Origin of the sequence: Catenulispora sp. GAS73 (genome assembly GCF_041262085.1) — a bacterium.
GTDB lineage: Bacteria > Actinomycetota > Actinomycetes > Streptomycetales > Catenulisporaceae > Catenulispora.
This window is the reverse complement of the sequence record NZ_JBGCCM010000008.1, coordinates 115,205-172,875: the sequence shown is the minus strand read 5'-3', so window position 1 is coordinate 172,875 and position 57,671 is coordinate 115,205. Positions and strand designations below refer to the sequence as shown.

48 protein-coding genes (1 of these 48 cut by a window edge) are annotated in these 57,671 nt (G+C 70.3%); 25 read left to right on the top strand and 23 right to left on the bottom strand.

Annotation, left to right across the window (positions count from 1 at the left end; genetic code table 11):
• Nucleotides 1-31: 31 nt before the first annotated feature.
• The gene (locus ABH935_RS14310) at nt 32-781 is read left to right on the top strand and encodes a G1 family glutamic endopeptidase (RefSeq protein ID WP_370378353.1); all 750 of its coding nucleotides are present in this window, start codon (nt 32-34) and stop codon (nt 779-781) included.
• Between the two features lie 66 nt (nt 782-847).
• Here the strand turns inward: ABH935_RS14310 and ABH935_RS14305 are convergent, their stop codons facing one another.
• Nucleotides 848-2,845: a DUF2510 domain-containing protein gene (locus ABH935_RS14305; protein WP_370378352.1), complete on the bottom strand. Its 1,998-nt coding sequence runs from the start codon at nt 2,843-2,845 to the stop codon at nt 848-850.
• A 216-nt stretch (nt 2,846-3,061) separates the two neighbouring features.
• Between ABH935_RS14305 and gabT the strand changes: the two genes are divergently transcribed.
• From gabT to ABH935_RS14285, 4 genes are all read left to right on the top strand, one after another.
• Nucleotides 3,062-4,393: a 4-aminobutyrate--2-oxoglutarate transaminase gene (gene gabT, locus ABH935_RS14300; RefSeq protein WP_370378351.1), complete on the top strand. Its 1,332-nt coding sequence runs from the start codon at nt 3,062-3,064 to the stop codon at nt 4,391-4,393.
• 224 nt (nt 4,394-4,617) lie between these two features.
• Nucleotides 4,618-5,136 (top strand): hypothetical protein, encoded by a 519-nt coding sequence (locus ABH935_RS14295; RefSeq protein WP_370378350.1) that lies wholly within the window; start codon nt 4,618-4,620, stop codon nt 5,134-5,136.
• Nucleotides 5,133-6,692 (top strand): class F sortase, encoded by a 1,560-nt coding sequence (locus ABH935_RS14290; protein ID WP_370378349.1) that lies wholly within the window; start codon nt 5,133-5,135, stop codon nt 6,690-6,692. The genes ABH935_RS14295 and ABH935_RS14290 overlap by 4 nt, the downstream gene beginning before the upstream one ends.
• Nucleotides 6,693-6,823: 131 nt before the next feature.
• Nucleotides 6,824-8,341 carry an MFS transporter gene (locus tag ABH935_RS14285; RefSeq protein ID WP_370378348.1) on the top strand — a complete coding sequence of 506 codons (1,518 nt, stop codon included), beginning with the start codon at nt 6,824-6,826 and terminating at the stop codon, nt 8,339-8,341.
• Between the two features lie 21 nt (nt 8,342-8,362).
• Here ABH935_RS14285 and ABH935_RS14280 read toward each other — a convergent pair whose 3' ends face one another.
• Together ABH935_RS14280 and ABH935_RS14275 are read right to left on the bottom strand one after the other, a co-directional pair.
• On the bottom strand, nt 8,363-9,079 hold the full coding sequence (locus ABH935_RS14280; protein WP_370378347.1) for an ABC transporter permease: 717 nt from the start codon (nt 9,077-9,079) through the stop codon (nt 8,363-8,365).
• Between the two features lie 29 nt (nt 9,080-9,108).
• On the bottom strand, nt 9,109-10,044 hold the full coding sequence (locus ABH935_RS14275) for an ABC transporter ATP-binding protein (RefSeq protein ID WP_370378346.1): 936 nt from the start codon (nt 10,042-10,044) through the stop codon (nt 9,109-9,111).
• A 128-nt stretch (nt 10,045-10,172) separates the two neighbouring features.
• On the opposite strand from ABH935_RS14275, the gene ABH935_RS14270 reads away from it, so the two are divergent.
• Both ABH935_RS14270 and ABH935_RS14265 read left to right on the top strand, forming a co-directional pair.
• Nucleotides 10,173-11,381, top strand: coding sequence for a sensor histidine kinase (locus ABH935_RS14270; protein WP_370378345.1), 1,209 nt, complete (start codon nt 10,173-10,175; stop codon nt 11,379-11,381).
• On the top strand, nt 11,378-12,043 hold the full coding sequence (locus ABH935_RS14265; RefSeq protein ID WP_370378344.1) for a response regulator: 666 nt from the start codon (nt 11,378-11,380) through the stop codon (nt 12,041-12,043). Before ABH935_RS14270 ends, ABH935_RS14265 begins: the two co-directional genes overlap by 4 nt.
• A gap of 21 nt (nt 12,044-12,064) precedes the next feature.
• On the opposite strand, the gene ABH935_RS14260 is transcribed toward ABH935_RS14265, so the two are convergent.
• Complete coding sequence (locus ABH935_RS14260) at nt 12,065-12,802, bottom strand: SDR family oxidoreductase (RefSeq protein WP_370378343.1); 738 nt, start codon at nt 12,800-12,802, stop codon at nt 12,065-12,067.
• Nucleotides 12,803-12,843: 41 nt separating this feature from the next.
• Here ABH935_RS14260 and ABH935_RS14255 point away from each other — a divergent pair, with 41 nt between their 5' ends.
• On the top strand, nt 12,844-13,611 hold the full coding sequence (locus ABH935_RS14255; protein ID WP_370378342.1) for a phosphatase PAP2 family protein: 768 nt from the start codon (nt 12,844-12,846) through the stop codon (nt 13,609-13,611).
• Here ABH935_RS14255 and ABH935_RS14250 read toward each other — a convergent pair.
• Genes ABH935_RS14250 through rimO form a run of 3 tightly spaced genes read right to left on the bottom strand, consistent with a single transcriptional unit; the run spans nt 13,592 to nt 16,259 of the window.
• Nucleotides 13,592-14,062, bottom strand: a complete 471-nt coding sequence (locus ABH935_RS14250) for a CinA family protein (RefSeq protein ID WP_370378502.1) — start codon at nt 14,060-14,062, stop codon at nt 13,592-13,594. The two genes, ABH935_RS14255 and ABH935_RS14250, sit on opposite strands and share 20 nt — an antisense overlap.
• 11 nt (nt 14,063-14,073) lie before the next feature.
• Nucleotides 14,074-14,676 (bottom strand): CDP-diacylglycerol--glycerol-3-phosphate 3-phosphatidyltransferase, encoded by a 603-nt coding sequence (pgsA, locus tag ABH935_RS14245; RefSeq protein WP_370378341.1) that lies wholly within the window; start codon nt 14,674-14,676, stop codon nt 14,074-14,076.
• Complete coding sequence (gene rimO, locus ABH935_RS14240) at nt 14,673-16,259, bottom strand: 30S ribosomal protein S12 methylthiotransferase RimO (RefSeq protein WP_370378340.1); 1,587 nt, start codon at nt 16,257-16,259, stop codon at nt 14,673-14,675. The genes pgsA and rimO overlap by 4 nt, the downstream gene beginning before the upstream one ends.
• A 96-nt stretch (nt 16,260-16,355) precedes the next feature.
• On the opposite strand from rimO, the gene ABH935_RS14235 reads away from it, so the two are divergent.
• Both ABH935_RS14235 and ABH935_RS14230 read left to right on the top strand, forming a co-directional pair.
• On the top strand, nt 16,356-17,828 hold the full coding sequence (locus ABH935_RS14235) for an MFS transporter (RefSeq protein ID WP_370378339.1): 1,473 nt from the start codon (nt 16,356-16,358) through the stop codon (nt 17,826-17,828).
• Nucleotides 17,825-18,256, top strand: a complete 432-nt coding sequence (locus ABH935_RS14230; RefSeq protein WP_370378338.1) for a MarR family winged helix-turn-helix transcriptional regulator — start codon at nt 17,825-17,827, stop codon at nt 18,254-18,256. The genes ABH935_RS14235 and ABH935_RS14230 overlap by 4 nt, the downstream gene beginning before the upstream one ends.
• Before the next feature lie 122 nt (nt 18,257-18,378).
• Here ABH935_RS14230 and ABH935_RS14225 read toward each other — a convergent pair whose 3' ends face one another.
• Together ABH935_RS14225 and ABH935_RS14220 are read right to left on the bottom strand one after the other, a co-directional pair.
• On the bottom strand, nt 18,379-19,761 hold the full coding sequence (locus ABH935_RS14225; RefSeq protein WP_370378337.1) for a helix-turn-helix domain-containing protein: 1,383 nt from the start codon (nt 19,759-19,761) through the stop codon (nt 18,379-18,381).
• A gap of 240 nt (nt 19,762-20,001) precedes the next feature.
• A complete protein-coding gene (locus tag ABH935_RS14220) occupies nt 20,002-22,668 on the bottom strand; it encodes a DNA translocase FtsK 4TM domain-containing protein (protein ID WP_370378336.1) in 2,667 nt (888 codons plus the stop codon).
• A gap of 255 nt (nt 22,669-22,923) precedes the next feature.
• Here ABH935_RS14220 and ABH935_RS14215 point away from each other — a divergent pair, with 255 nt between their 5' ends.
• Complete coding sequence (locus ABH935_RS14215; RefSeq protein WP_370378335.1) at nt 22,924-23,259, top strand: hypothetical protein; 336 nt, start codon at nt 22,924-22,926, stop codon at nt 23,257-23,259.
• A 182-nt stretch (nt 23,260-23,441) separates the two neighbouring features.
• Entirely contained in the window at nt 23,442-24,437 is a 996-nt protein-coding gene (locus ABH935_RS14210; protein WP_370378334.1) for a DUF5937 family protein, read from the top strand.
• A 363-nt stretch (nt 24,438-24,800) separates the two neighbouring features.
• Here the strand turns inward: ABH935_RS14210 and ABH935_RS14205 are convergent, their stop codons facing one another.
• The 4 genes from ABH935_RS14205 to ABH935_RS14190 all read right to left on the bottom strand — a co-directional run bounded on the left by ABH935_RS14205 (nt 24,801) and on the right by ABH935_RS14190 (nt 29,632).
• Entirely contained in the window at nt 24,801-26,486 is a 1,686-nt protein-coding gene (locus ABH935_RS14205; protein ID WP_370378333.1) for a ribonuclease J, read from the bottom strand.
• A 43-nt stretch (nt 26,487-26,529) separates the two neighbouring features.
• A complete protein-coding gene (gene dapA / locus ABH935_RS14200) occupies nt 26,530-27,456 on the bottom strand; it encodes a 4-hydroxy-tetrahydrodipicolinate synthase (protein ID WP_370378332.1) in 927 nt (308 codons plus the stop codon).
• 302 nt (nt 27,457-27,758) lie between these two features.
• Nucleotides 27,759-28,475 (bottom strand): FAD-dependent thymidylate synthase, encoded by a 717-nt coding sequence (thyX, locus tag ABH935_RS14195; RefSeq protein ID WP_370378501.1) that lies wholly within the window; start codon nt 28,473-28,475, stop codon nt 27,759-27,761.
• A gap of 110 nt (nt 28,476-28,585) precedes the next feature.
• A complete protein-coding gene (locus ABH935_RS14190; RefSeq protein ID WP_370378331.1) occupies nt 28,586-29,632 on the bottom strand; it encodes an ABC transporter substrate-binding protein in 1,047 nt (348 codons plus the stop codon).
• Between the two features lie 382 nt (nt 29,633-30,014).
• On the opposite strand from ABH935_RS14190, the gene ABH935_RS14185 reads away from it, so the two are divergent.
• The 5 genes from ABH935_RS14185 to ABH935_RS14165 all read left to right on the top strand — a co-directional run bounded on the left by ABH935_RS14185 (nt 30,015) and on the right by ABH935_RS14165 (nt 36,732).
• Entirely contained in the window at nt 30,015-34,838 is a 4,824-nt protein-coding gene (locus ABH935_RS14185) for a nitrate- and nitrite sensing domain-containing protein (protein ID WP_370378330.1), read from the top strand.
• 21 nt (nt 34,839-34,859) lie between these two features.
• Nucleotides 34,860-35,273, top strand: a complete 414-nt coding sequence (locus ABH935_RS14180; RefSeq protein WP_041543529.1) for a roadblock/LC7 domain-containing protein — start codon at nt 34,860-34,862, stop codon at nt 35,271-35,273.
• 58 nt (nt 35,274-35,331) lie between these two features.
• Nucleotides 35,332-35,688 carry a DUF742 domain-containing protein gene (locus ABH935_RS14175; protein ID WP_015796412.1) on the top strand — a complete coding sequence of 119 codons (357 nt, stop codon included), beginning with the start codon at nt 35,332-35,334 and terminating at the stop codon, nt 35,686-35,688.
• Nucleotides 35,689-35,703: 15 nt separating this feature from the next.
• Nucleotides 35,704-36,312, top strand: a complete 609-nt coding sequence (locus ABH935_RS14170) for an ATP/GTP-binding protein (RefSeq protein WP_370347201.1) — start codon at nt 35,704-35,706, stop codon at nt 36,310-36,312.
• Nucleotides 36,313-36,426: 114 nt separating this feature from the next.
• The gene (locus ABH935_RS14165; RefSeq protein ID WP_370378329.1) at nt 36,427-36,732 is read left to right on the top strand and encodes a hypothetical protein; all 306 of its coding nucleotides are present in this window, start codon (nt 36,427-36,429) and stop codon (nt 36,730-36,732) included.
• Here ABH935_RS14165 and ABH935_RS14160 read toward each other — a convergent pair.
• Both ABH935_RS14160 and ABH935_RS14155 read right to left on the bottom strand, forming a co-directional pair.
• On the bottom strand, nt 36,710-37,393 hold the full coding sequence (locus tag ABH935_RS14160) for a flavin reductase family protein (protein ID WP_370378328.1): 684 nt from the start codon (nt 37,391-37,393) through the stop codon (nt 36,710-36,712). The two genes, ABH935_RS14165 and ABH935_RS14160, sit on opposite strands and share 23 nt — an antisense overlap.
• A 51-nt stretch (nt 37,394-37,444) precedes the next feature.
• The gene (locus tag ABH935_RS14155; RefSeq protein ID WP_370378327.1) at nt 37,445-38,335 is read right to left on the bottom strand and encodes a LysR family transcriptional regulator; all 891 of its coding nucleotides are present in this window, start codon (nt 38,333-38,335) and stop codon (nt 37,445-37,447) included.
• An 80-nt stretch (nt 38,336-38,415) separates the two neighbouring features.
• Between ABH935_RS14155 and ABH935_RS14150 the strand changes: the two genes are divergently transcribed.
• Both ABH935_RS14150 and ABH935_RS14145 read left to right on the top strand, forming a co-directional pair.
• Nucleotides 38,416-38,820, top strand: a complete 405-nt coding sequence (locus ABH935_RS14150; protein ID WP_370378326.1) for a RidA family protein — start codon at nt 38,416-38,418, stop codon at nt 38,818-38,820.
• A gap of 58 nt (nt 38,821-38,878) precedes the next feature.
• The gene (locus tag ABH935_RS14145; RefSeq protein WP_370378325.1) at nt 38,879-39,631 is read left to right on the top strand and encodes an alpha/beta fold hydrolase; all 753 of its coding nucleotides are present in this window, start codon (nt 38,879-38,881) and stop codon (nt 39,629-39,631) included.
• Here ABH935_RS14145 and ABH935_RS14140 read toward each other — a convergent pair.
• Nucleotides 39,628-40,266 carry a TetR/AcrR family transcriptional regulator gene (locus ABH935_RS14140; protein ID WP_370378324.1) on the bottom strand — a complete coding sequence of 213 codons (639 nt, stop codon included), beginning with the start codon at nt 40,264-40,266 and terminating at the stop codon, nt 39,628-39,630. The genes ABH935_RS14145 and ABH935_RS14140 overlap by 4 nt on opposite strands.
• Nucleotides 40,267-40,355: 89 nt before the next feature.
• On the opposite strand from ABH935_RS14140, the gene ABH935_RS14135 reads away from it, so the two are divergent.
• Nucleotides 40,356-41,354 (top strand): oxygenase MpaB family protein, encoded by a 999-nt coding sequence (locus tag ABH935_RS14135; protein WP_370378323.1) that lies wholly within the window; start codon nt 40,356-40,358, stop codon nt 41,352-41,354.
• A gap of 5 nt (nt 41,355-41,359) precedes the next feature.
• On the opposite strand, the gene ABH935_RS14130 is transcribed toward ABH935_RS14135, so the two are convergent.
• The 5 genes from ABH935_RS14130 to rpsO form a co-directional block, all read right to left on the bottom strand.
• The gene (locus ABH935_RS14130) at nt 41,360-41,803 is read right to left on the bottom strand and encodes a hypothetical protein (RefSeq protein ID WP_370378322.1); all 444 of its coding nucleotides are present in this window, start codon (nt 41,801-41,803) and stop codon (nt 41,360-41,362) included.
• Between the two features lie 22 nt (nt 41,804-41,825).
• The gene (gene dapB, locus ABH935_RS14125) at nt 41,826-42,593 is read right to left on the bottom strand and encodes a 4-hydroxy-tetrahydrodipicolinate reductase (RefSeq protein WP_370378321.1); all 768 of its coding nucleotides are present in this window, start codon (nt 42,591-42,593) and stop codon (nt 41,826-41,828) included.
• The gene (locus tag ABH935_RS14120; protein ID WP_370378320.1) at nt 42,590-43,909 is read right to left on the bottom strand and encodes a M16 family metallopeptidase; all 1,320 of its coding nucleotides are present in this window, start codon (nt 43,907-43,909) and stop codon (nt 42,590-42,592) included. The genes dapB and ABH935_RS14120 overlap by 4 nt, the downstream gene beginning before the upstream one ends.
• Nucleotides 43,910-43,914: 5 nt before the next feature.
• A complete protein-coding gene (locus ABH935_RS14115; protein WP_370378319.1) occupies nt 43,915-46,134 on the bottom strand; it encodes a polyribonucleotide nucleotidyltransferase in 2,220 nt (739 codons plus the stop codon).
• Nucleotides 46,135-46,466: 332 nt separating this feature from the next.
• Complete coding sequence (gene rpsO / locus ABH935_RS14110; RefSeq protein WP_194919176.1) at nt 46,467-46,736, bottom strand: 30S ribosomal protein S15; 270 nt, start codon at nt 46,734-46,736, stop codon at nt 46,467-46,469.
• Nucleotides 46,737-46,875: 139 nt separating this feature from the next.
• Between rpsO and ABH935_RS14105 the strand changes: the two genes are divergently transcribed.
• From ABH935_RS14105 to ABH935_RS14090, 4 genes are all read left to right on the top strand, one after another.
• Complete coding sequence (locus tag ABH935_RS14105) at nt 46,876-47,328, top strand: hypothetical protein (protein ID WP_370378318.1); 453 nt, start codon at nt 46,876-46,878, stop codon at nt 47,326-47,328.
• Nucleotides 47,329-47,414: 86 nt separating this feature from the next.
• Nucleotides 47,415-48,707 (top strand): hypothetical protein, encoded by a 1,293-nt coding sequence (locus ABH935_RS14100; protein WP_370378317.1) that lies wholly within the window; start codon nt 47,415-47,417, stop codon nt 48,705-48,707.
• A complete protein-coding gene (locus ABH935_RS14095; RefSeq protein WP_370378316.1) occupies nt 48,638-49,744 on the top strand; it encodes a S8 family serine peptidase in 1,107 nt (368 codons plus the stop codon). The genes ABH935_RS14100 and ABH935_RS14095 overlap by 70 nt, the downstream gene beginning before the upstream one ends.
• Nucleotides 49,745-49,919: 175 nt before the next feature.
• On the top strand, nt 49,920-51,287 hold the full coding sequence (locus ABH935_RS14090) for a hypothetical protein (protein ID WP_370378315.1): 1,368 nt from the start codon (nt 49,920-49,922) through the stop codon (nt 51,285-51,287).
• Nucleotides 51,288-51,313: 26 nt separating this feature from the next.
• Here ABH935_RS14090 and ABH935_RS14085 read toward each other — a convergent pair whose 3' ends face one another.
• A complete protein-coding gene (locus ABH935_RS14085; RefSeq protein ID WP_370378314.1) occupies nt 51,314-53,305 on the bottom strand; it encodes an EsaB/YukD family protein in 1,992 nt (663 codons plus the stop codon).
• A 43-nt stretch (nt 53,306-53,348) separates the two neighbouring features.
• Here ABH935_RS14085 and eccCa point away from each other — a divergent pair, with 43 nt between their 5' ends.
• Complete coding sequence (gene eccCa, locus ABH935_RS14080) at nt 53,349-57,446, top strand: type VII secretion protein EccCa (protein WP_370378313.1); 4,098 nt, start codon at nt 53,349-53,351, stop codon at nt 57,444-57,446.
• A gap of 67 nt (nt 57,447-57,513) precedes the next feature.
• Here the strand turns inward: eccCa and ABH935_RS14075 are convergent, their stop codons facing one another.
• Nucleotides 57,514-57,671 carry the final stretch of a hypothetical protein gene (locus tag ABH935_RS14075; protein WP_370378312.1) on the bottom strand. 892 nt of this gene lie beyond the right edge of the window, so 158 of the gene's 1,050 nt are visible here — the last part of the coding sequence; its start codon lies beyond the right edge, outside the window; it ends in the stop codon at nt 57,514-57,516.

The following is a 57,671-nucleotide window of genomic DNA, read 5'->3' as shown; positions in this document are numbered from 1 at the left end:
CATCTCAGTACATAGAGATTGGAGACACAGGATGTCTTCTCCCCGCCGCCGGGCCGCGGCCGCCATAGCGCTCTCCGGAGCGATATCCGCGGCCCTCATCTCCACTCCGGCAGCGTCTACGGGCATCGTGGAGGGCACCGCGCTGTCCGCGCGGCCCGCCACCCCCGATCTGCCCGACAGCACCTCCGCGAACTGGGCCGGCTACGTCGCCACCGGCGGCGGCTACACCTCCGTCAGCGCCTCCTGGACGGAGCCGGGCGTCTCCTGCCGGTCGCAGACCACGTACGCGTCGTTCTGGATCGGCCTGGACGGCGACGGCAGCAACTCGGTCGAGCAGATCGGCACCGAGGCCGACTGCTCCGGCGGCCGAGCCTCCTACTCCGCGTGGTACGAGATGTATCCGAACGGCCCGGTCGACGTCGCGGGCCCGATCTCCCCCGGCGACGCCGTCCACGCCTCGGTCGTCTACAGCGGGTCCGGCCGCTTCACCCTGGTCATCGGCGACCGGACCAAGGGCTGGTCGCACACGTTCACCCCACACCTGGCCAACCCGGCCCTGGCCTCGGCCGAGGTCATCGCCGAGGCCCCGTCCGACGCCTCCGGCGTACTGCCGCTGTCCGACTTCGGGGCGGTGGGGTTCACCGGCGCGAGCGCCAACGGCACCGCGCTGGGCGCGTTCCGCCCGGACCCGATCACCATGGCCAACGGCGGGACCACGAAGGCAGCTCCCAGCCCGATCTCGTCGGGCGGGAACTTCACAGTGACATGGCACGCCGGTTGAGCGGCGGCGGCAGCGGTACCAGCGGCCGCGGCGGCGACCGGTCCGGCCGCCGCCGGCCGCGCAGGTTCAACCGCGCAGGTCGACCAGCACCGGCGGCGTCCGGAAGCCCTCGGCCGTGGCCAGCGACACCAGGGCGTGGCCGGTCGGGATCTCGTTGATGATCTCCGAGGGCGACCAGACGTAGCGCTCCACCGGCCGGGTCGCCACCGAGCGCTGCTGCGTCACCGACGAGCCGCCGGTCAGCGCCAGCAGCCGGCCGGGCCGCCGGGCGTTGCGGCCCATGGACTGCACGCTGCGGCGCCGCTCCGGCGGGCCGGTGATGGTGCCGGAGCGGGTGGTGTTCTCCTGGCCGGTGGTCACCGTGGTCTCGGCGACCCATTGTTTGCCCCAGAAATCGGCGATGTAGGAGGCGTCCTGCGGGTCGATGCCGGCGAAGACCGCCTTGCAGCCGGTGTTGGCGAAGACCGTGGCCCGCAGGTCCTCGGGGAACTCGCGCATGGACTGGGCCAGCAGGATCAGGCCGGCGTTCGCCGCCCGGGCCCGCTGCAGGCCCTGGACCACGTACTCGTCGACGAAGCGGCCGGCGTCGTCGACGATCAGGCCCTTGAAGATGGAGCGGTCGACGTCCGGCGCGGACACGGTCTGCACGAACTGCGAGACCGCCAGCCGCGCCAGGATCCGCGCGGCCTGCGGGTAGGCGCCCTCCGGGAGGGCGATGCGGACCCGCATCGGCTTGTCGATCTGCCGCATCGAGAACTTCTGGTCGCCGCGGCCGTCGAACAGCTCGATCAGCGCCGGCCGGTCCAGCAGCCGCAGCCGCTCCACGAGCAGCCGGGGTCCGCGGCCCTCGGCCAGTTCGCCGATCAGCTCCTTGAGCGTCGGGTAGCGGCTCTCCCGCTCGCGGAACCAGCTCAGCGCGGCGTCCAGGGCATTGTGCGCGGCAGCGTCGGCCTCCGGCTCCACGCCCGGCGGCAGCAGCGCGCCGGCCAGCCGGTCGGCGGCCTCGGCCGGGTTGCGCGCGCCGCCGTAGAGGTCGAAGCCCCAGCGCGAGTCCGGGTCCAGCGGGTCGATGTCGACGTCGAAGAAGCCGGGCAGCGCGTAGTCGCCGTGCGGGTCGATGACCACCGCCGAGGCCATGTTGGTCAGCGTCTGCAGGCCCAGCAGCTCCACGATGGGCCGCGCGAAGCTGCGGGTCTTGCCGCTGCCGGTGGGTCCTATCACCAGCAGCGAGGTGCGCAGGACCTCGGCGTCCAGGGCGAAGGTCTGGCCGGCGTGGGTCGCCGGGTTCTTCGCCGAGGCCGAGGCCACGCCCAGGCGCACCTGCCCGGTCATCAGGTCGTGCTCGCCGAGCCGGGCCGGCAGGTCGCGCTGGCCGGAGGGGTGCAGCCAGGCGTGCGGACCGGCGTCCTCGATCTCGGCGGCCACCGCGGCGAGGCGGTCGCCGTCGCCGCGCGCCTGCCGGATCACGCGGACCACTCGGACGTAGTCGACGTCCGTGAGCTCGCCGTGGTCGGCGGCCGAGTCCAGCCGGCTGGCCGCCGCGACGTGCCCGGCCTGGCGCAGGTCCACCCACATGTCAGGCTTGGCCGGCGGCGGGGCCTTGCGCTTCTTGCCCAGGCCGGGCAGGCCGCTGAGGCGGTCGCCGTACTGGGCCCACAGCACCCGGCCCACCGGCACCCAGCCGCCGGCCCACCCGCAGGCGCCGAGCACGGCGGCGAGGTAGATCAGCCACAGCAGCGCGCCGCTCAGGCCGATCGAGGTGAGGACTATCGACGCCGGCACCGCCAGCACCACGCCGGCCAGCGGCGCGTAGAGCAGGTATCGCAGGGCCCGCTGCCGGGCCTCGCGGCTGACCCGGACGGCGGCGGCCGCCTCGGGGTCGCGGCCGTAGGCGAAGACCCCCGGCACGTCCACCAGCCGCGGGCCGTGGACCCAGGACTGCACGTCGGGCCGGGTGCGCTCGGTCCATTTGGTCCCGGTCCAGTAGCGCACCTGCGGCGCCCCGGAGGGGTCGGCGTACCAGCCGGGCGGCAGCGGGCCGGGGCCCTGGCCTTCAGTCGTCACACGTTCTGTGTATCAGAACTACGACGCGGCGATAGGGAACGGCGCCCGGCTGCTTCCCGGACGCTTCCGGCACGGCTTCAGCGCGGCGTTCCCACTCGCCAATTCGGCTCAACCCCGCCCCCGGACCCGCCACCGCGTCCTGTGCCGGGCCGTCACGGCGCGCTTAGGCTGCGAGAGAACCGCGCGACCAACCGCCACCCAGGAGGCACAGGGACCATGACCGAGCTCAAGCAGGAACGGCGTCTCGTCACCGAGATCCCCGGCCCGAAGTCCCGCGAGCTGTTCGAGCGCCGCAACAAGGTGGTCGCGCGCGGCATCTCCACCACGCTGCCGGTGTTCGTCACCGACGCCGATGGCGCGGTACTCCTGGACGCCGACGGCAACCAGCTGCTGGACTTCGGCTCCGGCATCGCGGTGACCTCGGTCGGGCACGCGGACGCCAACGTCGTGCGGCGGGCCTCCGAGCAGCTGGCGAAGTTCACCCACACCTGCTTCATGGTGACGCCGTACGAGTCCTACATCGCGGTCTGCGAGGCCCTGGCCGAGCTCACCCCCGGCGACTTCGAGAAGCGCTCGGCACTGTTCAACTCCGGCGCGGAGGCGGTGGAGAACGCGGTCAAGATCGCCCGCGCGTACACCAAGCGCCAGGCGGTCGTGGTCTTCGACCACGGCTACCACGGCCGCACCAACCTGACGATGGCGCTGACCGCCAAGGTCGCCCCGTACAAGGACGGCTTCGGCCCCTTCGCCCCCGAGGTCTACCGCGTCCCCATGGCCTACCCCTTCCGCTGGCCCACCGGCCCGGAGAACGCCGCGGCCGAGGCCCTGGAGCAGACCAAGACCCTGATCGAGAAGCAGGTCGGCGCGCACAACGTGGCCGCCGTCCTGATCGAGCCGATCCAGGGCGAGGGCGGCTTCATCGTGCCGCCGGACGGCTTCCTGCCGGGCCTGGCCGACTGGTGCCGGGAGAAGGGCATCGTCTTCATCGCCGACGAGATCCAGTCCGGCTTCTGCCGCACCGGCGACTGGTTCGCGGTGGACCACGAGGGCGTCGTCCCGGACCTGATCACCACCGCCAAGGGCATCGCCGGCGGCCTGCCGCTGGCCGCGGTCACCGGCCGCGCGGAGATCATGGACGCCGCCGGCCCCGGGGGCCTGGGCGGCACCTACGGCGGCAACCCGGTGGCCTGCGAGGGCGCGCTCGGCGCCATCCAGACCATGAAGGAGCAGGACCTCCCGGCCCGGGCCCGCAAGATCGAGGCGCAGATGCTGGGCCGGCTGACCAAGCTGGCCGCCGCCGACCCCCGCATCGGCGAGGTCCGCGGCCGCGGCGCGATGATCGCCGTCGAGCTGGTGAAGCCGGGCACGAAGGAGCCGGACGCCGCGCTGGCCGCCGCGGTCGCCAAGCAGTGCCACACCGAAGGCGTCGTGATCCTGACCTGCGGCACGTTCGGGAACGTGCTGCGCTTCCTGCCCTCGCTGGTGATGAGCGAGGCGCTGCTGGACGAGGGCCTGACGGTGATCGAGGGGGCTTTCGCCGCGGCCTGAGATCGTTGGAGGAACGCGGATCGCAGCGCGGCGTCACCGCGGCCGGTACGGAGTCATCCGTACCGGCCGCTTCCCTTTGCCGCCGAAGCCGCACCTCTCCCACGCACCCCTCCTCCGGACCACTCAGCGCGCGCAACGCAATACGCGGCGTTAGCGTCGCGATGTACCGCTGCTCGGGTGGGTTGTCGGGGTGAAGTGAGCGGGAGAGAGACGGAGGCCGGCTGGTGAGGGTTCTGATGGCGACGGCGAGCGCACTGCTGGTGGCGATGGCTGTAGCGACAGGTACGGGAGCTCCGGCCCTGGCCGAGGACAAACCAGCGAACCCCACAGTCCAACCCAACCCGGCCTCCCCAGGCACCCAGGTCTGGGTCTACGACGCCAACGAGTGCACAGCCCCCAGCGGCACCGCGACCTCCCAAGCCCTCGCGGCCCCCATCGCCCTGGCCCCCCTGGCCAACATGACCGGCGGAGGCGGCACCCTCCGCCAAGGCCTGGCCGCCGGCACCTACACGATCACCCTCCACTGCGGCAGCACCCTGACGGCCACCCTCCACGTGAACACCCACAGCACCACCACGCACACCACGGCCACCCCCACCGGCGCCGCCGCAACCGGCGACGGCTCCGCCGAAGACCACCTAGGCATCGGCGACGCAGCAGTAGGCAGCGCATTCCTCCTCGGCGGCCTGGGCTTCGCCACCGCCTCCTTCATCCGCCGCCGCCGCGCCACCCCACACGGATGAGCGAACCCACGGTGGTCGGCATCCCGATCGGCGGCGCCGTCACCGACCACCAGCACAGGCCCACCCCGACTGCCGCACGAGCCCCGGCCCGCCCGGCACCGCGCGCCGCTGACGCGCCGAGCCACTCACTCGCAGCCGCGCGCGACGCCGGCGATGCACCGGGAGCCGCCGACCTACCGCGCGACAGCAGCCTGGCGCGAAGCCCTGGCTCGCCCGCGGGCACCGAGCTGCCGAGCGATGCTTGGCCGAACGGCTCGCCGCCGACCGAGCAGCACACCGAGTTCGGCAACAACCTGGCGCAAGGCAGCAGCTCGCCCGCAGGCACCGGACTGCCGAAGGATGCTTGGCCGATCAGCTCGCCGGCAACCGAGCAGCACGCCAAGCCCGGCAACAACCTGGCCCGACACACCAGCTCGCCCGCAAGCACCCGCCCGCCAGGCAAAGCTTGGCCGATCAGCTCGCCGGCAACCGAGCAGCACGCCAAGCCCGGCAACAACCTGGCCCGAGACACCAGCTCGCCCACAGGCGCCCGGCTGCCAGACAATGCTTGGCCAAACAGCTCGCCGCCGACCGAGCAGCACGCCGAGCGCGGCAACAGCCTGGCGCGAGGCATCGGCTCGCCCACAGACACCGGGCTGCCGAAGGATGCTTTGCCTAAAGGCTCGCCGGCAACCGAGAAGCCCGCTGGGTCTGGCGGCGACCTGGGAGGCACCGAGTCTCGCGCTAGCACCGGGCCGTCGGGCCCTGCCACTTCGTCAGCGGAGAAGCTCCCCGCATCGGGCCCGATCTTCCATCCGATCGGCGAGGCCGGCCGGACCTTGGTTCCGAGCGCTGCTGCCGGTTCCCAGGTCGAGGTCGGCATCCAAGGCAGAGCGCGGGGATCTGCCGAGGCGCCGTCGCGGCCCGGCGATGTGGCGCGCGAGGTGCGGCATCCGGGGCGGGCGCTGGCTTTCGCGTCGGTGGTGGCCGTGGTCATCGGGTCCGGCTTCCTCATTCGTGCGCTGACTCTTGCCGATCCTGTGCCGCCGCCGCTGCCTCCGGCGTGGGCCGGGCGCGCCGTGGGCGCCGTGGGGCATCGGGCCGCGCCGCTGGGGTACGCGCGGCCGACGCGGGTCACGGTGGGGCGCGTCGGGATTCATGCCGATGTGCTCGCGGTGGGATTGGCGCAGGACGGTGAGGTGGGGGTGCCGCCGGTTCGGGAGCCGTTGAAGGCCGCTTGGTACGACCGCGGGCCGGCGCCGGGGCAGGCAGGGCCCGCGGTGATCACCGGCCATGTCGATTCGCGGTTCGCGCCGGGCAATCGCGCCGCCTTCTACGAGCTGGGTGCGGTACGTCCCGGCGACGAGGTCGAGGTGGCGCGTGCTGATCGGCGCGTGGCGGTGTTCCGGGTGGACTCGGTCGCGCTCGTGCCGAAGACCGGGTTTCCGACCCGCGAGGTCTACGGTTCCACCGGCTATGCGGCGCTGCGCCTGATCACCTGCGGTGGCCACTACAACCGGCGGACCGGCTACGCGGACAACGTCATCGTCTTCGCGCACCTCGTCGGGTCGCGCTGAGCAGAGGCGGCAGCGCGTCGCGCGCCCGGGCGCGTCGCCCCGCTACGGCTCGACATGTGGCTCGACATGCGGCACCGACGGCCCCGGCATAGCGTCGATTCCATCGATCTGTCGCCCAGGAAGGGACCGACATGGCATCGCCGTCGGAGAGTGCGACGACTCCGTCCAAGACAGCGGAGCAGGCCGTCGAGGAAGCCGAGTACGGCCCGCGCGTGGCCCACGAGTGGATGATCCTCGGCGTGGTGAGCCTCGCGCAGCTGATGGTGGTGCTGGACGCGACCGTGGTGACCATCGCGCTGCCGTCCGCGCAGCGCGACCTGGGGTTCACCAACGCCTCGCGGCAGTGGATCGTCACGGCTTACGCGCTCGCGTTCGGCTCGCTGCTGTTGGTCGGCGGGCGGTTCGCGGACCTGTTCGGGCGGCGGACCGCGCTGATCGGCGGGCTGGTCGGGTTCGGGGTGGCCTCGGCGCTGGCCGGGATCGCGCCCAACGTGGGCATCCTCATCGGGGGCCGGGCGCTGCAAGGCTTGTTCGGCGCGCTGCTCGCGCCGGCCGCGCTGAGTGCGCTGACCACCACCTTCACCCGGCCGGCGGAGCGGAACCGGGCCTTCGCCGTGTACGGAGCGGTCGCCGGCGCCGGCGGTGCCATCGGGCTGCTGCTCGGCGGGCTGCTCACCGAGTACCTGAACTGGCGCTGGACGCTGTTCATCAACCTGGTCATCGCCGGTGTCGCACTGCTCGGGGCGCTGGCGTACGTGCCCAACCACCGGCCCGCGGGCCGTCCGTCGCTGGACCTGCCCGGCACCGCCTACGCCTGTTCCGGGTTGTTCCTGTTGGTCTTCGGCTTCTCCCGGGCCGAGGCGAAGGGCTGGAGCTCGCCGCAGTCCTGGGTCAGCCTGATCGTCGGCTGCGTCCTGCTCGTGCTCTTCGCGTGGTGGCAACGCCGCGCGACCCATCCGCTGCTGCCGCTGCGGGTCGTGGGCGAACGCAACCGCGGCTCCTCGTACCTCGGCATGTTCATCACCGGTGCCGGGATCTTCGGGGTCTTCCTGTTCCTGACGTACTACATGCAGCAGATCCTCGGCTATTCGCCGGTCAAGACCGGTCTGGCCTTCCTGCCGATGGTCGCCGCGCTCATGGTGTCCGCGCAGATCGCCACGATCACGCTGCTGCCGAGGATCGGCCCGCGACCGGTGGTGCCGCTGGGCATGCTGTTCGGCGGGGTGGGCATGCTGTGGCTGACCCGGCTGGATCTGACCAGCAGCTACGCCCCGCACATCCTGCCCCCGCTGCTGATCCTTGGCTTCGGCATGGGCCTGATCTTCGCCCCGGCGATGGCGATGGCCACCTACGGTGTGAGCGCCGACGACGCCGGCGTCGCCTCGGCCATGGTCAACACCTGCCAGCAGGTCGGCGGCTCCATCGGCGTGGCGCTGCTGTCCACCCTGGCGGCGAGCGCGGCGACGAACTACGCCAAGGGCAAAGCGGCCTCGGCGCAGGTAACCGCGCAGGCCAACCTGCACAGCTACGCCACCGCCTACCGCTGGTCCGCCGCGTTCTTCTTCGTCGGCATGGTCGTGTGCTTCTTCCTCTACCGATGGGGCGCGCCGAAGGGCGATCCAGAGCTGCAGAGCAGCGTGCCGATGTAGGAGCATCTCAGGACCCTCAATTCAATTCGTGTCGCGTCGGGTGACGACCAGCAGGGGCACGGCGACCGAGACCGCCAGGTACAGCAAGCACACGCCCCACGCCGCCCCCGCGCCGAGCACGTAGTCCGCCGCCGACCGCGGCGTCGTGCGCGCGGGCGTCGCCATCGCCTCGCCGACCTTGGTGAACGTCAACCGCACCGCCTCGGCCCGGACCCCGTCCGGCAGCAACGCGGGAATCACCCCCATCCCCACGAAGACGATCCCGACGAACGTCGCCACGGCAGCGGTCGTCCGCTGCAACACCACCCCGACGCAGAACCCGAACATGCCCACGAAGGCCATGTAGAACCCGCATCCGAGCACCGAGAACGCCATGTCGTGAGCGGCCAGCGAGAAGTGCGCACCGCGCCGCCCGCACAGAATCTGCGCGGTGAAGAACGCGGCGAATGACAGCGTTTCCCCCGCGACCACCAACACCGCGAACAACAGCCCGGCCTTCGCCGCGATCACCACGCGCCGCCGGGGCACCGTCGCGAACGTCGTCCGGATCAGCCCGGTGGTGTACTCCGACGACACCACCAGCACCCCGAGCACACCGAACGCCAGCTGCCCGAACACCGCCCCCTGCAACGCGTTCGTCGGCTCCACGTCCCCGGGCTCGGCGACCATCGCGTACGTGGACGCCAGCCCGATCGTCCCGGCCGCCGCCACGTAGAGCGCGCACCATGTGGACCGCACGCTCCACAGCTTGATCCACTCCGACCTGATCACGCCTCTGCCCCCCGATGCCCCCGATGCCCCTGACGCCCCCGATACTCGACCGCCGCGTCGGTCAGCTGCAGATACGCGTCCTCCAACGACGTCGCATGCCGCGCCACCTCCAGCACCAGCACCCCGGCCCCGTGCGCCAGCCGCGCCACCGCGTCGCCGTCCAGCCCGACCACCCGCAGCGTGTCCGGGCCCTCCGGCGTCACCCGGGCCCCCGCCGACACCAGCACCGTGATCAGCCGGCCGGGCTCATCCGTCCGCACGCTCAGGAACCCGCCGCCGTACCGCTCGATCAGCTCGCGGGCCGGGAGATCGGCGATCAGCCGCCCCCGCCCGATCACCACCAGGTGGTCGGCCGTGTTCTCCATCTCGCTCATCAGGTGGCTGGAGACGAACACCGTCCGACCCTCGGCCGCCAGCGCCTTCATCAGGTCCCTGATCCAGCGGATCCCTTCCGGATCAAGGCCGTTGACCGGCTCGTCGAACATCAGGATCCCGGGATCGCCGAGCAGGGCGGTCGCGATCCCGAGCCGCTGCCGCATGCCCAGGCTGAACCCGCCGACCCGATGCCCGGCCACGTCGGTCAGCCCGACCCGCGCCAGCACCTCCTCCACCCGCCGCCCCGGCAGCTTCCCGGCCGCGGCCACCGCCCGCAGATGCTGCCGCGCGCTGCGCCCGGGGTGCACTCCCCCGGCGTCCAGCAGCATGCCCACGTGGGTCAGCGGCCGCTCCAGCGCGGCGTACGGCCGGCCGTCGACCCGGATCCGGCCGGCGGTCGGCAGGTCCAGGCCGAGGACGGCGCGCATGGTGGTGGACTTCCCGGCGCCGTTCGGCCCCAGGAATCCGGTCACGTGCCCGGGACGCACGCTGAACGTCAGATCGCGTACCGCGTATCTGTCGCCGTAGCGTTTGCTCAGGCCTTCGATGTCGATCATGTCTCAATGGTCCGCATTGCCCGGAGCGCGCGCATCGGTGCAGAGGCTGATCTTTCGGTCTCCTCCCCGGGTATGGTTTTCGACCCGCGACGTTGATCGCCATCCGTCCGCAGGCTTACGGTCGGCGCATGGCCGACCTCGCGGCACACTCGCCGCCGACCCGGAAGCCCGAGCCCGCCTCGTTCTCCCGGCGGATGCGCCCCTGGCACTGGGTGGTGCTGGACGCTCTGGTGGCCCTGATGCTCCTGCTGCCGTTCGGATCGAGCCGATCGCGTGCGCCGGCACATCAGAACCCGTGGCTGTCGCTACTCGTCCTCGGCGTCACCCTGGCCTTCCTGGCCCGCCGCCGCTTCCCGATGACCGTCTGCCTGCTCCTCACGGCTGCGACCGTCACCCTGGCCACCGCCGGGGCACCTTACGACTCCTACGGTCCGTTCGCGATGATGTTCGCGCTCTACAGCGTCGCGACGACCCGCTCCGGCCGCATCACCGCACTCGCCTCCGCCGCGGTCCTGGCGGCGGCCCTGGCGATCCTGACCAGCCTGCACTACCCGCCCTCGGTGACAACGCTCAGCGGAGTCGCCATCGGCGTGGCACCGTCGCTGACCGGCTACGTCGTACGCCAACAGCGGCAGTACCGCACAGCGATGGCCGCCGTACGCGCCCGCAAGATCGAGGCCGAAGTCACCTCCAGGATGGCCGACGAACGGCTGCGCATCGCCCGCGAACTGCACGACGTGGTGGCGCACGCGCTCAGCTTGATCACCGTCCAGGCCGGAGTCGCCGTGTTCCGCCGGCACGAAGCTGACCAGATGCGCGCCACGCTCACCGCGATCGAAGAGACCGGTCGCAGCGCGATGATCGACATGCGCCGACTGCTCGGCGTTCTCCGCGATTCCCCGACTTCGATGCCTGACGCCGACGTACTCCCCACGCCCGACCGAGCACCAGTCCCAGACCTGCTGGACCTCGGCACCCTCATCTCCCAGGCGGCTCAAGCGGGCCTGCGCATCAGCCTCCGGGAGGAGGGCGAGCGCCGAGTCATCCCCGCGGCCGTCGGCCTCGCGGTGTACCGCATCGTCCAGGAGTCCCTGACCAATATCCTGCGACACGCCCGAACCACCTCCGGCTCGGTCCTGCTCAGCTTCGCTCCGAACCAGGTCGCGGTCACCATCGCCAATCCCCCGCCGCCGGACGGCCTGCCACCGGCCCCGACCGGAACGCCGGGACACGGCCTGCGCGGCATGGCAGAACGCACCGAGCTGTTCGGCGGCACCTTCTCCGCAGGGCCCACGACCGACGGCGGATTCACAGTCGCCGCGAGGTTTCCCGCATGAGCCGCATCCTCATCGCCGACGACCAGGCGCTGCTGCGCGCCTCGCTCCGAGCCCTGGTCAACGGCTACGACGGCTGCGAAGTGGTCGGCGAGGCGGAGAACGGCGCGCAGGCCGTTCGCCTGGCCGCGGATCTCAGCCCCGACCTGGTGCTGATGGACGTCCGGATGCCCGTCCTGGACGGCATCGAGGCCACCCGCCGGATCACCGCGGCCGACTCCGGCGTCAGGGTCCTGATCCTGACCACCTTCGACCTCGACGAGTACGTCTACGAAGGCCTGCTCGCCGGAGCCAGCGGCTTCCTGCTCAAGGACTCGCCGCCGGCCGACCTGGTCAAGGCGATCGAGGTGATCCGCGGCGGCGAAGCCCTGCTCACTCCGGCCGCGACCCGCAGACTGATCACCGAATTCGTCCGGGGCCGCAAGGTAAAAGGCCACCTCGCACCGACACCGGACGAGACCCTCGACACCCTGACCACCCGCGAACGCGAAGTGCTGACCCTTGTCGCGCGCGGCCTGTCGAACACCGAGATCGGCACCGAACTCTTCGTCTCGATGTCGACGGTCAAAACGCACATGTCAGCATTGCTGGCCAAGCTCGGTGCCCGCGACCGGGCCCAGCTGGTGATCCGTGCCTACGAAAGCGGCGTCGTGCGAGCGGGATGAGACCCCGCCCGCGCACACGCCTCAGTTGCCCCCAGCCACCCGCAACACCGCACCAGTGGTGAAACTCGCGTCATCGCTCAGCAGCCACGCGATGGCCGCCGCGATCTCCTCCGGCTCGCCGGGCCGACCGAGCGGAAGCATCGCGCCGCGCTTCTCGGCGCGATCCGCGTCTCCCATGTCGGCATGGATACGGGTACGCGTGACCCCGGCCTGCACCGAGTTCACCCGGATCCCCTCGCCTCCCAGCTCCTGCGCCAGGCCCACGGTGATCGAGTCGACCGCGGCCTTGGCGCCGGCGTAGTGCACGTACTCGCCCGGCGAACCCCGGGTGGCCGCACCGGAGGAGACGTTCACGATCGCACCACCCCCGCGCTTCGCCATCTCCTTGGCCGCGCGACGGCAGCACAGCAGATAGCCGATCACGTTCACATCGACGACCCGGCGGATATCCGCGACGTCGGCGTCCACGAGCCGGGTCAGCGGACCGGTCACGCCGGCGTTGTTGACCAGGCCGGTCAACCCTCCGAGCTCGCCGATCGCGGTGTCGAAGAGGCGCTCCACGTCCGCCTCGTCGGTGGTGTCCATCTTGACCGGCACGCAGCGGCGCCCGAGGTCTCGGACCTCCGCGGCGGTCACCTCGGCGGCGGCGTCGTCGCTGAGGTAGCTGAAGGCGATGTCGTGGCCGTCCCGGGCCAGGCGCAGGGCGGTGGCGCGGCCAATTCCCCGGCCGCCGCCCGTGATGATGGTGACGCGTTCCATACCGGCACGCTAGCCGTTCGCGTATGCGAGAGTTGGTCTTGATGACTGACGCGCAGATCGCCGACACCGGCCTCGGGGCTGGATCCGGTCCCGCAGCGGAGCCCGACAGGCCACCAAACAGCCGCCGGCACGCACTACGACAGCCGGAAGCCCTCATCCCGCTGATCCTGGTCGGCGTCTTCCTCGTGATGTGGGTCCTGGTGCTGGCCCGTCCGACGTTCCTGACCTCGTTCGACCTCTGGGCCCGGAACCACATCCAGAACGTGTCGCACGCGACGCAGGGGAAGAACCGCTGGCCGGTCTTCAAGAAGATCGCCGACCTCGGCGGCGGCGTCGCCGTCCAGGGCGTGCCGTTCCAGATCCAGGTGCCGATGGTCGCGATGGCCTTCGTCGGCCTCGGCGCCGCACTGCTCCGCCGTAGCTGGCGACCGGTCCTGGCGATGGCGGCGGGCTACGCGGCGCTGCTCGTGGTGCTGTTCCTGAAGGCCGTCGGCGACCGCCCCGGCCCCAGCATGGCCGGCCAGGCGATGTCAGGCGGCCTCGGCTACTTCCCGTCCGGGCACACCGGCAACACGATGCTGGGCTATGGCACCGCGGCCCTGATCCTGGCGTTCGTGCTCACCGGCCACCGGATGCGGATCGCGATCACCGTGGCGATGACGCTGTGGGCGCTGACCGTGGGCTTCTCGCTGGTGTGGATGGACTTCCACTGGGTGTCGGACGTGCTGGGTTCCTACGCGCTGTGCGGCGCCATGCTGTTCGGGGTGGCGCGGGTGCTCGGGTTCCGGATCAGCGCTGATCGCGCTTGAGCGCCCGCGACAGCGCCCGGAGAACAGTCTGCGCGCGGATGGCCTCACGGTCGCCTTCGAGGTGCAGTTCCTCGGCGGTCGGCCGGCCGGAAGCGCAATAGCCGACATAGACCAGCCCCACCGGCTTGCCGTCCTGCTCGGTCGGACCGGCCACACCGGTCGTCGACAGGCCGATGGAGGCCCCGAACAACCGCCGCACGCCCTCAGCCATCTGGCGCGCCACTTCAGCGTCCACCGCGCCCTGGCGCGCCAGCAGATCAGCGTCGACACCGAGCACCGAGGCCTTGATCTCGGTGGCGTACGCGGTCACCGAACCGCGGAAGACCGCCGAAGCACCGGGAACCGAGGTGATCGCCGCGGCCAGCAGCCCGCCGGTGAGCGATTCCGCGACCGCGACCGTGAAGCCCAGAGCGGTCCCGTCCTGGACCAGCTCGGTCGCGAGCCGGCCGATCTGCTCGGTCCCTACCGCTTCGTCCCGCTCCACCGCAGTCTCACCGCTCGCATCACGTAGTCCACCCCGGTCGCGACCGTCAGCACCAGCGCGGCGGCCATCGTCACCACGCTCACCCAGTGCCACCACGTGGCCGAGGTCGGAATCAGATAGAAGAGAATCGCAAAGCCCTGCAGGAAAGTCTTGAGCTTCCCGCCCTGGCTGGCCGCGATCACGCCGTACTTCAGCACCCAGAACCGCAGCAGCGTGATGCCCAGCTCGCGGGCGAGTATCACGATCGTGATCCACCAGTTCAGCTCGCCGAGCGCGCTGAGGATCACCAGCGCGGTGCCCATCAGGGCCTTGTCGGCGATGGGGTCGGCGATCTTGCCGAAGTCGGTGACCAGGTTGCGGGCCCGGGCGACCTTGCCGTCCAGGGTGTCGGTGATGTTCGCGACCACGAACACCGCGCACGCCATGGCCCGCCACGCCGCCGAGCGGCCGTGGTCGTGGGCGAGCAGGAAGCCGAAGAACGGCACCAGCAGCAGCCGCACCATCGTGAGGATGTTGGCCATGTTCCACAGACCCGCCGGGGACGCCTCCAGCGTCAGCGGGTCCGGGGCGGCGGCTTTCACCCGACCAAGCTTAGGGGAGTGATCGCCACGGCGTGCAGATCCACCCCCTCACTTCCCACCACCTTCGCGGGCACGATCGCGCCGGGCACGAGCTCCACCGCCGGCGTCCCCGGCTCCAGCGCCGGGACCAGCATGACCGAGCCGTCGACCTCCGGGCCCTGGAACGCCGCGCGGCCCTCGGCCACGCCGTCGTGCGCCACGGATTCCACCAGCACGTCGATCCGCTCGCCGACCCGGTCCTCGGCGCGCTGCGCGGTCAGCTCCTCGGCCAGGCTCGTCAGGTGCGCCACGCGCTCGGCGATCTCGTCCTCGTCGAGCTTGTCGTCGTAGCCGGCGGCCTCGGTGCCGTCCTCGTCGGAGTACCCGAACACGCCGATCGCGTCCAGGCGCGCCTGCGACAGGAACGTCTCCAACTCCTCGAAGTCCGCGGCCGTCTCGCCCGGGAAGCCGACGATGAAGTTGGAGCGGACGCCGGCGTGCGGGACCCGGGTCCGGATGGTCTCCAGCAGCTCCAGGAACGACTCGGTGCCGCCGAAGCGGCGCATCCGGCGCAGCAGGCCGGGAGCCGAGTGCTGGAAGGAGAGGTCGAAGTAGGGCACGACGCCCTCGGTCGAGGACATCACGTCGATCAGCGTCGGACGCATCTCGGCCGGCTGCAGGTAGCTGACCCGCAGCCAGTCCACGCCGTCGATCGCGGCCAGCTCCGGCAGCAGCGTCTCAAGGAGCTTGAGGTCGCCGAGGTCCTTGCCGTAGGAGGTGGAGTTCTCCGAGACCAGGACCAGCTCGCGCACGCCCTGCCCGGCCAGCCAGCGGGCCTCGTCGAGGATGTCGTGCGGGCGGCGGGACAGGTAGGAGCCGCGGAAGGCCGGGATCGCGCAGAACGAGCAGCGGCGGTCGCAACCGGAGGCCAGCTTGAGCGGGGCGGAGGGGCCGTCGTCGAGGCGGCGGCGCACGACGCGGCGGGTCGGCGGGGCGACCGGGGACAGGGTCGGGTCGTCGGGGCGCTCGGCGGCTGGGGAATCGGCGGTTCCAGACGCCGCAGCAGCGTCAACGATGTCAGCGGCGTCGGTGGCGTCGCCGTGACCCGGCACCGCCACGCCGCCCTTGGCCGACTGCCGGTCCACCGGCGACAGCGGCAGCAGCGTGCGCCGGTCGCGCGGGACGTGCGAGATCGGGCGCTCGCCGTGCAGGATCGCGGTCAGCCGCGAGCTGATGTCCTGGTAGTCGTCGAAGCCCAGGACCGCGTCGGCCTCCGGGAGCGCCTCGGCGAGCTGCTGGCCGTAGCGCTCGGCCAGACAGCCGACGGCTACTACGGCCTTGGGGCCGGCGCCTTCGTCCTTGGCATCGGCGGCCGCGATCAGCGTGTCGATCGAGTCCTTCTTCGCGGCCTCGACGAACCCGCAGGTGTTGACCACCGCGATGTCCGCGCCGTTGGGGTCCTCGACCAGGTCCCAGCCGTCGGCGGCGAGGCGGCCGGCCAGCTCCTCGGAGTCCACGTCGTTGCGGGCGCAGCCCAGCGTGACCAGCGCCACCGTGCGGCGCGGGGACGTGGGCGGAGTGGCTGGGGACAGGGTGCCGGACATGGCCACCAGGCTACAGCGCGCGGAATAGTTGGCCAGACACAACAGTTGTGTGCTAACAATGGTTACTGAAACACAACCTTTTCTTCGGGAGGCACCGTGCCCGAGATCGCGCAGCGCCGTCGCTACCTGATCCTCGTCATTTGCTGCATGAGCCTGTTCATCGTCGGGATCGACAACACCGCCGTGAACGTGGCCCTGCCGTCCATCCAGCGCGATCTGAAGGCCCCGGTCTCGGGGCTCCAGTGGACCATCGACGCCTACACCCTGACCCTGGCCTCCCTGCTGATCCTGGCCGGCTCGCTCGGCGACCGGCTCGGCCGGCGCCGCGTGTTCATGACCGGGACCTCGTTGTTCGTCGTCGGCTCAGCGCTCTGTGCGGTGGCGCCGAACCTCGGGGCGCTGGTCGGCTCGCGCGCCGTCCAGGGCGTCGGCGGCGCCATGATGAACCCGGTCGCCATGTCGATCATCACCAACGTGTTCACCGACGCCAAGGACCGGGCCAAGGCGATAGGTGTCTGGTCGGCGGCGTTCGGGGTGAGCATGGCGGCCGGACCGGTGGTCGGCGGCCTGCTGCTGAGCGCGACGAGCTGGCGGTCCATCTTCTGGGTGAACGTTCCGGTCGGGATCGCGGCCGTGGTGCTGACCGGGGTCTTCGTCCCGGAGTCCAAGGCCCCGACCGCACGCCGCTTCGACCCGGTCGGGCAGGTGCTCGGGATCACGTTCCTGGCCGGCATCACCTACGCGATCATCGAGGCGCCCCGCGTGGGGTGGATGTCGGGACGCACTGTCGCGGTGTTCGTCGTGGCGATCGCGGCGGCGGCCGGGTTCGTCGCCTACGAGCTGCGCCGCGCGCAGCCGCTGATCGACCCGCGGTTCTTCCGGAGCCTGCCGTTCTCCGGCGCCACGCTGATGGCGGTCTCGGGGTTCCTGGCGCTGTCCGGATTCCTGTTCATGAACACCCTGTATCTGCAGAACGCGCTCGGCTACAGCGCGCTGAAGGCCGGGCTGCTGACGCTGCCGATCGCCGTGGCCAGCGTCATCGTCGGCCCGCGCTCGGGACGGTGGGTCGCCAACCACGGGCCGCGGGTGCCACTGATCGCCGCCGGCGTGCTGCTGGCGCTCGCCGCCCTGCTGCTGACCGGGCTGAGCGCCACGACGCCGGTCGCACTGCTGCTGGTCGCCTACGCGATCCTGGGCCTGGGCTTCGGCACCCTGAACCCGCCGATCACCAACACCGCGGTGTCCGGCATGCCGCGGGCGCAGGCCGGGGTCGCGGCGGCGGTGGCGTCCACCAGCCGGCAGGTCGGGCAGACCCTCGGCGTGGCCATCATCGGCTCGGTGGTGGTGGCGCGGGCGACCGGCCCGGCCCGCACGGGCCTGCCGGCGGCCAGCCACGCGGGGTGGTGGATCCTCGTCGGCTGCGGCCTTGCAGTGTTCGTACTAGGTATGCTCACGACCGGGAAGCGCGCGGCGGCGACAGCCGCGCGGACCGCGGCGCGGCTCACGGAGCCGAGCGAGCGCACCACCACCGAGCCGACGACCGAACCCGGGATTGCCGCACTGCGATGAGCGACCACCCCAGCCACGACGCCTACCGTGCGCACGCCGCGATGCAGAAGCTGGTCCTGCACCAGCGCGACATCCGGCGCTCCGTGGAGGACGCGACCGGAGTGAGCTTCGGCCGCGCCCGCGCCCTGCGCCGGCTGGTGCGCGGACCGCTGCGGATGAGCGAACTGGCGGCCCGTCTGGGCTGGGACAAGCCCTACACCACGAACGTGGTCGACGACCTCGAAGAGCGCGGCCTGGTCACGCGCAGCGTGGCCCCGGACGATCGCCGCGCGAAGATGGTCGAGCTGACCGCCGAGGGGCACGCCGCCGCGGTGACCGCGATCCGGATTCTGGCCGAGCCGGCTCCGGGTCTTTCGCGGCTCAGCGATGAGGAGCTGGCTGTGGTGGCGGAGCTGCTGGAGAAGGCTTCGGCCGAGAGCGAGTGCTGAGGTTCATGCGCTCGCTCCGGCTCTGGCTCTAGCTCAGAAAACAAGAAACAAGGCACGGCTGAGGGCGGCGACCGTGATGGTCGCCGCCCTCAGATCTGTTCGCCCGCCGCTCGTCCCGCGCTTCAGCCGGCGACCGCGCCGGTCGGGTTCAGCGTCACGTGCACGACCTGGCCGCTGCCGCCGGCCGCGCCGAGGTCCTTGCCGTTGAGGGTCATGTGGACGGCCGCGGCGTTGCCGAGGGTCACCCCGAGCTGCTTGGGGTCCTGGAAGTTCTGCGTGCTGCCGGCCGGCAGGAGGTTGTCGAACAGGACCTTGCCGTCCGGGCCGGTGACGTTCAGCCAGCTGTCGGAGCCGACCGCGGCGATCCGGACCGCCACGCCCTTGGGCGGCGCCGGCGGCACGGCCGGGGGCGGCGGCTTGATCGCGGCGGCCTTCGGCGCGGGCACCGGGACCGCGGCCGCGGTGGTCTTGCCGTCGCCGCCGTCGCCGATCAGCTGCACGCCGGCGAAGACCACGAGGCCGAGCAGGGCGACCAGCATCGCGGCGGTCCAGTTGGCCGACTTGGGGTGACGCTCGATCTTGCCGGGGTCGTCCTTGCGGGGCGGCTGCGGCGGACGGACGGAGCCGGAGCCCTTGCCGGCGGCGAGTGCCGGCTTGCCGGTGATCGGGCCGTTGCCGCTGCCGCTGCTCTTGCCCCGGCTCGCGGCGACGAGCGTCGCGCCCTCGGCGGCGGGACGGATGACCCGGCTGGGGGCTCGTCCGGCGAAGCGCGCGGCGTTGTCGCGGGCGGCGCTGGTCGGAACGGCGTTGGTCGGAACCGCGTTGGTCGGAACCGCGTTGGAGGACGGGGCGCTCGACCTCTTGCCCGGCTCGGGGCTGTTCTGACCGGCCGCCGCCGAAGCGGGACCCGCGGCAGCTTCAGCGCGCGGCGTCACCCGCGACCGCCCCCGCACCGGCAGGTCGCTCGGCACGAACGGCGGGTGCTCCGCGAGCAGCGGCTCCGGGTCGATGCCGACAACCCTGGCGATGGCGCGCACGTGGCCGCGAGCGTAGACGTCGCCGCCGCAGTGCACGAACTCGCCGGCCTCGATCTCCCGCAGCATGCCCGGCCGAATGCGGGTGGCCGCGACGACGTCCTCGATCGACAGCCCGGCGTGCTGGCGCGCGAGCGACAGGCGGCGTCCGACGATCTGGGAGTCGGTGAGGTCGACCGGCTCCGCCGGCACCGATCCCGGCACCGATCCCGGCTCCGAAGCCGCGGCCGGCACAGCGGGAGCGACGTGCGCCGACACCGCCGCGTCCGCACCAGCCCCGGCAGCCGTCACGACCTCGGTAGCGGTGCCGGCGCGCGCCGCAGTCCGCGCGCCGACACCGCCCCCGACGCCCCCGGCGACGCCGCCGCCGGCCACCTCGTCCCCGACGAAGCGCTCACCGCGCAGCGAGTCCGCCTCGTCGAGCCCGACGCCCACGCCGTCCCGCTCGTCCTCAGCCCGCTGACCGCCCATGCGACACCGCCTCGATTCACCTGACCCGTAAGCCCGCCGGACCTCCCGCCGCGCACACCCCCACACAGACGGCTATGCCCTAGATCGAGTGGATTGAGGCGACCTGGCGCATGGATTCGCCCATATGTCGTATTGATAGGGCGCGCGGACCAGTCCCGATCGACTTGTCGACAAAGGGTTCAGCACGCGGCCGGTCAAGAGAAGTGGAACACTCGCGCGACCTTTCGGCGCGGTCGCGACCTACCCGGCCCCCGCCTCAGCGCGAATCGAATCCAGCAGACCTTCCAAGTCGTCAGGCCGCACCAGCACATCCCGGGCCTTCGCCCCTTCCGAAGGCCCGACCACGTTCCGCGTCTCCAGCAGGTCCATCAGCCGCCCGGCCTTCGCGAACCCGACCCGCAGCTTGCGCTGGAGCATCGACGTCGACCCGAACTGCGTCGACACCACCAGCTCCGCGGCCTGCAGGAGCAGGTCCAGGTCGTCGCCGATCTCCTCCTCGACGACCTTCTTCGAGCCCGCCTGTCCTGTGACGTCCTCGCGGTACATCGGCGTCAGCTGGTCGGTGCAGAACTTCACCACCGCCGCGATCTCGGTCTCCGACACGTACGCGCCCTGCAGCCGCTGGGCCTTCGAGGCGCCCATCGGCAGGAACAGCGCGTCGCCCTGGCCGACCAGTTTCTCCGCGCCCGGCTGGTCCAGGATGACGCGGGAGTCGGCGAGCGAGGAGGTCGCGAAGGCCAGCCGGGACGGCACGTTCGCCTTGATCAGGCCGGTCACCACGTCCACCGACGGCCGCTGGGTGGCCAGCACCAGGTGGATGCCGGCGGCGCGGGCGAGCTGGGTGATGCGGACGATCGAGTCCTCGACGTCGCGGGGGGCGACCATCATCAGGTCCGCGAGCTCGTCGACGATCACCAGCAGGTACGGGTACGGCTGGTACACGCGCTCCGAGCCCGGCAGGGGCTTGAGCTTGCCGGCGCGGACCGCGGCGTTGAAGTCGTCGACGTGGCGGAAGCCGGAGTCGGCCAGGTCGTCGTAGCGCAGGTCCATCTCGCGGACCACCCACTGCAGCGCCTCGGCGGCCTTCTTCGGATTGGTGATGATCGGCGTGATCAGGTGCGGAATGCCCTCGTAGCTGGTCAGTTCGACCCGCTTGGGGTCCACCAGGATCAGCCGGACCTGGTCCGGGGTGGCGCGCAGCAGCACCGAGACGATCAGGGTGTTGATGCAGGTGGACTTGCCCGCGCCGGTCGCGCCGGCCACCAGCATGTGCGGCATGCGCGTCAGGTTGGCCACGATGTGCCGGCCCTCGACGTCCTTGCCCAGCGCCACCATCATCGGGTGGGTCTCGCCGGTGGCCTCCACCGAGCGCAGGACGTCGCCCAGCGCCACGTTCTCGCGGTCGGTGTTGGGGATCTCGATGCCGATCGCGGACTTGCCGGGGATCGGCGACAGGATCCGCACGTCCGCCGAGGCGACCGCGTAGGCGATGTTCTTCGACAGCGCGGTGATGCGCTCGACCTTGACCGCCGGGCCCAGCTCGACCTCGTAGCGGGTGACTGTCGGGCCGCGGGTGAAGCCGACGACCTTGGCGTCGACGTTGAACTGCTTGAACACCTCGACCAGCGCGGCCACCACGGCGTCGTTGGCCTTGGAACGCATCTTCGGCGGCGCCCCGACGCGCAGCATGTCCGGCGGCGGCAGCTTGTACTCGGCGTCCGGGTCGACGCTGGCCGCGTACAGCTCCATCGCGGCCTGGACCGCGTCCTTGGGCGAGGACCCCGTGGCCGCCGCGGAGGCCCCGACCTTCTTGCCGCCGGCCTTCCGGCTGCGCGGCACCGCGACCGGGATCGGCACCTGCGTGCCGTCCTCGACCGGCGGCAGCGCGTCCACCACCGCGTCCGGGGTGACGTCCCCGGCCTCGTCCAACATCGGGATGAAGATCGTCGGCTCGTTCTCGACCGTTTGCTGAAGTCGCTGGTTGCGCACCTCGTTGTCCGAGGGGTCGTCCTCGGGGAGGATCCCGTACGGGTCGTCCTCCTCGTCGGCCAGGGCGTCCGGATCCTCGCGCTCGCCGAAGATCATCCAGTGCAGGAACCCGCCGGCGTGTCCGCGCCCGGCCCGGATCCGCTCCGGGATCCGGTACACCGGCGTGGCGGTGATCACCAGGACGCCGAACAGCAGCAGCAGGATCAGCAGCGGCACCGCGACGAACGAGGACACCGTCGAGACCAGCGGCGCCGAGATCGCGTAGCCGACCCAGCCGCCGGCGTTGCGCATCGCCGTCGCCCCGTCCGCGGGGTGCGGCATGTGGCCGGCGATGTGGATCAGGCCGACCGCGGCGACGGTGAAGGCGCCCCAGCCGATGGACATCCGGTTGGTGTCGGCGGCCTCCTCCGGCCGCCGGATCACGCGCACCGCCAGCCCGAAGACCAGCAGCGGGGTGAACGCGCCGACCCGGCCGAAGCCGCCGGCCACGATCGCGACGACGGCCTGCGGCACCGCGCCGGGGAACCCGTGCCACAGCGACGCGGCCATCACTATGCCCAGGCCGATCAGCGCGAAGCCGAAGGCGTCGCGCCGGTGGTCCGGGTGCAGCGCCTTGGCCCCCTGCGAGGCGCGCCCGGCGCTCCGGCGCGAGCCGGAGGCCAGCTTGCCGATGCCCTTCTCCAGCGGCCCGGCGTTGCGTGCGGAGCGCGCGCGGGAATTCTTCGGCGGAGGTGCGGCGGAGTTCGCCGTGTCGGAGGCGGCAGCCTTGCCGCGCCCCTTCCTGGCAGCGGCGCCCCTGGCCGCTCCCGCCGAGCCGGCCGCCCCCGAGGTCTTCGAGGAGGAGGTCTTCGAGCCGGACTTGGACGCGGATGTGGCTGCCGTTGCCTTGCTGTTCTTGGAGGGCGTACGGGTGGCCATGATGACCAGGCTACCGGTGATGTCCCACCGGTACCGCCCGCCACACGCAAGTCGTCTGAGCGTGGAGACCCGCGAGCGGCCGGACCGCCGATTCCCGTCTCGGCGGCCGTTCAGGCTAAAGTAGTTCGGTCGGCCCCTTGTGGGTGCCGCGCACGTGCACGCGTACGCGCCCTTTCCCACGTGGGCCGATCCCTAATTCATCAGCTGGTTCGTCCGCGTCGGCTCGACGCGCCGGGACTATCGAGGAGGGCCGTCGTGGCCGGTGCCAAGAAGGAAAGCAAGACAGCACGCGCATCCGTGCGGGCCGGTGCCGGTGGTGCCGGCGGCGGGCGTGTCTTCGGTGACATGAAGCGGTTCACGCCGCTGGGCGGTGGCTTCTGCTACTTCGCCGCCGGCGACGGCAAGAACCTGCACCTGAAGGTGGACTCCGAGGAGCTGTTCGGCCTCCTGTCCGCCATCGAGGGTGCGGACCGCACGAAGATCGACGCCGAGGTGGCCGAGCTGGCCGCCAAGTTCGGCGACAAGGTCCCGGCGTGGAAGGCGCTGGCGGAGAAGCTGTCCGCCGGCAACCTGGCCGAGGCCGCTGCCTGAGGCGACACCGCGTATCGCACGTGGTACGCACAGCGAGCCCCTGACCCGACCGGGTCGGGGGCTCGCGGCGTATCATTCCTGCGAAGGCGGCCCGTGGGGCCGTCAGGGTGCTGCCACCCGCGCCGGAGCGTTTCGAGCCGGCCGCCGGAGCGGCGGGTATGGGGAGGAAGGAGCGAGGCTGCGTGGTCGGAATCCCCATGACCAGCGCCGACCTGGCTCGTGTGGGCTTCGAGACCTCACCGCTGGTGAACCTGGTCCGCGGGCTGGACCAGCTGGGCTCGACCCGGCCGCTGCGCCCGGCGCACCGGCGCTGGCTGGCCGGCGCGCTGCGGAACATCCCCGAACGCTGCCGGCCGGTGATGGAGCTGCTGAACGCGGTCCCCAACTACGCCCCGGCCTTCCTGATCCCGAATCTGCCGCCCAGCGGGAACCTGCACCGCGGCCTGGACGAGGAACTGGACGCGCTGCGCGCGGTCCGCGACAGCCAGCTGGCGCTGGACTTCTCGATCTTCGACACCTGGGACCGCCGCCCCTCCCGCGCCTACGACGCGCTGCGCGACCGCGGCGAGCGGCTGATACCGATGTTCACCGACGCGATGCACGCGCTCTACACGGCCTGCCTGGCCGAGGACTGGCCGGACATCCGCCGCACCCTGGACGCCGACATCGGCCGCCGGGCCCGGCAGATGGCCACCGACGGCCCCGGCGCGGTCCTGAACGACCTGCACCCCAAGCTGCGCTGGGAGCCGGAACAGCTCTCGCTGGCCGTCGCCAAGGTGCCGGACTGGCGCTACGACCTGCGCGGCGACGGGGTGACGTTCACCCCGTCGGTGTTCGGGCACTACGTCGGCTCGCTGATCGCCCCCGGACGACGCTCGATCATGGCCTATCCGGTCTCCGACCTGGACGCCGCCGCCGCGCTCAGCACCGAGGGTCCGCCCCACGACGGCCTGGCCGCGCTCATCGGCCGGGCCCGCGCCGCCGCGCTGCGCGTCATCGGCGACGACCCCACGACCGGCGAGCTGGCGGTGCGGCTCGGCGTCAAGGCGCCCACCGCGTCCGCGCACGCCGCGGCGCTGCGCTCGGCCGGCCTGGTGGTCACCGAGCGGACCGGACGCAGCGTCCGGCACCGGCTGACCGGCCTCGGGGCCGAGCTGATAGCGGCGAATCGCCGGTAGCCCCCGCCGGCCCCGGCGATCCGGTCGTCAGGGGATGTCACGGCGGCGACGCGAGCGCGGCAGGCCGCGCTCGGACATCGTATGGCCGGGACCACCTGTGTCCGCCGGATGCGGACCGGCGATCCCGGCCACCCCCGTTACCCCCGTATCCCCGTTCCCCCGTGTGAACCCCCGCCCCTGACCCCCCGGTGAGGTGCCGTGTTGCTTGGGTTCCCCGGTCGAGACGGCGGGCTCCGCCCCACGAAGGCCCCGTCTCGTCCCCGGGTATCCATTACAGCTCGCGGGAAAGCGGCGGGCCATCCTTTCGCTTCTGCGGCGAAAGGATGGCCCGTGACAGCCTTCGAAGGCCGGCCGAACAGCGGATCAGACCTCGACGACCACCGGCAGGATCATCGGCCGGCGGCGCGTGGTGTTCGACACCCAGCGCCCGACCGAGCGCCGCACCAGCTGCTGCAGCTGGTGGGTGTCGCCGATGCCCTCGGCCGCCGCGTCCGCCAGCGCCGCCACGATCAGCGGCTTGGCCTGCTCCAGCGTCTGGTCGTCCAGACCGAAGCCGCGGGCGGTGATGACCGGGCCGGTGACGATGGCGCCGGTGTCGGCCGACACCGCGACGAACACCGACACGAAGCCCTCGTCGCCGAGGATCCGGCGGTCCTTCAGCGAGGCCTCGGTCACCGAGCCCACCGAGCTGCCGTCGACGTAGACGTAGCCGGCGTCGACCTTGCCGGTGATGCGCGCGACGCCGTCGACGAGGTCCACGGTCACGCCGTCCTCGGCGATCACCACGCGGTCCTCCGGCACGCCGGTCTTCATCGCCAGGTCGGCCGCGGCGCGCAGGTGCCGCCACTCGCCGTGCACCGGCATGAAGTTGCGCGGCTTGGCCAGGTTGAAGAAGTACAGCAGCTCGCCGGCCGCGGCGTGCCCGGAGACGTGCACCATGGCGTTGCCCTTGTGCACGACCGTGGCGCCCCAGCGGGTCAGCCCGTTGATCACCCGGTTCACCGCGTTCTCGTTGCCGGGGATCAGCGAGGACGCCAGGATCACGGTGTCCTCGCCGGTGATGCGTACCTGGTGGTCGCGGTTGGCCATGCGGGACAGCGCGGCCATCGGCTCGCCCTGCGACCCGGTGCACATCAGCACCACCTTGTCGTCGGGCAGATCGTCGATCTCCTTCAGATCGATGATCAGGTCCGCGGGCACCTTCAGGTAGCCCAGGTCGCGGGCCACGGCCATGTTGCGGACCATGGACCGGCCGACCAGCGCCACCTTGCGGCCGTGCGCGGCGGCCACGTCGCAGACCTGCTGGACGCGGTGCACGTGCGAGGCGAAGGAGGCCACGATGATGCGCCCCTTGGCCCGGCCGAACACCCGGTCCAGCACCGGCGTGATCTCGCGCTCGGAGGTGACGAAGCCCGGCACCTCGGCGTTGGTGGAGTCCGCCAGCAGCAGGTCGATGCCGGTCTTGCCGAGCTCGGCGATGGTCGCCAGGTCGGTCAGCCGGTCGTCCAGCGGCAGCTGGTCCATCTTGAAGTCGCCGGTGTGGAACACCGTGCCGGCCGGGGTCTTGATCGCCACGGCCATGGCGTCCGGGATGGAGTGGTTGACCGCCACGAAGCGGCACTCGAACGGCCCGATCTGCTCCACGTCGCCCTCGACGACCTGCAGCGAGTAGGGCCGGATCCGGTGCTCGGCGAGCTTGGCCTCGACCAGCGCCAGGGTCAGCTTGCTGCCGATCAGCGGGATGTCCGGCGCCTCCTTGAGGAGGTACGGCACACCGCCGATGTGGTCCTCGTGGGCATGCGTCAGCACCACGCCGACCACGTCGTCCAGCCGGTCCCGGATGGAGCTGAAATCCGGCAGGATCAGGTCGACGCCGGGCTGGGCCTCCTCCGGGAAGAGGACGCCGCAGTCGACGATGAGCAGTTTGCCGCCGTACTCGAAGACGGTCATGTTGCGACCGATCTCTCCGAGTCCGCCGAGCGGGGTCACTCGCAGCGCGCCTCGCGGCAGCGGCGGGGGTCCGGAGAGTTCCGGATGCGGATGGCTCATGCAGTTTTCCTTTGTGTTCCGCGGACCGCTGGTCCGCTCCTTGCTAGATCTTCACGCCGCCTTGGGCGAGATATGTCTTGAGCCGGGCCTGCTGCTCCTCGGTCGCCTCGACCAGGGGCAGCCGCACCGGGCCGCCGGGCAGTCCCAGCATGTTCATTGCCGCCTTGAGGGAGATCACACCTGGCAGACTTGTCACACCGGCGTGGACCGGCAGCAGTTCGGCGTGCAGGCGCGCGGCTTCGAGCACGTCGCCGCCCAGATACGCGGCGATCATCGCGCGGATGCGCGGCGCCGCGAGGTGCGCCGACATGCTCACCACGCCGACCGCCCCGACCGAGAGCCAGGGCAGGGTCAGCGGGTCGTCCCCTGAATAGTAGGCCAATCCGGTGGCGGCGATGACCTCGGACCCGGACACCAGGTCGCCCTTGGCGTCCTTGACCGCGACGATCATGTCGTGCTCGGCCAGCCGCTTGAGGGTGTCGGTCTCGATGGCCACGCCGGAGCGGTGCGGGATGTCGTAGAGGACGACGGGGCGCGTGGTGTGGTCGGCGACCGCGGTGAAGTGCCGGTAGAGGCCTTCCTGGGTCGGCTTGTTGTAGTACGGGGTCACGACCAGGAGCGCGTCGGCGAGGCCCGCGGCCTGCCGGGCCAGCGCGAGCGTGTGCGCGGTGTCGTTGGTGCCGACGCCGGCGATCACCGAGATCCGGTCGCCCACCGCCTCGCGGACCGCCCGGAGCAGGTCCGCCTGCTCGGCGTCCGAGGTGGTCGGCGCCTCGCCGGTGGTGCCGGAGACCACCAGGCCGTCGTTGCCCGCCTCGACCAGGTGGGCGGCCAGTTTCTGCGCACCGTCCAGGTCCAGGGATCCGTCCGGGTGGAAGGGCGTGATCATCGCGGTGATCAGCCGGCCGAAGGGCGCCCCGGTGGACCACAGGTCGGGGGCGGATTCGGCGGGGTGCGCGTTCTCGGGCATGGCACAACGGTACCGGGCCGTGCAGGTGATCGAATAGCTGGCTTTGCTTACGTGAATCGGGTAGCCGCGCTGAATGGACAGACCCCGTCTCCACCGCTCGGGGGTCCGGTGGGGACGGGGTCCACCGTGGTTAACAGACGCGCACGGGGCGCGTTACGGGTCTGGTCTCGGCCCCGGTCGTTTTTCACTCTTTAGGACTACCAGGAGTGAGCACTTCGCGACTGAGGAGGATTCGCGCGGTCAATAGAAGCAGTGCCCGCTGTCGCCTTCCGGGGCCGGGAGTCCCTATCTCCCCAACGTTATTAAGGAGCGACCCGGCCATTCGCCTGCCACGCCGCGTAAGTCAGCGGCATCAGCTCGGCGAAATGTTCTTCCATCTTCTCGGCGACCATCTCGATCTCGCGCTGCGGGAAGGACGGGAACGTGGCTTCCTCGTGCTTCGTCCGCAACGACAGGAAGTGCATCAACGCACGCGCGTTACACGTGGCGTACATCGAGGAGTAGATGCCGACCGGAAGAACGGTGCGGGCCACTTCGCGCGCGATGCCGGCGTCCAGCATCTCCAGGTACGCCGCGTAGCTCGCCTCGCAGGACCGGCGGACCGTGTCCTGGACCGTCTCGTGCTGCTCGTCGGTGCCCGGGACGAACACGTACTTGCCCGGCTTGCCCTCCTGGACCAGCTTCCGGTCCGGTCCGGGTACGTAGAACACCGGATCCAGCTTGCGGTAGCGCCCACTCTCCTCGTTGTAGGACCAGACGCGGTGCCGCATGAATTCTCGGAAAACAAAAATCGGCGCGGCGACCAGGAAGGTCATCGTGGAGTGCTCGAAGGGCGAGCCGTGCCGGTCGCGCATCAGGTAGTTGATGAGGCCGCCGGAGCGCGCGGGGTCGGCACCGACCTCGTCCAGGGACTGCTCGCCCTTGGTCGAGACCCGGGCCGCCCACAGGACGTCGTTGTCGGAGGCCGAGGCCTTCACCAGTTCCACGGTCATGTCCGAGCGGAACCGTACGCTCTCCATCTCATCGCTCACCGTCCGAGCCTACCGGCGCCTGACCTGTGACGACGCCGGTGCGGACAGTGCGGACGGTGCGAATGGGCAGCGCCCGGGGGAGAACAGCGGTCGGCCGGTCAGCTCCCGCTGCCGCGCAGCGCGTCCGGCGGCATCATCGTGTCGATGTTGTAATACGGAGCCAGGTCCAGGCCCTGCATCAGGGTCAGGACGCGGTCCACGCGGGCGACGTTCACCGTGGTCGGGAACGTGCCGAAGCTGATGCTGGCGGCGACCGTGGAGTTGGCCATCGTGCCGTAGTGCGCCTGCATCTCGGTCATCGCCGTGGCGCGCTGCGAGGTGGAGTTCTTGGCCTGGTTCAGGGCCCCGGTGAAGGCCTTGAACAGGTTGGTCTTCTCGACGGCGAAGTCCTGCTTGGTGAAGTAGCCGCCCATCGGCATCGCCTGCGTCGAACCGCGGGTCAGGTCCATCAGCTCGACCAGCTTGTTGTTGTTCGTCGCGTAGCTGTAGTACGGCTCGGGGATGACGGCCGCCAGGTTGGCGTCCGCGCTGCCGGTCACCTTCACGGCGAGGTCGCCGGGCGCTATCGACTTCAGGTGCGCCGTGGAGTTGGCCAGCTTGATCCGGAAGCTGTTGGCCAGGTCCGGGAGCGAGGTCATGAGCATGATCGTCGGGACCGTGTAGGCATCGTTGGCGTCGTTGGTGCCCGCGGTGGGGACCAGGAAGCCGCCGGCGGCGTCGAAGACGTTCTTGATCTCCTGCGCGTTCTTCAGTCCGGTGACCTTGCTGAGCAGTTGCACGCTGCCGTCGCCGGCGGTGTAGCCCTCCGCGACCAGCTGCAGCCGGTAGGCGCCGGTGGACTGGGCCAGGATCGCGTGCACGTAGTCGTCGTAGACCAAGTCGACCTTGCCGTCGTTCAGCCCTTGGAGGGCGTCCTGGTAGGTCTTGTAGGAATCGTCGATCGTGACGTCGATCCCCTGGTCCTTGAAATAGCCCTTGTCGACGCCGGTGTAGATCGGCAGCGCGCCTATCTCGCCCTTGGGGATGCCTATTCGGAGCTGATGCTGCTCCAAGGCGCCGTGGGCCGGCATCGCGGCCGACACCGTCGCCGAGGACGTGCTGCTGCTGCACGCCGCGGCGGCACCGGCGGACGCGGTGAGCACCACGCAAAGGACGATCGCCGAGGTCCTGCGCGAACGGGCTCGGGGTTTGGCTGATCGCACTGCGCTGCCCCCTGCAAAGGTTTCGATGAAGCCGGTCGGCGCATCGTAATACATGGGCCGCCGGGCCCCCTACGTCACCGTTGAGATCGACTAGCACTAATGCACGAGTAAGGATACGCACATACGCGGAGTCACCGCCCGGCTTATCCCCCTATAACGCAACTAATCGCCCCTCTGTCAACCCCCGCCCTTGGCCTCGCTCGCTCTCCTGTGCTGGAATGCGTTGCTTGAAACCTAGAGACCGCGAGCCATGTGTGGCGCCCCACCCGCCGCAGTAGCGGCCCGGTCGCAAAGAAAGCTGTGAGGGCCAGTGCAGACTCGACCCGTGTCCCCGCGCCGTCCGCCGGCTCCTTTCCCGGAGCGCGGTGCCGGCGCGCCGCCGCCCGGCGGATCCATATCCGACGCGGCCGCCGGCCGCACTGCTCCCGGAGAGCTTCCGCGCGGGGCTCGGGATGGAGTGCTGCCAGGACAACGGCCGGTCCCCACGTCGCAGGAGACCGAGGGCAGCGGCGGGCACGTGCCCCCACCCCCGCCGCCCACCGCGTCCGCGAACCGTTTCGCCCCCCGCAACTGGCGCGTCCGCACCCGACTGGTCGTCCTGGTCATCGTGCCGCTGGTGGCCACCATCTTCGGCGCCGCGGCCCGGATCGTGCAGCAGGTCGGCAACGTGCAGACCTACGACCACGCCAAGACCATGGCCGCCGCGGCCAGCCCGCTGTCCGACCTGATCGACGCGCTGCAGGACGAGCGCGACATCAGCATCGAGATGATGGCTTTCCGGGGCCCGTCCGGCAACGCGGACTCGGCCACCCTGACCAACCTGACCACCAGCATGGCCACGCAGCGCAAGGCCACCGACCGCGCGACCGCCGTGATGCAGCCGGTGCTCAACAAGATCGACGGCTCCTACCCGGCGGACACGCTGGCCGCGATCGCCGACGCCAAGGCCAACATGACCGGCGTCCCGGCGCTGCACCAGGCCGTGGACGGCGCGTACTCCAACCCGCTGAGCGTGTTCGACCAGTACAACAAGGTGCTGGACAGCCTTGACGGGCTCTACGAGTTCGTCGCCGCCGACGCCGGCGACCAGCAGCTGATCAACGACGCCCGGTCGCTGGCGGACCTGGGCAAGATGACCGAGACGACCTCGCGCGAGCGCGGCTTCCTCACCACCCTGGCCGTCTCCATCGACCCCAACCAGAACCAGGACAACCTGGCCCGGCTGCAGGGTCTGATCTCGGACCTGGCCTCCACTCGCTCGGAGTTCAAGACCGTCGCCATCGCGTCGATGCAGCAGTCGCTGAGCGACACGGTGGACGTCGGCGAGTCCTACACCGGGGCGAACCAGTACCTGACGACCATCGACGACAAGCTGGCCAACAACGGCGCCAGCGACAACGGCGACCAGCTGGTCCCCGGCAGCGTCTACACGCAGTACAACGCGTTGCTGGACCGCTACAAGCAGGTCCGCACCCAGCAGGCCGCGGCCCTGGTGCAGCGCGCGGACTCACTGGCCAACAGCGCCCGCGACACCATGTACCTGAACATCGGCATCATCGTCGGCGTCCTGCTCGTGGTGTCGGTCGCCACCGCGCTTATCGCGCGCTCGCTGGTGCGCCCGCTGCGGGTGCTGCAGAACACCGCGCTGGAGATCGCCGGCAACCGACTGCCGGAGATGGTCCGCCGCCTGCGCGACGCGGACGGCAGCGAACCGATCGAACCGATCTCACCGATCGCCTTGTCCAGTACCGACGAAGTGGGCCAGGTGGCCCGCGCGTTCGACGAGGTCCACCGCGAGGCGGTCCGGCTGGCCACCGAGCAGGCCATGCTGCGGAACAACGTCAACGCGATGTTCACCAACCTGTCCCGGCGCTCGCAGTCGCTGGTGCAGCGCCAGCTGCGGCTGATCGACGAGCTGGAGAACGCCGAGCAGGACCCGGACCAGCTCGCCTCGCTGTTCAAGCTGGACCACCTCGCGACCCGTATGCGCCGCAACGGTGAGAACCTGCTGGTCCTCGCCGGTGAAGAGCCCGGGCGCCGCTGGTCCCAGCCGGTGCCGCTGATCGACGTGCTGCGCGCCGCGGCCTCCGAGGTGGAGCAGTACGAGCGGGTCACGCTGCGGGACCTGCCGACCGTCGAGGTCGCCGGCCGCGCCGTGAACGACGTCGTCCACCTGGTCGCCGAGCTGCTGGAGAACGCGACGTCGTTCTCCGCGCCGGAGACGAAGGTCTCGGTCACCGGCAACCTGCTGAACACCGGCGGCGTGATGCTGGAGATCGAGGACTCCGGCATCGGCATGACGCCGGAGGAACTCGACGACTCCAACGAGCGGCTGGCCAACCCGCCGGTCGTGGACGTCGCGATCTCCCGCCGCATGGGCCTGTTCGTGGTCGGCCGGCTGGCCACCCGGCACGGCATCCAGGTGCGGCTGCGCCGCTCGGCCACCGGCGGCATCACCGCCCTGGTGCTGGTCCCGGCCGCGCTGCTGGCCGGCAACCTGTCCGACGCCCCGGCGGTCGGCGGCAACCGCGGCACCTTCGGCGACATCGCCGACACCGGCCAGCTCCCGCAGCTCACCTCGACCGGCCTGCCCCGGCGGCCGGCCGGTGCGGTGCGCGCCGAGCAGCGCGAACTGGCCCCCGGTGCGGACCCGCAGCAGGGCCCGCCGGCCCAGGCCCCGGCCCCGATGCCGCCGTTCGGCGGCGAGCGGGTCCCGGTCGGCGGCGGCGACGGGGACGGCTGGGAGGACGTGAGCCCGGCGGCCCCGCCGTACCGCAACACCGACGCCACCCCGCCCGGACTCGCCGAACTGCTCGCCGAGACCGAGGCCATGACGCACGGCGTGACCCCGGTCATCCGCGAGGGCGACCCCGGCGACCCGGGCAGCAGCGGCGCCTTCGAGCGTCCGGAGTTCGTGCTGCCGGAACCGGAGCTGGACGGTCGGCTGGCCGAGGCGCTGGACGGGACCGCGACGTACGACTTCCGTCCGAACCAGGCGCCCAGCGGCCCGCCGGCTCCGCCGGCGAACACGGAGAACACCGGCCAGTTCCGGATCAGCGCGGGCAGCGACGACATGCGGCTGGACTTCCGGGTCGGCGACGGGGGCCCGGCGATGCCGCCGCCTCAGGCCCCGCCGGCCCAGCCCGCACCGCTGAACTTCTCCTCCAGCTTCGACGACCTGCTCCCGAACATCCCGGACATGGAGCACACCGGCGAGTTCGCGGCCTACCGCGAAGCCCAGCAGGAGGACCGCGACGACCTGCTCCTCCCGCCGCCGGCTGGCCCCTTCGGGACCCCCGGCCAGCCCTCGCCGGCCTCGGGCGGCTTCAGCACCAACACCGACTCGCTGTCGGCCAGCGGCCTGAACAACGACCTCGGCGCCGAGCTCGCGGCGGGCGACCCCTACGCCGCTCCCGGCGAGGTGCGCATGACGCCGTTCGGCGGGCACCTGGACAGCGGGTTCGGCAACCAGGGACAGGGTCAGCAGGGTCAGCAGGGACAGCCGGGACAGGGCCAGGGCCAGCAGAATCAGGGCCCGGCGGCACCGACCGGCGGACAGCAGTCCGGCGAGCTCTACAGCGGTCCCGCCTTCGAGGCGCCGCAGTACGGTCAGCCGGCCGCTCCGGCCGGCACCGGGTACGGCAACGACGGGCCCTCCTTCGGCCGCCGCCCGATGGGCGAACCGCTGACCGGCCCCGGCTACGAGGCTCCACAGGAGGCTCCGCGGTTCGAAGCGCCGCAGTACGAGGCGCCGCAGTTCGGCGACACCTCAGCGCCAAGTGGGCTCGGCGCTCCGGCGGGGACCGGCTTCGAAATGCCTTCGTTCGAAGCCCCGCCCGCCCCGGGAACGCCGACCGGAACCGGGTACGGCAACGACGCTCCCTCGTTCGGCCGCCGCCCGATGGGCGAACCGCTCACCGGCCCCGGCTACGAAGCCCCCGCGGCGTTCAACCCGAACGCCCCGGCGGACAACGACCCGAACGACCCGATGGCAGGGCTCAGGAACCCGTTCGCGGCGGCGCCCGAGGCCCCGCCGAACACCGGCACCGGCTACGGCAACGACGCGCCCTCCTTCGGCCGCCGCCCGGTCGGCGAACCGCTGACCGGCCCCGGTTACGAGAACCCGCAGTACCAGCCGCCGCAGTACGAGGCTCCGCAGTACGAGGCCCCGCAGTACGGCGACCAGCCCGCCGCCGACCTGTCCGGCTCGGGCTTCCACACCCCGCTCGGCGCCACGCCGGGCAACCCGATGGGCGACACCGGCTACGCTCCCCCGGTCGGCGAACCGCTCGCCGGGTCCGGCGCGCCGGACCCGCTGTCGTCCTCCGGCACCAACTACGCCGACTACCCGGACCCGCTCACCGCGCCGATCGAGTCGATCCCGATGGACCCGGCGGCGCACAACACCTCGATCTTCAACGCGATCGAGTCCGAGTGGTTCCGGGTGCGGGCCGGCGAGGGGACCGCCGTTCCGCAGAACGCTCTGGAGGTCGGCACAGTGCGTCCGGCCGAACCGGTCCGGCCGGCCGTGCCGGGACCGCGTTCAGAGCCCGCAGGAGACCCGCTGGCGGGCTCCGGCACCGGGTACCCGGTCCAGGGCCCGCAGGCCCTCGCCGAGCCCGTCCAGGCGGCTCCTGCCGCGCCCACCCCGGCCCCGCCGACCGCCCCCGAGGCCGGTCCCGGAGCCCCGACCACGCCGGCGCCGTCGGCCGCCGACTCCGCGGTCGGCGGGGCGGCCCGGCCCGCCGCACCGCACGAGGAACCCAAGGAGCCCATGAACGACGACCAGAGCTCCGCGGGACAGGCCTGGCAGTCGCCGGGTGACGAGGGCTGGAAGGCCGCCGAAGTGGTCAGGAAGCCGGTCGCGGCCGGGCTGACCCCCAAGGGCCTGCCCAAGCGCGTCCCGCGGTCCAACCTGGTGCCCGGCTCGGCGGACGGCAGCGGCGCCGCCAAGACCGCGCCCTCGCCGATCCCGGCGCGCTCGGCCGAGGCCGTGCGCTCCCGGCTGGCCAGCTTCCACAATGGGCTGCGCCAGGGCCGCGACGCCGCCGGCACGCCCGGCGAGTCGCAGCCCTCCGATCCCGCCAACCCCACCGCGTCCGACGGCCCGGCCGCCTTCGGTGCTCCTGAGCCAGGAAAGCAGGACTGAGCTACCGTGAACGACCCGAACCTGACCCAAGCCGCCAGGAATCTCAACTGGCTGATCACCAACTTCGTGGACCGCGTACCGGGGGTCGCGCACACGGTGGTGGTCTCCTCCGACGGCCTGCTTCTGGCGGTGTCCGACGGATTCCCCCGCGACCGCGCCGACCAGCTGGCGGCCGTGGCCAGCGGCCTGTCGTCGCTGACCCAGGGCGCCGCCCGCATCTTCGAGGGCGGCGCGGTGACGCAGACCGTCGTGGAGATGGTCCGTGGTTTCCTGTTCGTGATGGCCATCTCGGATGGTTCGGCCCTGGCCGTGCTCGCTTCCTCGGATTGCGACATGGGCCTGATCGGCTATGAAATGGCCCTGCTCGTCGAGCGGGCCGGCGACGTCCTGACGCCGGCACTGCGTGCCGAGCTCCAGTCGTCGCTGCCGCGCTGAGAGGACGCCCGGTGACCCCCCTTCCCCAAGCCGAGACGAGCGACAGGAGCACGCGGCCGTGAGCAGCGCGCACGATTCCTCGCCCCTCGTCCGCCCCTACGCGCTGACCCGGGGCCGCACACGGGCCCGTTACCAATTGCCCATCGAGGCGTTGGTATCCACGACGGACAACGGACGATCGCGCCTTCCCGGCCGGGAGCCGGAGCACCAGCGCATCTGCGAGCTGTGCGTCGAGCTGAAGTCGGTCGCGGAGGTCGCGGCGCTGATGCGCATGCCACTGGGGGTGGTCAGGGTGCTGTTGGGCGACATGTCGGACGCCGGCCTGGTCACCATCCAGCAACCCGGTGAGACCGATTCCGGCCAGCCCAACCTCGCGCTCCTCGAACGAGTCCTCATCGGGCTCCGCAATCTGTAGAAAGGAGGCCGTGCAGTGAACTACTCCCCTTACGGACAGGAGCCCGAGCCGCAGCCCGCGGTGGGCCCGACCACGTCGGTGAAGATCGTCGTCGCCGGCGGCTTCGGCGTCGGCAAGACCACCTTCGTCGGCGCGGTCTCGGAGATCGCCCCGCTGACCACCGAGGCCGTCATGACCGCCGCCTCCGAGGGCGTGGACGACCTCACCGTGGTGCCCGGCAAGGTCACCACCACGGTGGCCATGGACTTCGGCCGCGTGTCCCTGGACCGCGAGCTGATCCTGTACCTGTTCGGCACGCCGGGTCAGAACCGCTTCTGGTTCATGTGGGACGACCTGTGCCGCGGCGCCATCGGCGCGGTGGTGCTGGTGGACACCCGCCGGCTGGCGGACTGCTTCTCGGCCATCGACTACTTCGAGGACGCCGGGCTGCCGTACATCGTCGGTGTGAACTGCTTCGACGGCATGCTCACCCACGAGGTCGCCGACGTGCGCGAGGCGCTGTCGATCCCGCCGGACGTGCCGGTGGTCACCTGCGACGCCCGCAGCCGGGAGTCCACCAAGCTGACCCTGATCCGCCTGGTGGAGCACGCCATGTCACGCTTCGCAGCGGCGGCGGCATCCTAGGTAGGCGACGATCGTGTAACGCCGAGGGCGGCACCGGGTTCCGGTGCCGCCCTCGGCGTTTACGCTCCTTGCATCCACTGATGTCCACCAGTGTCCGAATCAGGCAGGTCGAGCATGTCCGGAACGATAGCCCTCACCCGCCGCAGCGGGTTCCAGCTGCGTCCGCGGCCCTACCGGGTGTGGATCGACGGCGTCGCCGTCGGCCGGCTCGCGCAGAACGGCGCCGCCGAGTTCGCCGTGGACTCCGGCGTGCACGTGGTCGAGCTCTCCCTGGACGGCATGTACTCCAAGAAGGTCTCGGTGGAGGTCCGCGAGAACTCCACCCGGCGGCTGCACTGCGGCGCGCACGGCCCGCTGGCGTTCAGCGCGTTCGGTCTCCTGCTCCCGGGCCTGGCGATCAGGCTGACGCTGACCCACTGAGCGCGGGTTCGGCGCCGGCACTGTTCGTCACCGGAAGGTTCCGCAGCGTGTGCGGCATCTTCCAGCCGGCGGCCAGCCGCGAGGCGTGCACCGGCCGTCCGCCGCCGAAGAACTCGCAGAACTTCATGATCAGCGGGTCCCACGCCTCCGGGTCGATGTAGTGAGTCCCCGGGATGACCAGCTTCTCCTCGACGTGCGTCCGCAGCACCTCTACCTCGAACGTCGTCAGATGTCCCTTACCGCCGACCGGATGCGCCGTGGTCAGCCGGCACTCCATCTGGATCGGGCACTCCAGGATCCGAGGCGGGGAAACCAGTTCCGAGAGCTGTTCGGTCAGGCCGGCCAGGCCGAACTTGTCGCGTTCGGTCCGGTAGCCCTGCTCCACGCGGTACGGCGAGACCTCCTTCCGCGCGGTGGTCATGGCGATGCGGTCGACGTACTCGACCATGTCGGATGAGGGCAGGTTCAGGACGCACTCGCCCTCGCGGGCGATGTTGGCGGAGGTCTGCGAGGAGTTGCCCAGCCCGAGCACCGCGTTTCCGTCGAGCCACCAGGCCGAGGACATCGGGGCGATGTTGGGGGTGCCGTCCTCGTTGCGGGTCGTGATCAGGACGACGGGGGTTCCGAAATACAGGACTTTGATACCGGGAACGGTGTGCATGCATCAATCGTCCGCCGCCCCGCCCGCCCTCACCGGCGGATTCCGGACCTGTCACCGATCAAGGGCGGACAGCCCCAGGATCTCCAGAAAGGCCGTGACCGCCGCATTGTCTTCCACACCTTCGGGGGTCGCGACGAACACCGACCGCGGGGTCACCTCCTGGGGATCCAGCGCCACCACGACCACGTCCGGCCGCACTGAGGCGGCCGCCAACGTCGGGACGAGCGTGACCCCCAACCCGGACGCGACGAACCCCTGCTTCGCGGACCATTCCAGGACCACGTAAGGGATCCGCGGCTGGAAGTCCGAGTCCTGCACCCCGGCGATCAGCGTGTCCTGCGTGCGCGGCTGGCCCGCGATCCAGTTCTCGCCTTCGAGATCGGCCAGCGACAGCAGGTCCCGGTCCGCCAGGCGGTGACCGAGCGGCAGCGCCACCGACAAGGCGTCGTCCATCAGCTTGCGCAGACGCACGCCCTCGAAGGCCGGCTCGGGGTGCGCCGTCCCGACCACCGCCAGGTCCAGGTCGCCCTCGCGGACGTCCACGACCAGGCCGCGGGTGAGCCCTTCGGTGTGCGTCACGACGACCGCCGGATGCGCCCGCCGGAAGGCCGCGATGGCCCGCGGGATCAGGGCCATGTCGGCCGTCGGGATCGCGCCGAGCCGGAGGCCTCCGCCGCCCAGCGTCCGGACGGCCCGTACATCGGCCACAGCGGCTCGCAGACGGCCTACGACGGCCGTCGCGTGCGGGACCAAGGCCCGGCCTTCCTCCGTCAGCCGTACGCCCCGTGGGAGGCGGTCGAACAACGGGGCGCCGACCGCCGACTCCAGCGCGGCTATCTGACGCGATATCGCCGACTGCGTGTAGCCGAGCGATCCGGCCGCCGCGGTGAACGACTCGCGTCTCGCGACCTCCAGGAAGACTTCGAGCAACGCGGTGTCCATGGCGAGCCATGCTAGTCGGGCATGGGATACATGCCGACTATTCGCTTCTGGTATCACGGCGCGCGACATAGCTTCGCTCCATGACCGCTTTCACTCTCGACAATCCCGCCGGCATCCCCAGTTCACAGCACAAAGCCTTCTCCAACGCCGCTGTGATCCCGCTCGGCGACCGCACACTGCTGATGCTGGCCGGCCAGGTGGCGTGGGACGACGACCACAAGATCGTCGGCGGCGGCGACCTGCGCGCCCAGACGCGCCGAGTCATGGACCTGATCGTCCAGCTGCTGGCGGCGCACGGCGCGACCCTGGCGGACGTCGTCAGCCTCCGCACATTCCTGACCGACATCTCGCGCATCCGCGAGTACGGCGACGTGCGCGGCGAGTACTTCCAGGGACTGCCCGCACCGACCAGCACCACGGTCGAGGTCGCGTCGCTGTTCCTGCCGGAGGCGCTGATCGAAGTCGAGGCGACCGCCGTCATCTGAAACCATATCGAGGCCGTTTTCTCAGGTCAGCGGCCCACAACGGGCCTATCCTGGCTGAGTGCCAACGGTTCGGGTCGGCGACATCGACGTCTACTACGAGATCCACGGCGAGGGTCCGCCCCTGATATTCATCGGCGGCCTCGGCGTGGATCTGACCGTGTTCGCACCCTTCACCGACCTGCTGGCCCGCAGCTTCCGCGTGATCACCTTCGACAACCGCGGCGCAGGCCGCACCGACAAACCGGACTCGCCGTATTCGATCCCGATGATGGCCGACGACACCCTCGGCCTCATGGACACCCTCGGCATATCCCGCGCCCACGTAGTCGGCGTCTCCATGGGCGGCCGCATCGCCATGGACCTCGCCGCCGAATACCCGTCCCGCATCGACCGCCTGGTCCTGATCTCCACCGCCGCCACCGGAACCGGCCGATTACGCCTGTCACTCCCGGCAAGAATCCTGGGCCTCGCCAAACGCCTGCACCTCATCCGCGGAGCAGGCGAGCTACAGCGCCAACCGCACTACGCGCACCACCACCAACTCACAGCCAGCACCACCTACGACGGCACCGACCGCCTCCCCGCGATCACCGCCCCCACCCTGATCCTGCACGCCCGCCGTGACCGCAGCATGAAGCCCGCCACCGCCCTGGCCACCCGCATCGGCATCCGTGACTCAGAGATCGAGTTCTTCCGCGGCGGCCACATGTTCTTCATGCTCACCCAGCGCGACGCCGTCGCAGCGCGCGTTGAGGACTTCTTGCAGGACTGGCGGGATCGACGCTGGCCGTCGACGCTGGCGGAGATCTAGCGAACCAGCCCCACAGCCGCCCGCAGCCCCTTCACAAACCGCGCCGGCTCGTACCGCCCCGGATCGGTCAGCACCAGCCGGGCCGCCATCTCCGCGAGCGTCACCACCGTGTGCGCGATCAGCTCCGGATCCAGATCGGCCGGCGCGTCGAACGTCCGCGTGATCCACCGCCCCAGTTGCTCCGCCGAGGCCAGCACCAGCCCCCGCGTCTCCTCACGCGCCGCGTTGAACTGCGGGGGCATGTCGGCCATCGGCAGCACGATGCAGGACCACCGCTCCGGCGCGGCCCGGACCGCGGCCAGGAACCCGTCGAGCGCGTCGGCCAGGACATCCGCGGGATGCGCTCCGTCCTTGAGCCCCTTGCGCAGCCCCGGCAGCAACTCCACCAGTTGCTCCAGTGCCGCCCCCTGCTCCCGCCGCAGCAACTCCCCCAGCAGCGCCTCCCGGTTCGGGAACACGCCGTAGACCACCGGCTTGGTGACCCCGGCAGCCGCCGCCACCGCCTCCATCGTCACGGCCGCGTGCCCGTCCCGGACGACGATGCGCAGCGCCGCGTCCAGCAACTCCCTGCGACGCTGCTCGATCGGTACCCGCGGCGCGTACTCGCGCCGTCGCCGTCCGCTCTCCGCCGCCACACCGGCCCCCTTTACAAAGCTACTCCCGCGTAGCATATTGCTACGCGCCGGTAGTAATTCCGGCTCCCACTGTAGAGGAGGCACACAAGATGCCCCACCCCAGCGCCGCGGAAGTCCCCGTCTCCCCCGACCGCGGACCACTGCGCAGCCTCGACAACGGCTTCTTCGGCCCGGACTCGGTGAGCTGGCGGGTCTGGACGTCGCCGACCTCGCTGATCGGCTTCCAGCGCGCCGTCGTGCTGGAGCACTTCGACCCTCCGCTGGCGGCGGCGGTCGCCGACAGCGGCGGCATCTACGAGGACCCGCACGGCCGCCTCGACCAGACCCTCGCCTACTTCCTCACAGTGGCCGTCGGCGACAGCCGCACCGTGGTTCAGGCTTCCGAATTCCTCATGCGCGTCCACGCCAAAGCCACGGGCGTCGAACCCATTACCGGGAAACGCTATAGCGCCAACAACCCAGAGTCCCAACTGTGGATCCATATAACGGGATGGCACAGCGTCCTGAAGTGTTACGAGCTCTATGGCCCCGGCCGCTTGTCCAAGGCCGATGAGGACCGCTACTGGGCCGAGTGCCGCATCGCCGCCGAGCTCCAGACCTGCGACCCCGCCGACGTTCCACGCAACCGCGAAGAGGTCAAGGCGTACTTCGAGAAAGTGCGTCCGCAGTTGAGCTCCTCAGAGCGCGCGCACCGCGGAATGCACTACCTGCTCTACCCGCCGCTCCGAAAGGTCGGCTTCCGGATCTGGGCCGCGTCCCGCTTCACGGCGATCCTGAGCATTCACTCCCTACCGACATGGATGCGCCGTACAGGCGGGTTCCACCAGTGGCGGCTTATAGACCTCGGCATACGTATAGCGCAGCCATTCATCCGCATGGGGACGCGCATCGCAAAGGTGCCGCGCATCGGTATCACCGTCATCTCACCGGTCGCCCCGGTAACCGGCAAGGTTCTGCGCCAGCACTACAGATCCGCGCCGCCGCAGACCCCCGCGGTCCTCAGCCCAACGCAAGCCCGCGAACTCCACGGAACGATGGGCTCACGCCGCACCGATCAGCAGAAGCAGGCTGTATCCCCGAACGGGTAGCCGGATCAGGCCTGCAGACGGTCCAGCTCAATGGCCTTGCGCAGCGCCTTACGCGCCCGCGACCGATCCCGGGCATCGTTGTAAGCCAACGACAGCCGATACCACCCGCGCCAATCCTCCGGATCGGCCTCGACCTCGGCCTTGCGCTTCTCGAAGATCTCGTCGGCGGCACTCAAATCCGGCCGCCCCGAGGGCCGGCGCGGGATCTCCTCCGTCGGCCACAGCCCCTCGGCCTCCAGCCGGGTCCCGAGGCGCGAAGAGGCATTGCCCATCCGCACCTCGGTGACCACGAACCAGGCCCCCACCACCGGCAGCATCAGCACGCCGAGCCCGAACACCACGAGCACCGGCTTCCCGGTCGCCATCAGCCACACCCCGCGCTGGACGGCCAGCAGCAGGTAGAAGCACAGGATGACGACCAGGATCAGGGCCGTGGTGCGGTTGCGCATAAGAAGGGTGCCTATCGGGGTTCTACAGATCCAGCAACGCGTCCAGGCCGACAGTCAGGCCGGCCGGGAGCGTCCCGGTCTTCTTGCAGGCCAGCACCACGCCGGGCATGAACGAGGCGCGGTCCAGCGAGTCGTGGCGGATCGTCAGGGTCTCTCCGACGCTGCCGAGCAGCACTTCCTGGTGCGCGACCAGACCGCGAAGCCGCACCGAGTGCACCGGGATGCTCTCGACCACGGCACCGCGAGCACCGTCCAGACCGGTCTTCGTGGCGTCGGGCATCGGCGCGCTCCCGGCCGCGGCACGGGCCTCGGCGACCAGCTCCGCGGTGCGGGTGGCCGTGCCCGAGGGAGCGTCGACCTTGTCCGGGTGGTGCAGCTCGACGATCTCCACGCTCTCGAAGTACGGCGCCGCCGTCGCCGCGAACCGCATCATCAGCACCGCGCCGATGGAGAAGTTCGGGGCGACCAGGACCCGTACGTCGGTGCCGTGCAGCAGCGCGCGGACCTGGTCCTGCCGGGCCTCGTCGAAGCCGGAGGTGCCGACCACCACGTTGATCCCGTTGCGGACGCAGAACTCGATGTTCTGCACGGTCACGCCGGGGTGCGTGAAGTCGACCGCGACCTCGGCGCCGGCCTCGACCGCGCGCTGCGGGTCGTCGTCGGCGTCGATCTGCGCGACCAGGTCCAGACCCGGCGCGTCCAGCACGGCGCGGCAGACGGCCTGCCCCATCCGGCCGGCCGCGCCGAACACCGCGACCTTCACGACTCCCTGCGCCAGAGCGGCTGTCATCCCAGGGCCCCTTCGAACGATGAAGCGTCTTCGTAGTCGCCGATGACCGCGACCGCCTGCGGCTGCCGCAGGAACTCCTCGGCAACCGTTTTGACGTCCTCCAACGTCACCGACTCCACCCGCTCCAGCAGTTCCTCGATGGTGAGGTGCTCGCCGTAGACGAGTTCGTTCTTGCCGATCCGGGTCATCTGCGACCCGGTGTCCTCCAGCGAGAGCACCGTGGAGCCGCGCACCTGGCCGATGCCGCGGCGCAGCTCCTCCTCGGTGACGCCGCCGTCGGCGACCTTGGCGACCTCGTCGCGGCAGATCTTCAGCACCTCGGTGAAGTTCTCCGGCTGGCAGCCGGCGTAGACGCCGAACATGCCGCAGTCGGCGTGGTGCGTGGAGAAGCTGTAGACCGAGTAGGCCAGGCCGCGCTTCTCGCGGACCTCCTGGAACAGCCGCGAGGACATGCCGCCGCCGAGGACGGTGGACAGGATGCCCAGCGGGTAACGACGGCGGTCGTTGCGGGCCACGCCCGGCACGCCGAGCACGACGTGGGTCTGCTCGGTCGCCTTGGACACCAGGCGCAGGCCGGAGTGCGCGACGCCGCAGTCGCCGCCGATGCGCGGGACGACCGGCTGGCGGTCGGCGTCCCGGACCCCGCGGGCCTGCGCGAACGCGGCGTCCACCAGCGCCACCACGACGTCGTGGTCGAGGTTGCCGGCCGCCGAGACCACCAGGTGGTCGTCGGTGTAGTGGGAGTGGTAGTACTCGGCGATCGCGTCCCTGGTCAGGGCATTGACCGAGGCCACCGAGCCGAGGATCGGCCGGCCCAGCGGCGAGTCGCCGAGCAGGGCGAAGGCGAACTCGTCGTGGATCTGGTCGGCGGGCTCGTCCTCCGTCATCGCCATTTCTTCGAGGATGACGTTGCGCTCGGAGGCCACGTCGTCGGGGCGGATGAGCGCGGAGGTGACCAGATCGCAGATCACGTCGATGGCCAGCGGCAGGTCGGTGTCGAGCACGCGCGCGTAGTAGCACGTGTACTCCTTGGCGGTGAAGGCGTTCATCTCGCCGCCGACCGCGTCCAGGGCCGCCGAGATCTCCAGCGCCGACCGCTTCGCCGTGCCCTTGAAGAGCAGGTGCTCCAGGTAGTGCGTGGCGCCGGACTCCTCGGCGTGCTCGTCGCGCGAGCCGATGCCGGTCCAGATGCCGAACGTCACGGACCGAACAGATGGCATGGTCTCTGTGACCACGCGCAAACCGCCGGGCAGGACGGTACGGCGCACAGTGCCGTTGCCGTTCTGCCCGGCGATCAGGGTCTCGACCGGGTACAAGGCTGTTACTCGGCCTTCGCCTCAGCCTTGGCCTCGGCGCCCTCGCCCTCCGGCAGCACCGGGATCAGCGAGAGCTTGCCGCGGGAGTCGATCTCGGCGATCTCCACCTGCACCTTGTCGCCGACCTTGATCACGTCCTCGACGTTCTCCACCCGCTTGCCGCCGGCCAGCTTCTTCAGCTGGGAGACGTGCAGCAGGCCGTCGCGGCCGGGCATCAGGGAGACGAACGCGCCGAAGGTCGTGGTCTTCACCACGGTCCCCAGGTAGCGCTCGCCGACCTCCGGCATCGTCGGGTTGGCGATCTGGTTGATCGTGGTCCGCGCGGCCTCGGCGGCCGAGCCGTTGGCGGCGCCGATGTAGATCGTGCCGTCGTCCTCGATCGTGATCTCCGCGCCGGTGTCCTCCTGGATCTGGTTGATCATCTTGCCCTTCGGGCCGATGACCTCGCCGATCTTGTCCACCGGGATCTTCACCGAGATGATGCGCGGAGCGAACTCGCTCATCTCGTCCGGGACGTCGATGGCTTCCATCATGACGTCCAGGATGTGCAGGCGGGCGTCCTTGGCCTGCTTCAGGGCGGCGGCCAGCACCGAGGCCGGGATGCCGTCCAGCTTGGTGTCCAGCTGCAGCGCGGTGACGAAGTCCTTGGTGCCGGCGACCTTGAAGTCCATGTCGCCGAAGGCGTCCTCGGCACCGAGGATGTCGGTCAGCGCCACGTACTCCGTCTTGCCGTCGATCTCAGCCGAGACCAGGCCCATCGCGATGCCGGCGACCGGGGCCTTCAGCGGCACGCCGGCGTTCAGCAGGGACATGGTCGAGGCGCAGACCGAGCCCATCGAGGTCGAGCCGTTGGAGCTCAGCGCCTCGGACACCTGGCGGATCGCGTAGGGGAAGTCCTCGCGGGCCGGCAGGACCGGGACGAGCGCGCGCTCGGCGAGGGCGCCGTGGCCGATCTCACGGCGCTTGGGCGAGCCCACGCGGCCGGTCTCACCGGTGGAGTACGGCGGGAAGTTGTAGTTGTGCATGTAGCGCTTGCGCGTCTCGGGGTTCAGCGTGTCCAGCTGCTGCTCCATCCGGAGCATGTTCAGCGTGGTGATGCCCAGGATCTGGGTCTCGCCGCGCTCGAACAGCGCCGAGCCGTGCACCCGGGGCACGACCTCGACCTCGGCGGACAGCGGACGGATGTCCCGCACGCCGCGGCCGTCGATGCGGACCTGGTCGCGGATGATGCGCTCGCGGACCAGCTTCTTGGTCAGCGCGCGGAACGCGCCGCCGATCTCCTTCTCGCGACCCTCGAACTGCTGCGCGAGCTTCTCCACGACCAGCGCCTTGACGCGGTCCAGCTCCTCCTCGCGCTCCTGCTTGCCGGCGATGCTCAGCGCGTTGGCCAGCTCGGTCTTGGCGGTCGCGGTCACGGCCTCCAGGACGTCGTCCTGGTAGTCCAGGAAGCGCGGGAACTCCGCGGTCTCCTTGGCGGCCTGCGAGGCCAGCTCCTGCTGGGCCACGCACAGCGCCTTGATGAACGGCTTGGCGGCCTCCAGGCCGTCGGCGACGACCTCCTCGGTCGGGGCGGTGGAGCCGCCGGCGACCAGGGCCACGGTCTCGCTGGTGGCCTCGGCCTCGACCATCATGATCGCGACGTCGCCGTCGTCGAGCACCCGGCCGGCCACGACCATGTCGAACACGGCGTCGGCGAGCTCGGTGTGGGTCGGGAAGGCGACCCAGCGGTCCTGGATCAGGGCGACGCGCACGCCGCCGATCGGACCGGAGAACGGCAGGCCCGCCAGCTGCGTGGAGGCGGAAGCGGCGTTGATCGCGACGACGTCGTAGAGGTGATCCGGGTTCAGCGCCATGATGGTCGCCACGACCTGCACCTCGTTGCGCAGGCCCTTCGCGAAGGAAGGACGCAGCGGCCGGTCGATGAGCCGGCAGGTGAGGATCGCGTCCTCACTGGGCCGGCCCTCGCGCCGGAAGAACGAGCCGGGGATGCGACCCACGGCGTACATGCGCTCCTCGACATCCACCGTCAGCGGGAAGAAGTCGAGAGAGTCCTTGGGGGACTTCGAGGCGGTGGTCGCCGAAAGGACCATCGTCTCCTCGTCCAGATACGCGACGACGGACCCGGCAGCCTGACGGGCCAGCCGGCCCGTCTCAAAGCGCACGGTGCGCTGGCCGAACGGGCCGTTGTCGATCAAAGCCTCGGTGGTGAAAACACCCTCGGACAAGAGGTACTCCTCAGTTCGTATGCGGCGGACTGAAGAGGACGCGTTTGTCGTGGGCCCACGCCGCCGTGTGGCGGCCCGGTCTTCGATCGAAGCCCCCGGGTGCGTTACCTCCCGAGGGCCACTACCGAAGATCGGCGCCCAACCGGCCACTTCGACGCGAGCCACGTCGCGCAGTGCCTCTTCAGTTCCCTAAAACGTATTGAACTTTTCCGCTACCCACTCTAACCGGAAAAGTCGCCAGCTTGGTCCGGCCCGGCACACAGCGGGTACACGACAGGAGCGGTCCGTGACGAACGGACCGCTCCTGCTCACAGCATGTGGCTGGGAACCGACTAGCGGCGCAGCCCCAGCTTCTCGATCAGCGCACGGTACCGCACGATGTCGGTCTTCTGCAGGTACCCCTGCAGCCGCCGCCGCTGCCCGACCAGCAACAGCAGACCCCGCCGGCTGTGGTGGTCGTGCTTGTGGAACTTCAGGTGCTCAGTGAGCTCGTTGATCCGGTACGTGAGCAGCGCGATCTGCACCTCCGGGGAGCCCGTGTCGCTCGGCCCGGTCCCGTAGTCCTCAACGATCTTCTTCTTCGTAGCTGCGTCCAGGGACACCTGTGACTCCTCGTAAGATTGTGGTCGCTGAGCGCCCCCGGTCGTCTCCACGGGGAACCACACCAACTCGCGGCCGACTGCCAACGGTACCACCCCCGCACCCGCCCCACCGCCACACCCCGGGGAGGCCCCACACCCCATGAGCAGCACCACCCACACCTTCCGCATCAGCCTGGACCACCTATCAGCCCTCCGCAGAGCCCTAGCGGACCTCGAAACCACCCTCGGCACAGCCCACGCCCACCACTGGCCCACCATCGACCCCACCCTCCACACAGGCCCCGCGGCGTGGCGCCTGGAGAAAGGGGACAGCGCCACATATGTATATGGACTGCTGAACGAAGCCAGCCCATTGGGCGACACGCACGCAGACATGGTGCGCCGCCTGGAGGCCTGGTACCACCGCATCCACGAAATGGTCACCGCCATGACGACCTACGCCGACCAGACGCGCGAGAGGTACAGCGCAGCTGATGAGGCGGTCGCGGCTGCCATCTTGCGGGTAGCCGAGGGCGGGGGCGCGGGCGCGGCGCTCGAACATGGCGTCGGTAGGGGCGAGGACGCAGCCGACACGGGCGGAGGCACGCCGTGAGCGAAGGCCAGTTCGCCTACAGCGGCTTCACACTCGACGAGCTACGCAGCCTGGCCTCATCACCACAGGTCGGCACAATGCAGGCAATGCCGCAGTCCTTCCGCGCACTGGCCGACCACGTCGGCGAGGTCGCGGACCTCCTGACCCACGCCCAAGCCGACCTGCCGAACTGGTGGAAGGGGCCGGCCGCCGATCAGGCGGCGGCCACGCTGGGACGCGCCGCGGCGGAGGCACGGGAGTTCCACGGAAGCGCCCTAGCCGCGGCCGCCGCTGTCAGTCGATGCGCCCAGGTCGTCGCCGAACAGCAACATCAGATGATGAACGTGCCTGAAGCGCCAGAACCCGGCGTCACCGATGTGGTGCGACGACCCGCAACGCCGTTCGAAGCCCTTGAAGCTGCGCGGCAGGACGCCAGCTACCAGGCTGCGCACGAGCAGGCCGTACAAGTAGTCAACGGCATCGCCGCTCAGTACGTAGAAACCCGCCGACAGCTTTCAAATATCGGCGCCTTCCGGGCCGAGAATTTTGACTCATCGACGGGAGCCCTGTCGGATCCTAAATCAAACATTGAAGACCCTTTAGGAAGCATCTCGCGCTCGTCAGAGCCCACAGCGACCAGAAGATTCGATTTCGGCAAGACGCAGTATGCACCACCAGGAAAGGCCCGAAACACCGAAACGACCATCTCTACAGGAAGCAGGAATTCAACGAGATCACCCCACCACGCAGTAGGCGAACCCGGATCGAACGTAGAAGATCCGGCAAGTGTAATCCTGTCTTCCCATAGGGCCGCCGACCGCGCAATAGACAATGAAGCCGCCGATCCGGCTCAAACTGATGCTTCGGGCCGGCAAACGGAGTATGGCCCGAGCATAAGCGCCAGCCACGTAGCACTCGGCGACACTAATAACACTCAACCTACAAGCAAAGCCGCTACCCCGGAAGATATTCCCGACGAATATACACCTCCAAGCTACCTTCGGCCTAGTGGAGCTCTAAGCAGACCAGCCGCGAACCACTCGGACTCTGCAGCTCACAACCCACGCGCCTATGCAATTTCGAGAAAGAGTAGCCCCTCTGCATTTTCCCAACGCCAGCCTGAAAACACCGAGAAGATCGAATATGACATCCCGCCAGATGGGAAAATGTCACTTTCGCCTTCTCTCCAGGCGACACATGAAATGCAGTCCGACGCTTTAGGCAGTGAAAACTCCGCAATAATTCCTCAATATAGCGGCGTGGGCGCCGGACACCGCTCCGACAAGGAGCGCAATCCCCGTCCCGCCTACCTCAAAGAACGAAAGAGTGTATGGCAACCCGATACAGTCGCAGCACCCGCAGATGGCATCCTCACACCAGACTGGTTCGAGCATCAGTAGCCTTCGGCCTCGCTGTGGTAACAACTAGCTTGGCGCACGCGTCAATCGACCGCCAATGGGCCCTTCGCTACCTTCACGCCGATGAGATTTGGCAAACCACGCGTGGCGCTGGCACAGAAGTAGCAATCATTGATACTGGGGTACAGCCGGATGCGGACCTCTCAACAAATCTTTTGCACGGAGCAGACTTCTCGAACACAACCGGCGCCAACATTGGCGATGGCCAAACCGATGTAGATGCATATGGCCACGGCACCGGTGAAGCTACGTTAATCGGCGGATCCGGCCTAAGAACGCTCGGGCTAGCTCCGGCCTCAAGTATTCTTCCAGTAAGAGCCTCCGACGGGACTAGCGCCGTACTGGTGTTTGGGATTATCCCGGCACTCAAATATGCCGTCTCTCACGGATCGCGCGTAATCAACCTTGCGCTCACCCTCGACTTAGATGACCCCGATATTCATCGCGCTGTTGAGGATGCGCTCGACCATGATGTCGTGGTTGTCGCGGCCGTTGGGAACGATGGCACTTCGCAGCAGTACTACCCGGCGGCGTGGCCTGGGGTGGTTGGGGTGGGGGCGATTGATAGTTCGGGGGCGGTGTGGGGTCAGTCGAATAGTGGGGCTGATGTGGCTTTGGTGGCGCCTGGGGTTCATATTTTGCGGGATGATAATCAGGGGCGGGTGGGGTATTCCGATGGGACGTCGGAGGCTACTGCTTATGTTTCTGCTGCGGCTGCTTTGGTGCGGAGTGCGCATCCTCGGTGGAGCGCTGGGCAGGTGGTTGCGGCTTTGGAGAGTACGGCTGACAAGCCTGCTGCTATGCGGGGGGCTGCTCGGGATGACCGGTATGGGGCGGGGATTTTGGATGTGTTGGCGGCTGTTCGGCTTGCGGAGCCGCCGGCGGTTGGGGGGTTGGCTGGTGCGCCTGCGCGCGGGGGTGGTGGTGGGTTGGGGTGGGTGTGGTGGGTTGTTGGTGGGGGTGCGGCGGGTGTTTGTCTGATCTTCTTGGGGGCGTGGAGGTGGGTGCGGCGGGCCTGAATGGGTCGCTGGTGGGTGGTGGGGTGTGGTGCGTTGTCTCGGACCGCTGGTGCGTTATGCGCCGCTTATATGAGTTATGCGAAATGGTCACTTTGCCCGCCATAGACCACTTCCATCAGCTAACGTAGATCGTGTCAGAACAGGCGTGCGGGGAACACGTCGAAGGGACACGACGATGGTCGACCCGCTGAGCCAGCTCACTGATGCGACGACCTGCCTCGCCGCGCTTGATCCGCTCGCTTATGACACCGATGGCAGCCTTGCGGTCGCGCGGGCTGCGGAGCAAGTCTCGCGCGCCGCGGACGGGGTGCTCGTGCGATGTGTGCGGACGTGGCACGACCGGGGTGATCCGGTGCAGACGCCGGAGACCACGCGGGAGGAGTTGTCGTGGCGCGCCACGGATGCCGCGCGCAAGGCCCTGATCGTTGATCTGGGGCGGACGCGGGGGGATGCGGGGCGGCTGATCGCCACGGTCAAGGCTCTGCGGAAGGATCCGCCGACTGAGGAGGCGTTGCGGACCGGGGACATCTCCGCGCCGCAGGCCCGGATCATTGCTGAGGCGCTTGCCGCGCTGGCGCATCAGCCGGATGAGGTCGTCGACCAGGTTCGCAAGGCGCTGATCGCCAGAGCGATGGCGGAGGGGGCTGAGAGCCTGCGGGAGCATGCGGAGGACGCTGCTCATCGCGTGGCGCCGACGACGGTGCTCAACCGGGCACGGGCCGCGGAGGCCAAGCGCGGATTCCATATGACTCCTGTACTCGACGGCTATGTGCCTGGCGGGTGGCTCTCCACTACTGGTGGCGATGCGCTGCTGACGGCGCTGGATTCGCTCGCTGACCAGCGCTCCGAGGATGGGGAACGGACCGACGACGGGGGCGATGAGCTTGGCAGGGCGCGGGCTGATGCGCTCGTGCAGCTGGCCGAGGATCGGCTTCGCACCGGAGACCTACCGCAGCGGCACAACGGCCCGACGACGATGACCATCGTCATGCGGGCTGACACCGCTCAGGCGCTACCGGGGGCGCCAGCTGCGCGGACGGGGCGCGGGAGGGCCGTGCCTGCGGCGGAGGCCCACATGTTGCGGTGTGAGGCCGCACTGCGGGCCGTCCTGGTGGACGGCGACGGCGAGATCCTGTGGCAAGGGCGCAAGCGTCGGCTGGCGACACGTGCTCAGTACGAGGCCATGGCGGTACGCGACGGAGGTTGTACAGCGCCGGGGTGCGGGAAGCCGCCACGGGAGTGCGACGCGCACCACGACATTCCGTGGACCGCGGGCGGTCACACTGACGTCGACCAGATGCGCCTGCTGTGCCGCCGGCATCATCGCGAGCTGCACGACGAGCTCTGGCAGCGCCAGCACGGCTGGCAGGAGGCGGAGATCAGGGCACGCAACGAGAAGCGCCGCTTCCAGCAGCCTCGCGCTCCCTGGTACACCGATACGCCCGCCTGGTATCCGGGGCCGAGTCCATGGCGGCCCGAGGGGTCGGAAGACGCAGCGCCAGAAGGTGCCGCGCTGGAGGCCGTCAGGGGTGAGGTGCGATGACCGGGGTCATCCAGCGGATGTGGCAGTCAGCCCTTCAGGTTGCGCACCTGGCCGTACACACCGAGTACGGCCATCAGCACCGGCAGCACCGCGAGGAAGATGACGCTCTCGACCATGTCAACGGCGCGAGCCCAGCGCGGCGGCATGATCGGCTCGGACGTGCCGCGACGGGGACGGATCGAGGCCAGACCGAGGGCCAGGAGCGCGACCACCACCAGGAGCGGCGCGAGCCAGACCGCCCGGAGGTTCGGTTCGGCGTTCCGGGCCATCGCGCCGAAGGCGATCACCAGACCGGTCAGGCCGCTGATGGCCACGGCGAGGACCTGGGCGCGTTCGCGGAACAGGCGAGCGCGGCAGAGCATGACGCCGGAGACAAGGATCGCGAGCGCCTGCTCCCACACCGTGTGCGGGCCGTCAGGCGCGGTCTGCATGGCGTCGATCGGGATGACGAGGAGGGCGACGCAGAGCACGAGCAACGTGCCGACTCCCGCCGTGAGGCCGGTCAGTACATCCAGGGTACGGGCGACGCGCAGGCCGACCACATAGTTGTTGACCGGCGAGCCCTCGAAGTCGCCGGGTTCGACGCCGCTGGTCGGCGGCTCGATGACGAAGCGAGCGGCGGCCATGGCGGCGAACGGCAGGAGCTCGACAGCCAGCGCGCAGACCGCGACGACGATCGCGACGCCAGCCGCCGGGCTGGCCTTGGTCAGCAGCAGCCCGACGCCGGCGCAGGTGGCGGCCAATCCCACGGCCGCGCCTGCCACCGGCACCGCGATCCGGCGGCCGAGGCCGATGATCGCGACGAGCGCCACGACGAGGACGGCAGCAGCGCCGGCCGTGAAGTGGACGCGGCCGAGGCCGTGTCCGGCGGCGAGGTGAGTGGGGAGCAGCCCGGTACCTGCGATGAAGGCGTAAGGGAGCGACGTCGCCGACAGCACGGCCGCCGCGGTGTAGTCACGCTGCTGCTGCGCGCCGGTCGCCCAGGCCATCGCCTCAGCGACGGTGGGCCACGCCGCGAGGCTGCCGAGACCGCCGTCGCGGACGCTGTTCGCGGCCCGGGTGGCGGTGGCCGCGCTGACGGTGCGGGTCGCGATGCGGCGGGTGTCCGGTCCCTCGGAGGCGAAGGACGCGAGGTCGAAGCTGGTGGTCGTGTCGGTGGTGTCAGAGTCCGGTTCGTCGTCCGGGTAGCCGTAGCCGGCGCCTTGGGACTGGTCGTCATAGGCGCCCGACCGTGGCTTCGGAGTGTGCCGAAGCTCGGTGTCGCCGCGTGGTGGACCGAAGCTCGACGTCGGCGCGTGGCCCGGATCGGCGTCGCGATGATTCACTCGATCGTGTCTGTCGCGCAGTCGACCGCGGCCACCGAATCCGCGGGGCCCGCCTCGGAAACCGTGCGGAGGCCTGGGATCAGCGGTCGATCCCGCAGCGTCTCCGTACCCGTAGTAGCTCCCGCGACCGACAGCGGACGGGTCGTACCGCGCCCGCCAGATCGCCGCCCCGAGCAGCAAGAAGCTGATCGCGCCCGCGATCAAGCCCTTCCAGTCGTGGAACGTCCCGGTGTTGGAGAACCAGAGCACTACCGCGCCGAGCGTGGAGGCGACGGCGACCACCGCCAGCGACGTCGCGCGCAAGGCCGTCGTGCTCCACTGCGAGCCGCCGGCGATGACCGCTTCGGCGACGACGTCCGCGATGTCGTCGTGGACTGCGGCCTCGGGGACGTCGCCGATCGGGTGCAGACGGAGGACGGCGCCGTGGAGCACGCCTTGTTCGGTCAGCGAGGCCGCGGTGTCCAGCGCTTCGCCGTCGGCGCCGGTGAGGACGTAGCCGGTCAGGGCCGCCGCGATGGCGCCCGGGGTCGGAAGCGGGTCGCCCACCAGCCGGAGGAGTTCCGGAAGCAGCTCGGCGACCGGGACGTCCTCCGGAAGGGCCACGTCGACGCGGCGGGTGGGCGCGACGACGGTGACACGGCAGTGGCCGCCGGTCACGCTGGGCCGGCCGGCGACCCCGGAACCTGCAGTCATGCCGTAATGGTAGCCAGCCGGTCACTGCGAATACCCTTCACGAGTGAGCACGACCTCTGTCAAACGCGGACCGCGTCGTCCGTCGCCGGAAATGCCGAGCGGCACCGTGGTCCTGCACCCGCCGCCGGAGGTGCCGCGCGGTGGCGGGGATGGACACTGGGCTCTGAACCTGCTGCCGATGGTGGCCGGCCTGGGTTCGGTCGTGTTCTTCTTCGTGCCGGGTGCCAATGCCCTGATGATGATCGTCGGGGGTCTGACGTTCGCCTCCAGCCTGGTGTTCGGAGCGGTGACGGCGGTCCGGCAGCGAAGCGGGGGCAAGGGCAGGCTCGTCGACGCGCGTCGCGACTACCTGAGGCATCTCGCGAACGTCCGCTCCGAGGTGACGGCCGCGGCGCGGGCCCAGAAGGTGGCGACGCGCTATGCGAATCCGGACCCGGACACGTTGTGGAGCCTGGTCGCGCTGCGCGAACGGCTCTGGGAACGACGGCAGTCCGACCCCGACTTCCTGACGGTGCGGATCGGCCGGGGCGCCGCACAGCTCGCGACGCACCTGGTGCCGCCGGAGACCGCCCCGATGCAGGAGCTGGAGCCGATGTGCGCGGACGCCTTGCGGCGCCTGCTCGCCGTCCACGGGACGCTGCCCGATCAGCCGGTGGCGATCCCGCTCCGCTCGATCGCACGCCTCGTGGTGAGCGGCGCGCCGGGCCCGTCGGCGGTGTGCGCGCTGCTGGCGCAGCTCGTGACGTTCCACTCCCCCGACGACCTCAAGATCTGCGTGGTCGCGGACAGCGACCGGATCCAGCGCTGGGACTGGTTGAAGTGGCTCCCGCACGTCGAGCACCCGAGCGCGCTCGATGCCGCCGGGCCGCAGCGGATGATCTACGACGACGACACGGACGCCGAGACGGGACTCGCGGAACTGCTGGCCGAGCGGCCACGGTTCACGCCGATCGTCTCGCTGATCGACCGGCCGCACGTGATCGTCATCTTCGACACCACCTCGGCGACATCATCGGACTCGTATACATCTGCTTCCGCGTCCTCTTCTTCGATGGGAGCAAGTTCGCCGACGGCATCGGCGGCATCGTCCGCGCCGTCCGCGCCGTTGATCTCCGACGCCGGCTTGCTCGGCGTGACGATCGTGGAGATCGACGCCGAGCCGCAGACCCCGCGCCCGAAGCGACACCAGATGGGCCTGCACATCGCGAACGACCGGACCGCGAGGGTCGAACTTCCAGACGGCCGGTCCGGTTCCGACGACCGTGCCTTCCCGATCCGGATCGACACCCTGTCTCTGGCGCAGGCCGAAGCGCTGGCCCGCCAGCTGGCTCCGTTGCGCCTGTCGGCGGGAGGCGGAGACGAGCCGCTGTTGTCGGCGCTGGACTTCACCGACCTGCTCGGGATCGAGGATGCGGCCGAGATCTATGCGCCGAGCTTGTGGCAGCGTGGCTCAGCCTCACCACACGACCGGCTGCGCGTGCCGATCGGAGTCGGCGAGGACGGCCAGCCTGTCGTGCTGGACCTGAAGGAGGCCGCGCTCGGCGGAATGGGCCCGCATGGCTTGTGCGTGGGAGCGACCGGCTCGGGAAAGTCCGAGCTCTTGAGAAGCCTGGTCGCCGCCTTGGCCCTGACGCACTCAAGCGAGCAGGTGAACTTCATCCTGGCCGACTTCAAGGGCGGGGCGACGTTCGCCGGGTTGGCAGCGCTGCCGCACGTGGCAGCGGTGATCACCAACCTCGCGGACGACCTGACGCTCGTCGACCGGATGCGCGACGCGCTGACCGGCGAACTGAACCGCCGCCAGGAGTTGCTGAAGCGCGCCGGGAACATGAAGAACGTCCACGACTACGAGAAAGCACGCGCGGGCAACGCGGAGCTGATGGCACTGCCGTCGCTGCTGGTGGTCGTTGACGAGTTCTCCGAGCTGCTCACCGCGCGGCCGGAGTTCATCGAGATGTTCCTCCAGATCGGCCGCATCGGGCGATCGCTCGGCGTCCATCTCCTACTGGCCTCACAACGATTGGAGGAGGGACGGCTGCGGGGACTGGACACGTTCCTGTCCTACCGGCTGGGGTTGAAGACGTTCTCAGCCGCTGAGTCGCGAGCCGTGCTCGGCGTATCCGACGCGCACAGCCTGCCGAGCGTGCCCGGCTCTGGATATCTGAAGTTCGACAACGAGACGATGACCCGCTTTAAGGCCGCCTATGTATCGGGGCCTTATGGCAAGGACAAGGCCATCGCGGTCCCGGCGGCGCGCAGCCCGCTCCACCGGCGGCCGGTCTGGTTCACCGCGCTGCATCAGGCGCCGGTCGTGGCGTTGCGCGCCGACGTGGCCGAACCGGACCCGAGCGATACATCGGCGGTCGCGCAGGAGGCGGTCGCCGAGTACCAGAAGTCGTCCGCGACGGTGCTCGACGTGATCGTCGACCGGCTGACGGGCTTCGGTCCGGCGGCGCACCAGGTGTGGCTGCCGCCGCTGGCCGAGTCGCCGACGGTGGACGAGCTGCTGCCCGGCATCATGGTCACCGCGGACCGGGGGCTCTCGGCGACGCGCTGGCGCGGGAACGGCCAGCTGCGGGTACCGGTCGGCATCGTCGACCGGCCTGCCGAGCAGCGTCAGGACCCACAGGTGCTGGACCTGTCCGGAGCCGGCGGGCACGTGCTGGTGGCCGGCGGGCCGAGGTCGGGGAAGTCGACGACGCTGCGGACGTTGATGTTCGCACTCGCGGTGACCCACACGCCGGCCGAGGCGCGCTTCCTGGTCGTGGACCTCGGAGGCGGGACACTCGCGCCGCTGGGCCGGATGCCGCACGTCTCGGCGATCGCGGGCCGGGCCAATCCCGATCTGGTGCGGCGGATGGTCGCCGAGGCGATCGGGGTGCTCGACCGGCGCGAGGCCGCAGGCGGGACGGCGGCCGGGCCGGACCAGGGGCAGGTGTTCCTGGTCATCGACGGCTGGTCGGCGTTCCGGGACGAGTTCGAGGCGTTGGAGCAGGACGTCGTGGACATCGCACGGCGAGGGCTCGGGTTCGGCGTACACCTGCTGGCGTCCACCGGGCGGTGGGCGGATGTGCGGGCGCAACTGAAGGACGCCGTCGGGACGCGGTTGGAGCTGCGGCTCGGCGATCCGATGGAGTCCGAGATGGACCGGCGGGCCGCGGCCGAGGTGCCGCAGGGCGTGCCTGGGCGGGGCGTGACGCGTCAGAAGCTGCACACGCTCGGGGCGGTCACGGACGAGCCGGCGGAGGAGTTGGCCTCGGCGATCGCGAGAGCGTGGCAAGGACCGCCGGCGCCGCGGGTGCGGATGTTGCCGTCGCAGGTTGCTTATGGCGAGCTGGTCTCGCATCGGCGGGTAGACGCACGGCCTGGTGCAAGCGTCGTCATCGGGATCGAGGAGGTTCGGCTGCTGCCGGTGGCGCTGGATTTCGAGGCCGAGCCGCATTTCGTGGTGTTCGGTGAAGGCGAGGCTGGGAAGTCGAACTTCCTTCGGCTGCTGGCCACGGGGTTGGTCGAGGAGGTCGCGGCAGGGCGGCTGGAAGCGCGGTTCATGGTCATCGACTACCGCAGGAGCCTGATGGGGGTGGTACCGGAGGAGTTCAGCGCCGGGTACGCCGTCGCCGGGCCTGCCGCGCTGTCGATGATGTCGCAGCTGGCGGAGGCTTTGCGGGACCGGTTGCCGGGGCCGGAGGTGACGGCGGAGCAGCTGCGGACGCGGAGTTGGCGGACCGGGAAGGACGTGTACGTGTTCGTCGACGACTACGACCTGGTGGCGTCTCCGACGGCGAATCCGTTGGCGCCGCTGGTGGAGTTGCTGCCGTATGCGCGGGATGTGGGGCTGCACGTGGTGATCGCGCGGCAGAGTGGCGGCGCCGGGCGGGCGATGTTCGATCCGGTGTTGCAGAAGCTGCGGGACTTGAACACGGCGGGGCTGTTGTTGTCGGGCGACCGGGATGAGGGGCCGCTGGTGGGAGCCGCGCGGCCGAGTCGGCAACCGGTCGGGCGGGGGCAGTTGGTGCGGCGACGGGGTGGGGCGGTGCTGGTGCAGACCGCTTTGGTGCCGGAGCCGCGGTGGGATGAGGACGACAGCGGGCCGGGCGCGGACGTGTTGGAAGGCAGTCGGACTGGCCCTGCGGCGGACTAGGACGAAGTTCAGCCCGACACGGCCGAGGCTGTGTCGGGCTGAACTGTTTCGGTGCTGAGGCTCGGGGTCAGGGGGCTGAGGCGCTCGACGACGGCTGGGCCGGCGAGGAGACGGGGCTGACGTATCCGGATTCGGGTACCGGGCCGCCGGTGTCGGCGGGTGTGGGAGACGCGTGGCCGCCGCCGGCGCTGCTGGCGTTGGTCGCGACCAGCAGGCCCGTGACTG

What these genes read in the sequence shown, in the direction of transcription:
- ABH935_RS14310 (WP_370378353.1), top strand. Translation starts at nt 32, where the DNA reads ATGTCTTCTCCCCGCCGCCGGGCCGCGGCCGCCATAGCGCTCTCCGGA.
- gabT (WP_370378351.1), top strand. Translation starts at nt 3,062, where the DNA reads ATGACCGAGCTCAAGCAGGAACGGCGTCTCGTCACCGAGATCCCCGGC.
- ABH935_RS14290 (WP_370378349.1), top strand. Translation starts at nt 5,133, where the DNA reads ATGAGCGAACCCACGGTGGTCGGCATCCCGATCGGCGGCGCCGTCACC.
- ABH935_RS14285 (WP_370378348.1), top strand. Translation starts at nt 6,824, where the DNA reads ATGGCATCGCCGTCGGAGAGTGCGACGACTCCGTCCAAGACAGCGGAG.
- ABH935_RS14275 (WP_370378346.1), bottom strand. Translation starts at nt 10,044, where the DNA reads ATGATCGACATCGAAGGCCTGAGCAAACGCTACGGCGACAGATACGCG.
- ABH935_RS14270 (WP_370378345.1), top strand. Translation starts at nt 10,173, where the DNA reads ATGGCCGACCTCGCGGCACACTCGCCGCCGACCCGGAAGCCCGAGCCC.
- ABH935_RS14265 (WP_370378344.1), top strand. Translation starts at nt 11,378, where the DNA reads ATGAGCCGCATCCTCATCGCCGACGACCAGGCGCTGCTGCGCGCCTCG.
- ABH935_RS14260 (WP_370378343.1), bottom strand. Translation starts at nt 12,802, where the DNA reads ATGGAACGCGTCACCATCATCACGGGCGGCGGCCGGGGAATTGGCCGC.
- ABH935_RS14255 (WP_370378342.1), top strand. Translation starts at nt 12,844, where the DNA reads ATGACTGACGCGCAGATCGCCGACACCGGCCTCGGGGCTGGATCCGGT.
- rimO (WP_370378340.1), bottom strand. Translation starts at nt 16,259, where the DNA reads ATGTCCGGCACCCTGTCCCCAGCCACTCCGCCCACGTCCCCGCGCCGC.
- ABH935_RS14230 (WP_370378338.1), top strand. Translation starts at nt 17,825, where the DNA reads ATGAGCGACCACCCCAGCCACGACGCCTACCGTGCGCACGCCGCGATG.
- ABH935_RS14225 (WP_370378337.1), bottom strand. Translation starts at nt 19,761, where the DNA reads ATGGGCGGTCAGCGGGCTGAGGACGAGCGGGACGGCGTGGGCGTCGGG.
- ABH935_RS14220 (WP_370378336.1), bottom strand. Translation starts at nt 22,668, where the DNA reads ATGGCCACCCGTACGCCCTCCAAGAACAGCAAGGCAACGGCAGCCACA.
- ABH935_RS14205 (WP_370378333.1), bottom strand. Translation starts at nt 26,486, where the DNA reads ATGAGCCATCCGCATCCGGAACTCTCCGGACCCCCGCCGCTGCCGCGA.
- dapA (WP_370378332.1), bottom strand. Translation starts at nt 27,456, where the DNA reads ATGCCCGAGAACGCGCACCCCGCCGAATCCGCCCCCGACCTGTGGTCC.
- thyX (WP_370378501.1), bottom strand. Translation starts at nt 28,475, where the DNA reads ATGGAGAGCGTACGGTTCCGCTCGGACATGACCGTGGAACTGGTGAAG.
- ABH935_RS14165 (WP_370378329.1), top strand. Translation starts at nt 36,427, where the DNA reads ATGTCCGGAACGATAGCCCTCACCCGCCGCAGCGGGTTCCAGCTGCGT.
- ABH935_RS14160 (WP_370378328.1), bottom strand. Translation starts at nt 37,393, where the DNA reads ATGCACACCGTTCCCGGTATCAAAGTCCTGTATTTCGGAACCCCCGTC.
- ABH935_RS14155 (WP_370378327.1), bottom strand. Translation starts at nt 38,335, where the DNA reads ATGGACACCGCGTTGCTCGAAGTCTTCCTGGAGGTCGCGAGACGCGAG.
- ABH935_RS14150 (WP_370378326.1), top strand. Translation starts at nt 38,416, where the DNA reads ATGACCGCTTTCACTCTCGACAATCCCGCCGGCATCCCCAGTTCACAG.
- ABH935_RS14135 (WP_370378323.1), top strand. Translation starts at nt 40,356, where the DNA reads ATGCCCCACCCCAGCGCCGCGGAAGTCCCCGTCTCCCCCGACCGCGGA.
- ABH935_RS14130 (WP_370378322.1), bottom strand. Translation starts at nt 41,803, where the DNA reads ATGCGCAACCGCACCACGGCCCTGATCCTGGTCGTCATCCTGTGCTTC.
- dapB (WP_370378321.1), bottom strand. Translation starts at nt 42,593, where the DNA reads ATGACAGCCGCTCTGGCGCAGGGAGTCGTGAAGGTCGCGGTGTTCGGC.
- ABH935_RS14105 (WP_370378318.1), top strand. Translation starts at nt 46,876, where the DNA reads ATGAGCAGCACCACCCACACCTTCCGCATCAGCCTGGACCACCTATCA.
- ABH935_RS14100 (WP_370378317.1), top strand. Translation starts at nt 47,415, where the DNA reads ATGCCGCAGTCCTTCCGCGCACTGGCCGACCACGTCGGCGAGGTCGCG.
- ABH935_RS14095 (WP_370378316.1), top strand. Translation starts at nt 48,638, where the DNA reads ATGGCAACCCGATACAGTCGCAGCACCCGCAGATGGCATCCTCACACC.
- ABH935_RS14090 (WP_370378315.1), top strand. Translation starts at nt 49,920, where the DNA reads ATGGTCGACCCGCTGAGCCAGCTCACTGATGCGACGACCTGCCTCGCC.
- ABH935_RS14085 (WP_370378314.1), bottom strand. Translation starts at nt 53,305, where the DNA reads ATGACTGCAGGTTCCGGGGTCGCCGGCCGGCCCAGCGTGACCGGCGGC.